The following is a 54,958-nucleotide window of genomic DNA, read 5'->3' on the forward strand; positions in this document are numbered from 1 at the left end:
TGCTGATCCACCGCGCCTATGAGGTGGTGCAGGCCGACGACATGGACCAGATGAAGGACACCGATCGATGATGATTTCGGTGGCCCTTCCGGTCGTGCTGCCGCTGCTGTTTGGCGCACTGTCCGTGATGCTCTGGCGCTCGCACTTCGCGCAGCGCTCCCTCGGCGTGATCGGGACCGGCGCGATGCTGGTGGTGTCCGTCTGGCTGCTGGCCGATACCTGGGAGCACGGCCATGTGGTGATGGAGATGGGCTCGTGGCCGGCGCCGTTCGGCATCGTGCTGGTCTCCGACATGCTGGCGGCGATCATGGTGGTGTTGACCGGCATCATCGGGTTTGCCACCGCAATCTATTCGCTCTCGGGCATCGGCAAGATGTCGGAGAAGTTCGGGTACTACCCGCTGCTGCATCTGTTGCTGGCCGGCGTGAACGGCGCCTTCCTGACCGGCGACATCTTCAACCTTTACGTGTGGTTCGAGGTGATGCTGGTCGCCTCCTTCGCGCTGCTGATCCTGGGGGGGGAGCGAGCGCAGATGGAAGGGGCGATCAAGTACGTCACCCTGAACCTGCTGTCGTCGATGATCTTCCTGACCGCAATCGGCCTGACCTACGGGCTGACCGGTACACTGAACATGGCCGACATCGCGGACAAGCTGTCTACGGTGGAGGACACCGGGCTGGTCACCGTGATCGCGATGCTGTACCTGGTCGCGTTCGGGGTGAAGGCGGCGGCGTTCCCGTTCTTCTTCTGGCTGCCGGCGTCCTATCACACGCCCAAGGTCGCGGTCTCCGCGCTGTTCGCGGGCCTGCTGACCAAGGTGGGGGTGTACGCGCTCTATCGCGTGTTCACGCTGATCTTCAATCAAGAGGTGGACTTTACCCACGAGATCCTGCTGTGGGTGGCGGCCGCGACCATGCTGACCGGCGTGCTCGGGGCCGCGGCGCACTACGAGTTCCGGCGCATCCTGTCATTCCACATCATTAGCCAGATCGGTTACATGATCCTGGGTCTGGCACTGTTCACGCCGCTGGCTATCGTGGGCGGCGTGTTCTACATCATGCACCACATCATCGTGAAGGCGAATCTGTTCCTGATCAGCGGGATCACCTTCGTGATGAAGGGGACCCACGAGCTGAAGCTGATGGGCGGGATCTATCGCACCCACCCGATGCTCGGCGTGTTGTTCCTGATCCCGGCGCTGTCGCTGGCCGGTCTGCCGCCGCTGTCCGGATTCTTCGCCAAGTTCATTATCATCCGCGCCGGTATCGAGGCCGAGGCCTACTGGGCGGTGGCGGTCGCACTGGTGGTGGGGCTGCTGACGCTGTATTCGATGATCAAGATCTGGGCCGAGGTATTCTGGAAGGCCCAGCCGGAAGGCGTGGAGACCGATGATGTGACCTCCGGTCCGATGGTCTGGATGTGGGTCCCGGTGATCATGCTCGCACTGATGACCGTGGCCATTGGCCTGTACGGCGAGCCGATCTATCAGATGGCGGCGATGTCGGCCGAGCAACTGCTGGATCCGTCGCAATACATTGAAGCGGTCCTCGGGGAGAGCCGCCAATGATCGCCTTGACCTGGAATATAGCGTTGGCCCTGATCTGGGTCTTCCTGACCGGTACCTTTACCGCCGGGAACCTGCTGGTGGGGTTCTTTCTCGGCTACGTGCTGCTGGCCTTTGCCCTGCGCGACATGCCGGGGTTTGCCAGTTACGCGCGGCGGGTGCCGAAGTTCATCGCGTTTATTGGTTATTTCCTGTGGGAGCTATTCCTGTCGAACCTGAAAGTGGCCTACGACGTGATCACGCCGACCCACCATATGGTGCCGGGTGTCATCGCGTTCCCACTGGAAGCGAAGACCGACGGGGAGATCACCATCGTCGCGAATCTGATCTCTTTGACACCGGGGACCCTGAGCCTGGACGTGTCCACCGACAAGAAGGTGCTCTATATCCACGTGATGTACCTGGAGGACCGGGATGAGGTCATTCGGTCCATCAAGTACCTGGAGCACCGAGCCCTGGAGGTCCTGCGGTAACGCGGGGTGTGACGATGTTCGAAATTGCACTGCTGACGGCCAATGGTCTTTTGAGTCTCGCACTGGTGCTGGGGTTCTGGCGCCTGCTGCAGGGGCCGACGCTGCCGGATCGTGTGGTCGCCCTGGAGCTGATTGCCTCGCTAACCATCGGCTTCATTGCGGTCTATGTGATCTCCAGTGGCCGTACGCCGTTTATCGATGTGGCCATGGTGCTGGCGTTGACGGCCTTCCTGGCGGCAGTCGGCTTTGCCCGTTACCTCGAGAAAGGGGGGCATCGCGAAAATGATTGAGTTCCTGACCGGATTGTTCCTGGTGGTCGGCGCGGCCTTTATGGTGGTCGCGGCCCTGGGTCTGGTTCGTATGCCGGATCTGCCGATGCGGTTGCATGCGACCACCAAGGCCGGCGTACTGGGGGCCGGCCTGATGATGGTCGGGGTCGCGGTGTACTTCGGTGACGGCGGCGTGACCACGCGCGCGGTGGCGGTGATCGGCTTCCTGCTGTTGACCGCCCCGGTGGCCGCCCATGCGATCGGGCGCGCCGGGTATTTCGTCGGTGTTCCGCTGTGGGAAAACAGCAAGACCGACGAGCTGAAGGGGCGCTACGACGAGAAGACCCACACCCTGTCTTCGCCGCCGGAGATGCACGAGCCCGAGGATCAGGACGACGCATCCCGCTGAGACCGATGCTTTTCGGCATACCCAGCAAGCCCCGTGGCCATGCCGCGGGACTTGTTTGGGGCCGGCGCGGCCGGAGCGAGAACACCCATCTGCGTTTAGAGGCCACGCGGTCTTCCCGGCCGGAGTGAAGCGTATAGCCGGAATCTCCGGCGTCAGAAAGAACCCGGATGCTCGAGATGACCACCGGTTCAGCACACCCCAAAAATCGTAGGAGCCTGCTTGCAGGCGAAGCCCCTGCCAAAATTAGAGGTGGTCAGGAGAATTCGCCTGCAAGCAGGCTCCTACAGGGGGCTATGGAGGCGCGGTCGGGGGGTGACAAAAAAGCCGGGGCGCAAGGCCCCGGCAATGGGTACAGTCGTTGGAGAGACGACAGTTCCTGGATCGCGACCCTCAGGCCGCGTGTGTCTCCTTCGCCTCGCGTGCGGCCTGCGCCTGCTCCGGATCATAGGCGGCTCCGGACCACAGCATTTCGTAGGCAATCTCTTCGTTCCCGTTCTCGCACAGCTCGAGGACCTGCTGGAATAGCGGCTGGAACGTCTCACTCTGGTGCGAGGCTTCGTGTTCCTCGAAACTGTTCCAGAAGGTGATAATCAGCGCTTCCTTGTCCTTCATCGGGCTTTCGACCGCCTGCCCAATGGTGGAGCCCTCGTTGGAGACGGACCCGGAATTCAGGGCGACGAAGCCGCCGACGAAGCCCGTGTCCGAGTGGTAGGTCTTCACGTTCTCGCACAGCACCGCGACGCGTTCCTGCAGGTCATCGATGGTGTATTCCGGCTTGAGGATCACACGGTTGATGGTGACCACACCGTCGGCCGGGAAGTTGTTGATCAGCTGGCTCATAACGTCCTCCTTTTCGGGGGAAGGTGCCCGAAGGCACGGGAAGCTCATTCAGTTAGTAAGCAACTTCTAATTGAAGTTCCTGAGTACGTTACTCGGTTATTCGGTGACGTCAAAATATCGCTTACTAAATGGGCGGACTCGGCCTCGAAGGGGCTTTGCGCCGCCACGTCGCGCACCCTTGCTGATCTCTCATCTTTTCTCTATCGTGTATTCAAACGAATATTGGAATAACTGATCATGTCGGGTCGTGAACTGAAAGATTTGCTGTATGACCAGGTCGCGCGCATTGCTCGGGCCGCAGCGAGCCCCAAGCGCCTCGAATTGATCGAGCTGCTGGTGCAGGGCGAAAAGAGTGTTGAGCAATTGGCGGCCGACGCCGAGATCAGCGTGAAGCTGACCAGTGCCCACTTGAAACAGCTGCGCCAAGCCCGTCTGGTCGAGGCCCGGCGTGAGGGTCGGCGGATGTTCTATCGCCTGGTGGACCAGCATGTGGCCGATTTCTGGGTGCTGCTGCGCACGCTGGCCGAGGAGCGGCTGCTTGAACTACAGGCCGCTACCCGGCAGATGGCCGAGGGCCCTGGCGAGCTGGCCCCGATGGCCGGAGCCGAGTTGCTGGATCAGGCGCGGCGAGGGGATTTGATCGTGCTGGATGTGCGGCCGGGCATGGAATATGCGAAAGGGCATCTGCCCTATGCGCGCTCGATACCGGTCAATGAACTGCGTACTCGCCTCGGAGAGTTGCCGAAGGACCGACCCGTGGTGGCGTATTGCCGTGGGCCCTACTGCCTGATGGCCCGGGAGGCGGTGGAGATTCTGGGTGAGCACGGCATCCACGCCAGTCGATTCGACGACGGCATTGCCGAATGGCGTTATCAAGGCTTGCCATTGGAGATGGAGTCGGATCAAAAGGAGGCCACGGAATGACCGACGATCACAAGGCCGCTGAGGCCTACGCCCATCTGACGCACGGCATTCGGGATAACCTCGGTCAGTTTGGTCAGCAGCTGATCCAGGTCTTCTTCGTGGGCCTGACCATCGGGATGATGCGCACGGTGGTGCCGGCGCTGGCGGAGAGCGAGTTCGGCGTGGCCGAGGGCTCGTTCATGCTGTTGACGGCGTTCGTGGTTGCCTTCGGGGTGGTGAAGGGGGTGCTCAATTTCGTGGCCGGGCGCCTGTCCGAACGGTTCGGACGCAAGACGGTTCTGATGCTGGGCTGGATTGCCGCCATCCCGATCCCGTTCATGATCCTCTATGCGCCGTCCTGGAGCTGGATTGTCGCGGCTACGGTGCTGCTGGGCGTGAATCAGGGGCTGGCCTGGTCGATGACGCAAACGTCCAAGATGGATATCACCCGCGCGGACGAACGCGGCTTCACGATGGGCATGAACGAGTTCTCCGGCTATGTCGGGGTCGCCGTGGCCGGGATCGTGACCGGTTACATGGCCGCCGCCGTTGGCCCGCGCATGGGTCTCTTGATCTTCGGTCTGGTGGTGATTGCCGTGGCCATCGTGATGACCGCGCTCTTCGTGCGCGAGACCCTCGATTGGGCCAAAGCCGAGGGCGCTCGGCATGCGGCGGGGCAGTCCACCGGTCCGGTCGCTCGTTACCCAAAGAATATTTCCGACACACCGACCACCTGGGAGGTGTTCACCCTGATGTCCTGGCGCGACCGACGCATGGCGGCGTTCAGCCAGGCGGGGCTGGTGGAGAAGTTCGTGGATGCCCTGGTCTGGGTGTTCTACCCCGTATTCCTGTACCAGCAGGGGCTCAGCCTGGCGGCGATCGGCTGGGTGGTAGGGATCTATGGCTTCGTTTGGGGCGGCTCGCAGTTCGTCACCGGGCGGCTGTCCGACCACATCGGGCGCCTGCAACCTATTGTCTGGGGCATGTGGATCTGCGGTGGTGGGGTGGCGCTCACATTGCTGGGCGAGGGCGTGCTGTGGTGGTCATTTGCCGCGGCGGTGACCGGCTTCGGGATGGCGCTGCTGTATCCCAACCTCAGTGCGGCGGTGGCGGATATTGCCCATCCGAACTGGCGCGGCTCGGCGATCGGGACCTATCGGTTCTGGCGTGATCTTGGCTATGGCGTGGGTGCGCTGGGGCTGGGCATCGTCGCCCACCTGGGCGGCTCGGTGATCTGGGGCTTCTGGTTCGTGGTGATCGCGATATTCCTCTCCGGCGCCCTGGTCTGGTGGTGGGGCGAGGAGACGCATCCGCGCCTGAATCCGGAGGACTGAATCACCAGCGCGCCCGGTCCCACATCTCCGGGTTGGCCCAAAAGCGGGCGTTCAGCCAGTCCGGGGTGAGCTTGTAGTCGTACAGGCTGGTGCGATAGACGGCGTGATCCGGCGCGGCGGCCTCCGCCTCGGGATCGCGCCGGAATCCGAGCGCAAGGAAATCGTTCAGGTCCCAACGTGGATCGTCCAGCCGGTGCAGGATCAGCACCTCGTCGGCCCAGCGGTCGCGCAGGCCTCCCAGCAGTTGTTGTCCCGTGGTGACGTCCAGTTCGCTGAGTGTGTCCGGAAGCAGCACCAGCGGTATACGCTGTTCGGGTGGCCGGTCGAGAAATGCCGCCACCGTCTCCTGCTCCACGTCCGGCGGGCGGCCCGCGGCCTCCGGGGCGGTGACCAGCAGGACGGCGCGCCCGTCGCGCAGGCGCTGCGGCAGGTGGCGGCGCAGGACGTCGATGTCGATCAAGTGATACCTCCCCCGGTGTTCGGCGTCGGCCCCGTCCCGGGGCCGCGTTCGTTATACTCTAAAGGACTCTCACTTCTACTGCGGACCCGTCAGAAGGAAGCCTCTCCATGTCCAAGGAACTGCTGACCGAATTCCTCTCCAAACACCCGATCTCCGCGTCGCTGACGCCGGCCGAGGTCGAGGTTCTGCTCGAATACCTGGAGGTGCTGGAGACCCACCACAAGCAGGTGATCGCCGATATCGGCGAGGTCGGAGAGTCGCTGTTCTTCGTGGTTAGTGGGACCGCCGCGCTATACCACGATGACGGGAGCCAGGAGATCGAGGTCGGCCGCATGCAGACTGGCGAGTTGGCCGGGTCCATGTCCTTCTTTGACCGGGTGCCGCGCGGGGTCCGTATGCGCGCCCTCAGCGACAATACGCGCCTGCTGCGCCTGTCGCGCTCGATGTACGATCGCCTGCGTGTCGAGCAGCCCTACATCGCGGTGAACCTGCTGGAGTTCGCAATCATCAGTCTGGATCACCTGATTCGCCGGGTCTCCGAGGACGTGGCCACCTACGCCCACTACCTCTACTCGCCGGGCAAGAAGTAACGGCGGCCGCGAGCCGAGACCCGCGTGCTCGCCAGCCTGCAGACGGTCGCCGAACACCTGCTCCTGCCACCGGGGCTCGGCATGGTGCTGACCCTGGTTGGGATCGCCTTTTGGCGGGCGGACTGGCGCGGTGGCCGGCCGTTGCTGGCGGTTGGGTTGCTGGCCCTCGTTCTGCCCAGTCTCAATATTGTCGCTCAGCCGCTGGCTCACAGCATCGAACGCGACCTGCGCGATCAGGTCCTGGCCGTAGGGCGGGCGGATGCCATCGTGGTGTTGGGGGGCGGGCGCCTGCCCGGGCGTGGCGAGGATGGCGGCCGGGATGCGCTGAATCCCCAGACCCACGAACGTGTGCGCCACGCCGCGCGGCTGCACCGGGACACCGGGCTGCCAATCCTGGTCTCGGGTGGCAGTCCTGGTGCCCTGCCCGGTCGGCGGTCGGAGGCGGAGCTGATGGCGGCGGCATTGCAAGGTGATCTTGGGGTGCCGGTGCGTTGGCTGGAGAACACCTCGCGCAATACCTGCGAGAACGCCACACATACCCGCCAGCGTCTGCAAAACAGCGATGTGCAACGAGTCCTGGTAGTGACCCAGGCACTCCACATGCCGAGGGCCCTGGCCTGCTTCGAACGCGCTGGCATGGCGGCCGATCCGGCCCCCGCGGGCTTTCGAGGTCCGACCGGGGATCCGCGCCAGATCACGGACTTTCTGCCGCGTTGGGAGGCACTGGAGACCTCCCAGTTTGCCCTGCGCGAATGGCTCGCCCGGCTGGCGCGGCCCCTGCGTGACCGCTTGCAAGGGCGGAGCGACCCCGCCTGATGCAGCGATGGCGCCGTCCACCGGTGTGGCGTGTCGCGGCGGTCGGTCTGCTGCTTTGCGGATGGACGGGCCTGAGTGTTGCGGCGGATTCCGAGCCTCCCCCGGAGGAGGGCATTCAACTGGATTTGAAGATCGAATCGCTGTTGCGTGATGGTCTTGATGCCCGAGGTCTGAGTTCGCGAGTTCGGTGGTCGCAGGCGGGGTTGTCGCTGGAGGTCAGGGCCGAGCAGTTCACCTTGCCCGAGCCCGTCGGGGTGTTGAAGCGGGTGCGTGTGGAGTGTCCCGACCTGCGGGTCAGTCGGGCACAGATACGTTGCGATGCCGCGCGACTGTGGGGCGATGCCGGGGATCTGGACCTGCGCGGCGCCCCGGTGAGCCTGCGCTGGGGGCGAGAGAGCGGTGAGCTTACCCTGGCGGGCTCATGGCCTGGCTGGTTTGGGGCGCGGGGCGAAGTGCGTGCGCATCTCGATCCAGCACGAGGCTGGGAGGTGCGCGCCGACCTGCGGGAATTCGACCTGGCAGCGCTCGCCGCTTCGCCGCGGCTACCACTGGAGCTCCCGGTCGACTTAGGACAGGGCCTCGCGGATCTGACACTGGACTGGCGCGAAGGAAGGCGCTCTCAGGCGACCCTGGTGATACGCGACCTCGCCTTTAGTGACGCCCTTGGCTTGCAGGCTGGCGAGGAGCTGGACGGCCGTCTCCAGCTCGTGGGGGATGCCCGGGGCTGGGATGTGGACGCATCACTGACGGCGGGGGTGGTCTTCGTCGATCCATGGTTTGTGGATGTCGAAACCGATGGCCCGTTGGTGCTCGCGGCGCGTGGCCTGGTAGCCGATGCGGCTACCCAGGAGGGGCGTGCCGACACGCTGGCGTTGGACTATGGCGAGGCGCTTGCGGTGCGCGGTCGGGCCCTGGAGTTCGCGCCGGAGCGGGGGCTGGATGGCGTATTCGACGCCGAGGTCCGGGCGTTGGAGGTGGTTTACGATGCGCTGTTGTCTCCCTGGCTGGTGGGCACGCCCCTGGGTGATTTGGAGACGAAGGGGCGCATGAACGTCGGGTTAGAGCTGCAGGCGTCCGCGCCGCGCAATGCCCGGGCTCAATGGTCCTCTCTGGAAGCCGAGGATCGGCGTGGGCGTTTTGGAATCCACGGCGCGTCCGGCGATCTGGATTGGTCGGATAGCGTGCCGGGTCAGCCGGGCCGGATTGCGCTGGAAGGTGCCCATCTGTACGGATTGCCGTTCGAGGGTTTCGTTGCCCAGGTACGAGCGCGCCCACAGGGCCTGGAGCTTCTGGAGCCGACCGAGATCCCGATCCTGGATGGTGGCTTGCGGATCGGGGCTTTCAATGTGCAGCAGACTGAGACCGGACCGGATGTGCAGTTCCAGGGCGGGATTCGCGCCATCAGTCTGGAGCCGTTGACCGAGGTCCTGGGCTGGCCTCGATTCTCGGGGCAGATCGCCGGGATGATCCCGCGCGTGCGCCTGGAGGATGGGGATCTGAACGTCGATGGTCGCTTGCTGGTCCAGGTGTTCGATGGCGAGGTCATTTTGCGCGATGTCTATATCCACGATCTGTTCGGGTATGCCCCGGAGCTTGGGTTATCGACCCAGATCCAGCGGCTGGACCTGGAGCTGGTCACGCGGGCGTTCGATATAGGACGCGTTCAGGGACGGTTGTCAGGACATGTGAACGACTTGGTCATGATCGACTGGTCCCCGGTTCACATGGATCTGGAGCTGATGACGCCGATGGATCATCCGGGCCGCCGGCGCATTAGCCAACGCGCAGTGGAGAACATCACCGAGTTGGGCGGTGGGATCCAGGCGGCGGCTTCGTCCATCTTCCTGCGCTTTTTCGAGAACTTCAGCTATCGCCGGTTGGGTTTTCGCTGCGAGCTGCGCGGAGAGGTATGTACGGCCTCCGGGGTCGCGGACCGGCCCGACGGTGGGTTTGTGCTGGTGCAGGGTGGTGGGCTGCCACAGATTCAGGTGATTGGTTACAACCGGCGGGTGGACTGGCCGGAGTTGATCAATCGTCTGGCGACTATCCAGGCCGGAGAGGGCCCCACGGTGCAATGATCCCGCCTCGGCATTTGGTTGTGGTTCAGGTTGATGGTGTAGATTGGACACATGCGGGAGTCACCCGCCCGAACAAGGAATGACAGGCATGAAGGCTTTGTGGAGTGTTCCGGGGTTGGCCCTGATGTTCGCGCTGCTCGCGGGCTGCGTGACCATCAATATCTACTTCCCCACCGCTGCGGCGGAGGAGGCGGCTCGTGCCATCGTGCGTGATGCACTGCAGGTGCCGGACGCCGAGTCCACGCCGGAGTCCGAGCCGGGTGCGCGCCTGGATGCGCCGGAGGTTCGTCAGGCGGCGGCAGCGAATGGGACCCCGGTAGTGGCTTGGGTGCTGGAGCGATTGGTGAGCCCGGCGGCGGCACAAAGCCCGAACCTGCAGATCGAGACGCCCGCGATCAATCGCATCCGCGCCTCGATCCGGGAACGGGCCCCGCAACTGTCGCCGCACTTGCGCAGTGGCGCAATCGGTTTCGGTAACAACGGTGACGTGGTGATCCGCGATCTCTCCGAGATCCCGTTGCGGGATCGCAGCACAGTGCAGCGCCTGGTGAGCGAGGAGAACTCGGACCGCGATTCCCTGTACCGCGAGATTGCCCGGGCCAATGACCGCCCGGACTGGGAGCGTCAGATTCGCGAGACCTTCGCCCGCGTCTGGGTGGAGGAGGCCCCGTCGGGTTACTGGTATCAGGATCGCAACGGTCAGTGGCAGCAGAAGTAGCCGGGTCGTGACGCACGATCATCATCGCAAGGGGGTTGCGTGGCCGGTGTAGCCTGGGCCGAACGACTGGATGCACGCCGTCGGCGGATCCTTGAGCTGATCCACGACACCGACCTGTCCGCGCTCCCGCGCTGGAAGGCGGTCCCTCTCGGGATGGTGCGGGGCCTGTTTGCCCTGGCGCGGGAAGTCGGCGAAGGCCAGTTGACCCTGCGCGCGATGAGCCTGGTCTACACCACGCTGTTATCGATGGTGCCGTTGCTGGCGCTGTCGTTCTCGGTACTCAAGGCCTTTGGGGCGCACAACGCGGTCGAGCCGTTCCTGCTCGGCGTGCTGGAGCCGCTGGGCGAGCAAGGCGTCGAGATTGCGCACAATGTGCTCGATTTCGTCGACAACATGCGAGTGGGCGTACTCGGCTTTGTGGGCCTGCTGTTCCTGGTCTATACGGTGATCGCGCTGGTGCAGAAGATCGAGCTGGCGTTCAACACCATCTGGCGGGTGGAAAGTAGCCGCAGCCTGGCGCAGCGCTTCTCGAACTATCTGTCGGTGATCCTGATCGGGCCTGTGCTGGTGGTTTCGGCGTTGGGGGTCACTGCCACGGTGATGTCGTCGGCGGCGATGCAGGCGATTGCCGGGGTCGAGCCCTTTGGCATGCTGATTACCGAGATCTCGCGGCTGGTGCCGTATTTGCTGATCATCGCCGCCTTCGCCTTTATCTATGTGTTCGTGCCGAACACGCGAGTGAAGATTCTCCCGGCGCTGTTCGGAGCGGTGGTGGCCGGGTTGCTGTGGCAGAGCGTCGGCTGGGTGTTTGCCAACATGGTGGCGGGCTCCACTCGTTATGCGGCGATCTACTCCAGCTTCGCCATCATGATCATGCTGCTGATCTGGATCTACCTGGCCTGGCTGATCCTTTTGATCGGCGCAAACGTGGCGTTCTTCGTCCAGCACCCCGAGTACATGAATGTACGCGGTCTGCGGTTGCGGCTTTCCGGTGCGGCCCGCGAGCGTATGGGGCTTCATCTGATGCAGCAGGTGGGGCAGCGTTTCCATGATGGCAAACCCGCGCCGACGCTGGATGAGGTCGCGGTGGCTCTGGCGGTGCCGGGCAATGCGCTGGGTGATGCAGCTCGGCGTCTGGAAGATGCCGGGCTCCTGCTCAAGGCAGGCGCGGAGGGGCAGCATCTGGTGCCGGCGCGCGATCTGGATGCCATCCGTGTCGAGGAGATCCTGGCGGCCCTGCGCGAGGATACCGATGATCACGCAATCCGACGGCTACGTGGTAGCCCGGCGGTGGAGACGACGTTGAAGGAAGTCGATGTGGCGCGGCAGGAGCGCCTGGACGGCCGTACTCTTCGCGATCTGCTCGCCAGCAGCCACCAGACCCGCCCAGCGGCTGCGACCGACGGCGCCTGAATCGCGTCGCTCAGGAACGCGCCGCCTCGGCATCGAGACGTTGTTGAGCGCGCGCCATCAGCTGGCCCGATACCCGATCTACTAGTGACTGGGCGGCGCGGCGCACCGCTGCGTCGAGCAGCGGGTTCAGTTTGTATTCCAGCTCGAACTCTACCCGCGTGTGCCCATCGCCTTCTGGCTGCAGCCGGTAGCTGCCGCGATTGTGAATCCCGCGAATGGAGCGCCAGGCGAAGTGTTCCGGGGCGATCGCGCTGCAGACCTCGACGTCGAAATCCAGGCGCATCCCGGCCGCCCGGATGGTCCAGCGGTAACGATCGTCGCCCAGATCCTCGATGTGCTCGACGTGGTCGCACAGCTCCACGAAGTTCGGCACATGGCTGAGCAGATCGAAGACCTGCTGCGGCTCGGCGCGCAGAGATGTAGCGTGGCTGATGGTTCGCATGAGTGGATCGTCTTTGCGGCCAGGTTCTATCGTCTAAGAGCATCCCGTGCGTGCGGGGTTCCATGCAAGTGCTGGATGCTTGTAGGCTCGTGGACGGCAGCCTAGGATGACCCTCTCTGCCCTGGCCCCGGATTCCTAGCATGTCCCTTGCGCAACCCTTGCCCGACCCCGACTTTCTTCAGCGTTTCGAGGCGGGTTCGACCGGGATCCTCCACTGGGAGCAACTGGATCGGTTGTGGGCACAACTGCGCGAGCGGGCGGACGGTGCCTGGTATGTCTATGCCGTTGGTGAAGAGGTGCCCCGGGAACCGGCACCCGCGGAACGCTTTTTGCGTTTTATCGACGAGGTGGATGCGCTGCTGCGTCGGGACCACGACGAGGAGTATTGCGGGATTGTCTACGTCGATGACCGCGAGAACCCGGCATTCGTAAAGATCTTTGATCCCAATAACCTTGGATCGAGTTGCGGTTCCTCGGGGCTTCGTGTGCTGCCGGGCTGGGTGATCTCGCGGGTGCGGCCGGTGGACCTGGAGGCGGCGATGCCGCCCACCGGAAGCCGCCGTCGCTGGTGGCAGCGGCTGTTCGGGGATTAGTTGATTCGCTGCTCGCGCCATTTGTCGACGATCTCCAGCACGGGGTCGATCGCCGGCGGTTCGTCGGTCAGCGGTCCGGGGACCAGAAGTCCGCGGTGCGAGGCCTCCAGGATGAGTGGCTCGGGGTGACTCTGCAGGGTAAGCGACTCCACCGGCACCACGCCGTCTCCCAGTTCTTCGTCGGTCTGTTCCCACCATTCGCTGATGCGGCCGGCCACGGCCTCGAGATCGATTTGGTCGTCCAGGGCGGCCAGGCTCTCACGCATCGCTGGGGTGGGTTCGGGGAGTATGCCGCCAATGATGCGTATGGGTATGCCCTCCGGCCATGGGCGCGCATTCAGATCGGCGAGGAAGGCGCTGTCCGGACGCAGGTCGATCTTGGCCGCGCCGGTGCCGTCGCGCAGGCCCGCAAATAGCGAGAAGCGCTGTTCCTGGATGTCGGCCAGCCACTCGCGAACCTCCAGCCAGACGCGCAGGCGGGCCCACTCGGAGCCATGATTGGGGGTTGCGACCAGGATGACGCCGGCTACCGGGCGGCCCCCGATCTGCGGCGGTGCTGCCGAAGGGTGGAGGTAACGCGTTACGAAATCACGGATCACCAGCCCCCCCATACTGTGGCCAATCAGGATCAGTGGGTCGTCACCTTCGAGTTGGTCCCAATGCTGGGCCAGGAGGTCGGTGCTGTGGTCGATGGCCTGGTCGTTGGGATAGCGGAACTCCCAGGCGTTGGTTCCGGTGTCGTCCAGCGCTTCGGAGAGGGCGTCCCAGATATCGCCCGGCTCGTCGAGCCCGTGCAGCATCAGCACGTCCGGCGGTTGGTCGGCGGTGAAGGTCTCGGAGCGGGGCACGAAGCCGACCAATTCGTCGGGCAACTCCATCGCCTCAGGGAACCACTGCTGCAGGCGGTCCTGTACCTCGACGCGCAGCTCACGCTCCTGTTCCGGGTTCTGCTCGGCCCAGCCCACCCAGATGGCCAGGACCAGCAGGGGGGCGCCTAGCAATACCAGGAAGGCGGTCAGGCGTCGGCGGCGCCGGGATGGATGTGTGTTCTTCGGCTTCATTTCGTTCCACACGATCGGGCAATTGGGCGTGTACAGCAAGCGGTGCGATGGACCGGTAGCGGTTGATGCGCTGGCGTTTCTTTCCGGGGTTGGGTAGTGCGCTGTGTATGATGACGGCGTTGGCCTCAAAGGAGTTCTGGCATGCGCCTATCGAAGTTGGTCCCGTTTCTACTTCTACCCTTTCTGTTGACGGCCTGCGCCGGCCTGGACGTGCGTGATCTTGGCCTTGGGAACGGCGGGGGCGACCGCGCCGAGGACGCCATCCGCGAGGCGCTGCGCGTGGGGACCGAGCGCACGGTCGACCGGACCGGACGCGAGGACGGGTACTGGGGCAATGAATTGATTCGGATCGGACTACCGCAGGAGCTGCAACAGGCGGGCGATACGTTGCGCCGGGTGGGCTTTGCCAGCGAGGTCGACGATCTGCAACGGCGTATGAACCGGGCGGCGGAGGCCGCCGCGCAGGAGGCGGTTCCGGTGTTCGTCAGTGCCATCCGGCAGATGCGCCCGGAGGATGTACAAGGCGTGTTAAGTGGCGAGGAGGATGCCGCCACACAGTATCTGCGGGGCGCGTCGGAATCGACCCTGCGCGAGCGTTATATGCCCATTGTGCGCGAGCAGATGGAACGGGCCGATGTCTATCGCGTATATCAACCGTTGCGTGACGCCGCGGGTCGTATCCCCGGTCTGTCCAGCCTGGACGTGGATCTGGATCGCTACGTGACCGATCATGCCCTGGACGGGTTGTTCACCATCCTGGCCGACGAGGAACGCCGCATCCGCGAGGACCCCGCTGCCCGCACCACGCAGCTCCTGCGCGACTATTTCGGCCAGTAGCGGTTCGGCCGAGTCGCTTACCAGACCAGCGCCAGCAATCCGGCGCCCAGGCACACGACGATCACCGGGATGATGGTCTCGCGTATGACCTGGCCTTCGCGCGCCTGCAGCCCTGCCGCGGCGGCGGCCATGGCGATGTTGTGCAGCGAAATCATGTTGCCTACTCCGGCGCCAATCAGCTGCAGGGCCAGCACCGAGGGCAGGGTGATCGCCAGGGCATCCGCCGTATCCACCTGGAGCTGCGCGAACAGGAGGTTGGAGACCGTGGCACTCCCGGTCATGAACGAGCCCAGTGCCCCCAGGAAGGCGCTGAGCAGCACAAACGTCCCACCCAGCAGTTCGGCCAGGCCCTGTCCCAGTACCTGCGGCATGGAGGGTAGGCCCGCGGCATTTTGACCGGAGACCAGGAGCAATTGGGTTAGGGCAATAATGAACGCCAGTACGATGGCCGCGACGCGCAGCTTGCTCCAGGTGGCTACGACGGCCTCCCCTAGCGAGGCTCGACTCACCCGAAACAGGATCAGCGCCGTGATCAGGGCCAGGGCGAAGTAGAAATACGGCGTGTACAGCGGCGACAGGCTCTGGCCCAGTTCGATCCCGAGGGTGTCACCCGGTGACCAGCGCACCGATTGCAGGGCCTCGCGCAGCGGCATGATGGTGCGCGAGGCGCTGAGGGCCAGAGCCATCACGACAAACGGTACGAATGCCAGTAGTACGCGCCCGATCGGCGCCTGTTCCACGGACTCCGCCCGAGGCTGGTGGCTGGGAAGAAACAGCCCGCGGTGGGCCGCCAACGCGATCACGGCCATGGCCACCACGCCGCCGATAATCGAGGGTAGCTCCGGTCCGATCAGCCATGCGACCAGCAGATACGGGATGCCAAAAGCGAGTGCGGACAGGGTGGCGAACGGCAGGAACTCGCGGAAGCGTCCCTTGGCCTCGCCCAGTGTGGCGACCCAGGTGATGAAGATGGTGATGAAGATCGCGAGGACTGCGTGGATCATGGCCGTCTGGCGTACGGCTTCCTCAAGTGTCGCCTCCTCCAGCCCGAGGCCGGCAAACCCGATGATCACCGGGGTGCCCGCGGCGCCAAAGGGCACCGCCGTGCTGTTCCCGATCAGCGCGATCGCGACCGCCTTGAGCGGTTTCATGCCGAAATACACCAGCAACGGGGCGGCCAGAACCGCCGGCGTGCCAAAGCCGGCGATGCCCTCGACGAATCCCACCAGACCCCAGCCCAGCAGCATCGCCAGGACGCGATGGTCGCGGGATACGCTGGCGATCACCTGCTGGATGGCGTTCATGTGCCCGGTCACGATCATCACGTTCAGCACCAGGAGTGCGAAGACGATGATGAGCAGGACTTCGACGAACACCACGGATGCATCCAGCAGGCTGGTCACGATGACCATCCCGCCGACTTCCCAGATGGCCACGGCCAGCACCAGCGTGGCCAGGTATGCCACGGGTGCTGCTTCGTACGCGGGCCGGCGCAGAGGCACCAGTAGTGCGAACAACACGACGAAGGGCACCAGCGTGAGCCAGAACAGCATCATTGGGATTTCCGCTAACAAGTGCCCCTAATGCTACCGCGCCCGGCCGTTAGTCGGTTGTACCTGACCATCATTCGCTTCAGCGCGGGGTGGGCGTATGCATCGAAATCTTGTCTCCCAAGAGGGAATTACTGGACTGAATGAAGGCGGCCCTTGTGCGGTTGATCGGAGAGCAGGAGGTACGGGATCTCGTCGGCCAGGAGGGGGCGGGCGAAGTAGTAGCCCTGTATACAGTCAAACTGCAGCTCTCGGCTGATCGACAGTTGTTCGCCGGTCTCCACCCCCTCGGCGATGGTGCGAAGCCCCAGCGATTCAGCGAGCAGGACAATACCGCGCGAGAGGTCACGAGCGGATGCAGCCAGGCCGAGCCCGGAGATCAGGTGGCGATCGATCTTGAGGATGTCAATGGGGAAGCGATTGAGGTAGGCCAGCGATGAATAGCCAGTGCCAAAGTCGTCTATAGCGAGCTGTACGCCCAGGGACTTGAGTTGGTTCAGGGCATCGGTGGAATCGTCCAGTGCGAGCACCGTTTCAGTCAGCTCGAGGTGTAGCAGATCGGGTGGCAGGTGATGGAGTTCCACTGCACTGGCGACGTGCGCAGCCATTTCCGGACGCAACAAATCCCGGGCCGAGAGGTTGATTGCCACGTGCCAGGGCGGGCGCCCATGTTCGGCAGCCAATGCCTTCCACGCGGTTGCCTGGCGACAACCCTCGTTCAGGGCCAGATCACTGATGTCGTGGATGAGCGCAGAATCCTCCGCTACCTCCAGGAAGTCTGCGGGCGCGAGCTCGCCCCGGATCGGGTGCTGCCAGCGGATCAAAGCCTCGGCACCCACATAACGCTCCTGCTCAAGCGAGTAGATGGGCTGGTAACGCAGGAAGAACTCGTTATGCCGCAGCCCGCGTCGGATATCGAGCTCCTGACGCATCCGCCGCAGTTCTTCGGTGACTGGGTGCAGGGCCGGGATTACCAGCCAGGCCATCAGCTGGCCGATGCCCACGAAGAAACCCGTGCGGGTTAACCAGCGCTCGGTTTCCTGGGCGATCCCAGCGCTGACATCCACAGGGGTGAGTGGCCCGGCCAGTACGCCGGCGACCAGGGCCACCGCGAGGGCGGCACCCGCGCCGAAACGCGCGGCGGCAAACAGGATGGGCACGTAGTAGAGATGCGGGACGATGCTGTCCGCGCCCCCGGCGGTGTAGACAATCACCCAGGACAGCGTCAGGCCGCCAATAATCAGCAGGCTAGCGCTCACGAAAGACATACCCACCCAGGCGCGCAAGGTGCTGCGCGCCAGATGGTCGGAGTATCGCGTGCCATTGCCGGAAGGCAGAGCCGAATGGACTCTGGGCATCACACCCCCTTTGGATCACTCCATGACCCGTTGCTGCATGATGGGCCGATGCCGCAGCTGACCCCCTTGAGGCGCGCCCGACCATCCCGTCTGGTGACCTCTGGAGCGAGTGTAGTGCATTCACCTGAATTCGTTTGTTCTTGCGGCTGCTGCGACTGGATCACTAGAGGTGCCGATACACCCGCCGTGAACTGCGTGCTGACGAAGCAAAGTTATCGCGTGACGTTAGGTTTCAGGAATCCAGCTACCAGTAGGGTATGGACAGGGCCCGGGCACGAGGAAGAGCCGTCTGGCCGAGAGGTGTACGCCCTCCACGTTGACTGCGGGCCGCAAGCGGATGGCCTCGGTGACGGTCGAGAGCCCGGTCAGTAGCAGGACGATGCCCTGATCGGCCAGGCCCGCCCCGCCAGTCCCGCCACCTTGATGGCCTTGCTGCTTATGTTTCTCCTCGTGAGTCCCGCCACTGCATCGTGGACTCTCGTTAGACGCCGTTAGCCGCGATTTGTGGGGTATTGGATCCGGCCTCATAATCCATGGTCCGGAGCGAGGCCCGGGCCTGTTGTCGCAATCTCAGAGCGTTGGATGCTGAAAAAGATCAAGGTGGAGCATGTCGTCCCCGGAATGTACATCCAGGAGCTTTGTGGCTCGTGGATGGAGCACCCCTTTTGGCGCACGCACTTTCTACTGAACGATCCGAAAGAGCTCGACACGTTGCGCAATAGCAGCATCCGCGAAGTGTGGATCGACACCGCCAAGGGCCGTGACCTCGAGGGTGCGGGAGAGGCTGTGATGGAGGCGGAACGCGAGGCCCAGGTCCAGGCGTCGTTGCAGGCCGCGGCAGCCGTGGAACGCCACCAGGAACCGGTCTCCACCGCGGAAGAACTGCAGCGGGCCGCCACGATCTGCCAGAAATCGCGGCACGCGATGACCTCGATCTTTGGCGAGGCACGCATGGGCCGGGCGGTGGATACGGAGCTGGCACGCAAGGTCGTTGAGGAGATTACCGATTCGGTGACCCGTAACTCCCGCGCCCTGGTGAGCCTGGCCCGTCTCAAGAACGCCGACGACTACACCTACATGCACTCGGTCGCGGTGTGCGCATTGATGGTCGCACTGGGGCGGGAGCTAGGGCTCGAGGAGGCGGAGCTCATGGCCGCCGGCGAGGCCGGGTTGATGCACGACATCGGCAAGGCCGCCATGCCGCTGGAGGTACTCAACAAGCCCGGCAAGCTGACGGATGAGGAGTTTGCCGTGATGAAGCGCCATCCAGGCGAGGGGTACCGTATCCTGCAGGCGGCTGACGAGGCCCTGCACCCGATCACCCTGGATGTCTGCCTGCATCACCACGAGAAGGTGGATGGCTCGGGGTATCCCGAGGGACTCACCGACGAGCAGATCAGCCTGTTTGCTAAGATGGGCGCGGTCTGCGACGTCTATGACGCGATCACGTCCAATCGCCCGTACAAGAATGGATGGGACCCGGGCGAGTCCATCCGGAAGATGGCCGAATGGGCCGACGGGCACTTCGACACCAAGGTGTTCCATGCCTTCGTGAAGAGCCTGGGGATCTATCCCGTGGGATCCCTGGTGCGCATGGCGTCGGGCCGGATTGGGGTGGTCGTCGACCAGTCGGACGGGTCGCTGCTCAAGCCGGTTGTGAAGATCTTTTATTCCACCAGCTCTGGCTGCCGGATTCCTCCCAGGATCGTGGATCTCTCAGCACCTCATCACCAGGACGCGATTGCCGGGCGCGAAGATCCGGCCGCATGGCCATTCCCGGACCTTGACGAGCTCTGGTCCGGTTTGCCCGGCCACGCCGGGTAGGGAGAGCGGCGTTACCATCGTGGTTGGGGGCGACCCGTACTGGGTTTGGATTCAGTGCGGCGTCAGGACCGTTATGGCGTTTCAGGTGAGCAGCCGCAGGAGGGTCTGTGGGGCGAGGTTGGCCTGGGCGAGGACGGCGATGCCGGCCTGTTGCAGGATCTGGGCGCGGATCAGGGCGGCTACCTCGGTGGCGTAATCGGTGTCCAGGATGCGGCTGCGGGCGGCCGAGAGGTTCTCGCTGCTGATGCCGAGGTTGTCGATGGTCGATTCGAAGCGGTTCTGGACCGCACCGAGCTGGCTGCGCCGGGCGTTGATCTGATCCATGGCCCGGTCCAGGCGGGCGAGGGCATCGGTGGCTCCCTGGGCCGTGCTCAGGTCGATGGCGGTGAGGTTTCCGCCCACGGTGTGCGTAGCTGAGAGGTTGAGCGTGTTGAGCGCCGCATCGCCGCTGATGGTGATTGCTTCCTGCGCCGTGATCTCCAGACGCCCGTCCTGGGTCGCAAAGGCCCGGCTCGGGGACGCGAGTATCCGGTTCACGGCCGTTGCCAGTTCCTGTGCCGAGTGGTAGTCGCCGTCGGGTACCGCGATCTCGTTGGCGTCACGGATCTGGATGCGGAAGTCGCCGTCGACGGTGACGGGTCCCGTTTCGAACAGGCTGGTGAGATCCTCGGTACGGGCGGAGGCGACTGCGCCAAGATCCTGGGTGCGCATGCCGCTGCCCAGGCCCACGGCAAGGGTTTGCCCGGCGTTGGCGCCGATCTGGAAAAACGCGGTGGGCGCGCTACCGTCAAGTAGGGAGCGTCCGTTGAATGTGGTCTGCGTAGCGACCCGGTTCGTCTCGGCGAGAAGCTGCCGGGCCTCCTGATTCAGGGCTTGGCGGTCGGAGGGCGACAGGGTCCCGTTAGCGGCTTGCAGGGCCAGCTCGCGTATGCGTTGGAGGTTGCCGCCCATCGACCCGAGTGCGCCTTCGGCGGTCCGCGCCAACGCGATGCCGTCCTGCGCGTTGCGCATGGCCTGATTGAGGCCGCGAATCTGGGTGGTGAAGCGTTCGCTGATCGCAAGACCTGCGGCGTCGTCGCGCGCCGAGTTGATCCGGCGGCCGGAGGCCAGGCGTTGCAATGCCACCTGCAAGGCGTCCTGAGAGAGGCGCAGGTTACGCTGTGCATTCAGCGACAGGAGATTCGTGTTGATCACCAGGACCCTCGCAGCCCGCGACCGCGGCCTACCCCGGTGCCACGCCGCCGGGAACTGTAGCCGGAACTCTCCGGATACAGTTGGTTAACGGCCGATTTGAGGCGAACTTTAGCGCGCGGGTGATGGGGGTTAACGCTCGCGTGGACGCTCGTTCGGCGGGCCCCAGAGCGCGTGCAGGCGTTCCTCGCGGCCGCACTGCGCCACATAGTCGGCATAGCGTTCCGGGTGCTTGCGGTAGTAGTCCTGGTGCACATCTTCGGCCCGGTGGAAGGGTTTTGCGCCGAGGATTTGGGTGGCGACCGGCCGGTCGAACCGTTGCGCGCGGGTGAGTGTGTCGCGTGAGGTTTCGGCAATCGCCCGCTGCTCGGCATCCTGCGCAAAAATGGCGGTGCGGTAGTGAGCGCCGCGATCACAGAACTGCCCATGGGCATCCGTCGGGTCGATGCTGCGCCAGAAGATATCCAGGATCTTGGCGTAGTCGATACGTGACGGGTCGTAGACGATGCGTACGGCCTCGACGTGGCCGGTCTTTCCGGTCACGACTTGCCAATAGGAAGGATTGAGGGTGTGGCCTCCTGTGTACCCCAGTTCGGTCTCGAGGATTCCATCGCGCCCGTCAAAGGGCGGCTGCATGGACCAGAAGCAGCCACCCGCCAGCACCGCTTGTACGGGCTCTTCTGCCTGGACCGGGGCGGTCAATGCGAGCAGCACGAGTGTGGCAAACCAAAATGCACGAATGATGGGCATGGGGTTTATCGAAGGATGCGCTATAGGATATCGGACCAGGACTTGGAGGAAAGGTGCCCATGCTCCGATCCGTTGACGGTCAGGAGCGCGCACTGTCGTGTGGGGCCGAGGTTTTTTCGCGGGTGGTTCCCCCTTGCACAGTCTGGATTACACCGGCGCCGGTGAGTGACGAGTAAAGAGGGCTAACCTTACGTGCGAATATCGTGAGGGATCGAGGAGACGGATTCCACCACGAGATTCGCGCCTTCGCGGATCTCGTTAACGATGTCCTGGACGGCCTTCACCTGCGTGCCGGCCTGTTCGGCGACGCTGCGAACGGTGTCGATGCGATCGGCGATTTCGCGGGTACGGTCCAGATTGCCGTTGAGTACCTCGGCGATACGGGTTGTGGCTTCACGGGTGTTGGCGGCGAGCTTGCGCACCTCTTGGGCGACCACGGCAAAGCCGCGTCCCTGCTCGCCTGCGCGTGCCGCCTCGATCGCGGCGTTAAGCGACAGCATCCGGGTGGTCTCGGCCACGGTGCGGATGGTCTCGATGATGGATTCGATGTCGCGCGCCTCGGCGTTCAGGCGCTCGACCGCGTCCTGGGCCGCGCGGACTTCGGTGCGGATCTGGTCGGTGTGTTGGGCGTTCAGCCGCAGCGACTCTTCGCCATTGTGGGCGCTTTCCGCGGTCTTCCGGGCCATGTCGTGGGCGACAGACGAGGCCTCTCGGGTACGCTGCGCCGTATGCACGCTGGCGGTGATGTCGGTCGCGAACTTGATGACCTTCTCAACCCGGCCCTGCGGGTCGAGGATCGGGTTGTAGGTGGCCTCTAGCCACAGCTCCTCGCCGCTGGCCTTGAGGCGTCGGAATTTGCCGCTCATGAACTGGCCGCGTGCCAGGCGTTCCCAGAAATCCGGATGATCGCGATAAAAGGCGTCGTCGCAGAAGAGGCGATGGTGTTGGCCCTGGATCTCTTCGAGGCGATAGCCAACCGCCTCAAGGAAGTTGTCGTTGGCCTTGAGGATCTCGCCCTCCGGGGTGAATTCGATGACCGCCATGGACCGATCCAGGGCGGTGAAGACCGCCGCCTGGTCGCGTAGCTGCTCCTGTTTCTCGGTGACGTCGTAGGCGATCTTGGCGATCTTTTCCACCTGCCCCTGAGCATTGCGTACCGGGAAATAGGTGGCCTCCAGCCATAAGGTTTCGCCGTCATGCGTCACTCGCGGGAAGGTACCGGACTGGGACTCCCCGGCCGCCAAGCGGCGCCAGAAGTCGCGGTACTGCATGGAGCGGGCGTACTCGGGACTGCAGAACATCCTGTGGTGCTGGCCAAGGACCGCCTCGCGTGGATGCCCTACAGTCTTGAGGAACAGATCGTTGGCCTCGAGGATCTGGCCGCGTGGGGTGAATTCAATGTACGCAACGGCCTCGCGGATGGCCTCGAGCACAGGGGTATTGGCTTCGGTGGTTGGGGGGAGGGCAGAAATGGATGACATGACGAGCTCCTTGGACAAGGGATACGGCACTCGCCGTTGCAATGAATGTACAGTACTTGTACAAGTAAAGTACAGAAAGTGTATTCAGGGAGCCAGGTGATGATCAAGCGAATCAGGCAAGGGGGGTGGATCACGGTGCTGGGGTTAGCACTCTCGGCCCTGATGGCCGGGTGCGGCGGAACTTTCCCGAAGGCCGATGCAGACCGGCCCGTAGAAGATGGCTTCAGCGCACAGACCCTTTTTCAACAAACACTCGCGGCGCACGGCGGTGACCTGCGCGAGTACGAGGGTGATCTGAACCAGGCAACCGATGGCGAGTGGGGGCGCTTGATCCAGCGTATCCAGCCGTTGGTTGCAGATGGTGGGTACCGCGGTCAGGGCGAGGAGCGCTATCGTCCCGCGGACGGCCTGTACGCGATTCATTACACCGGTCCCGAGGGCACCAAGACCGTGATTCGCGGCGACGGTGACTTCCGGGTGTACTACGACGGTGAGCGCAGCGACGACCGCGAGAAAATCCGGGCGAGTGCGATGACCACCGATGCGGGGGAGCTCTTCCACTACGGACCCAGTTTCGTGAAGCATCGCGCTACGGCCATGGAGCGGCTGCCGAACCAGCGTGAGGGCGGTATGGAATATCGTCGTTTGCTGGCCACGATCGAACCGGGGTTTGGTGAGGCCGAGTCGGATCAGGTGGTGATGTGGATCGACCCGGAGACCGACCTGCTGTATCGCGTGCATATCACCCTGAACGGTTTTGGTCCCACGCAGGGGGCGCACGTCGACACCACCTTCCTCGAGTATGACGAGATCGCGGGTTTCACCCTGCCCACGCGCTTCGAGGAACGGGTGCGCGGGCCGCTACGCCTGTTCGTGCACGAATGGTGGGTGACCGGTCGCGATGCGGATCGCGGCTGGGAGGCCCGTGACGTTCGCGGCCCGGAGTTTTCGGGCACAGCCGCACCCGCCGCGGGGCATCCCGAGGCCCCCTGAGGGCAGGGTGCATGCCATAATCGCTACGCGATGAGCGAAGCTGAAAACAAACTGACGGAAACCCAGCATGCTGCCGATCTGCAGGATGGCCCGGACCGAACGCTGTCTGGGGGTGATGGCTGTGACTGGGGGAGCTGCTCGGCCGAGCCTTATTGGCGAGAGGTAGCGGAAGACCTCGAGTCTATACCCGACCCGGACCCTGGTCCCGACGAGGCATCATCGAACGATCCGGACGCCTGAAAGCGCCGCACGGTCGCGAGGGCCGTGCGGCGGCTGTAGTCGTGAATCTTCCAGTGATCGGGCATCCAACCCACCAGGAAGCGGTAGAAGTCGGCCTGGGCGATGGGAAACAGGCTGCGCCACTCACGTTCGATCGCCTCAACATCCCAGTTGCCATGACGCTTGCGCAATGCCTGGCGCAGGGTGGTGAAGTAGTCGTCCAGCAGCCCGGGCTCCCAGGTCTCCTGTTCGTGTTCGTCCAGGCAGCTCCCGAGGAAGTAGGCCACGTCGCGCATACCGCAGCCGCCCCCGACGTACTGGAAATCGACGGCCGCGACGGCATTGCCTTCCGGTGCAAAACAGAAGTTGGCGACCTTGGCATCGCCGTGCACCAGCGAGCGATAGCGAGCGCCGGTCAGAGCGGCGTCGAGCGCGGCCGCGGTTTCGCGGATCGTGGCGTCCTCGATCGCGGCCCATTCGTCCGGGCGGGTTGCCAGATGCCAGTAGCTCCCTTCGGGCCACAGGCCCTCGGGGTTGACCCCCATGAAGCGCGCGTGGAAGCGTGCGAGCCAGTCGAGACAAAGTCTCGTTTCGACACGGGTCAGGTGGTCCTTGCGCAACGGGAAGCCGCTGGCGTCCAGGTCTTCGAGCAGGATCAGGTGTTCATCACCGTGGGTGGCAGCGGCCAGGCACTCGGGTAGGCGGTTATGGGCGCCGCACGGGCCGGCCCAGTTGCGGTACCAAGCCATTTCGACCTGGTAGGACTGGACCTTGCGCTGATGCGAGCGGTCGTTGCTCCAGCCGCGAGGGTGGTCCAGCTCGTCCGGGAAGACGATGTGCTTGAGGATCACGGCCGGCCGTTTGGCCCCTTCGAGGCGGTAGCGGACGATCTCGCCATACCCGCTCCAGAGCGTCTGGATCACGTGTTCACGGACTGCGTTGCGGGCCCCTGTGGACTGCAACACGAAACGGTTCGCGGCGTCCGCCATCACCGATCGGGCAGGGCGCGACAGCTCCAGAACACACCCACCATCTCGAGCATGGCCGCATCGTCGCGGGTCCAGAACACGATGTCGTCAGTCGGGTTGGCGTAGCGCCCGCCGTAGGCGGTCTCGGTGGCCTGTAGCCGGGCGCGGGCACCGTTGAAGGCCAGTATCGCCTGCTCGCCTTCGAAGGTTGCGGTGAGTTCCGGCCCGTACGCGCAGACGTAGGCGACCTCGCGCGGGGTGTCATCCCCGCGTGGCAGTGCGCTGCAGCCGGCTGCCAGCATGACCCCGGCGATCATCATTATTTGTGCGCGCACGTGTGCTCCCGAGCTGATATGGCCGTACCGGATGATGCCGGTCCTGTGGATGTCGTGGTGCCTGATACTCGCGCCCGTCATTTTGGCCATCAAGGCCGGGTTCTGGACCTCGGCGAAAGACGGCGCCAAAAGGGTTTTGGATCCGCGAGGCACGCCCAGAGTCTGGCACATAGGGCTGGAAGTTTCGGGAAATACGGGTGGACTTAGTGGCTACTGCGGTCGTCAGGTGAGCCTTCGAGATCCGATTCGGAGTCGTTCAGTGGATCGTGGTCATCGTATTGCCGGCGTAGTTGCCGGTCGTGTTCCGCAGGGTCGGTGATTGATCGGTCGGTCTGCACGTTGCGCACTACGAGAAAGGTCCACAGCGAGGCGAATGCCCAGAGGAACAGGCCGATTGCGAGTGGGAAGCCTCCGTAGTCGGAAGCTTCGGGCAGCCCGGTCACCAGGGCGTAGGTGATGGAGGCGAGCGCGGTGGCCCAGACGATGGCGATCGGCGCCGCACAACTGTGAGCGGCGGCGCCGTAGCGGTAGGCACCGACGGGTGGCAGGACCAGTCCAAGGAGGTAGTAGAGGGCGGGCTCCCGAGTGGGGTCGTGCAGGCTGGTCATGTCTGTCTATACCCCTAAGGGTGTGCAGATCGTCTGAGTCTGGTCCGAACGGGCGGGATTTTCCAGCTCGTGACATTCCGTATCCGGCAAGAATCGGGGCAGGTCACGGAATCGCGGTCTTCCGGGGGCATGCGTTCCACCCAGTCATCAATGCTGGTCCGGCCGAGCAGCGCCTCAATCGAGTGGCCAATGTAGGCAAATCTGCGCTCATGGCGTGACAATCCTTTGCCATCGCCTACGGGGCATTCTTGGAAAGGGCGAAAGGTTGGAGGGGAAGCCTCAACCCGCAGCCAGGGGCTGAATTCGCAGCTCGATGCGCGGGGATGTCGTCGTAGTGTCGGTGTCGACGGTATGGGACTCCGAGTCGTTTACACGGAGCACCAGGCGCTCAGGGGCCACGCCGGTTTGCTCCAGTCGGCGACCGGCGGCGAGGGCGTCGTCCTCCGACCTCTGGGGATCAGATTCTGACGCACCCAATGCGTTGTCATGGGCAATCACGGTGATCAGGCTGGCACGAAACTCGTCGAGTACCCGGCCGATGGTGTCCAGAGTGCGCTCGTGATCTTCCGGAGTGGCGTCGGCCGAGAGTTGCACGCGGATGCCGGGATCCTGATGGTGAATTGCGACGTCCTGGCCCGCGAGTTCCTGGCGCAGTCGGGCTCCGAGTACATCCATGTAGTAGCCGAGGCGGTCGGGTTCCAGGGTCTCGTGGCCGCTTGTGCGCAGGGCAGTCTGGCGTTCGCTCTCGGCGGTCTCCGTACGGGCGATTTGCAGACCCTCGTCGAGTTCGGCGGGCGGGTCGGGGTCGGCTTCCGGGCTGGCGTTGGGGGTAGCCTCGGTTTCCGCCGGAGACGCGGGGGGGGCGGACGCTTGGGGTTCGGGGGCTGCGGGTTCGTCGACCTCTTCCGATCCGACTGGCAACAGGGCACAGCCGCTAGCCGTCATCGTCAGCAACAGGGCGGCGGCCAGGTTGCGTGCTGCGGTCCGGGATACTCTGGCTGGGGTCATGCTCTCCTCAGTGTTGTTGGCACCAGGTGCTGAAGGCCTCGGCCGACAGGGGGCGACTGAAGTGGTAGCCCTGACCCCCGTCGACGCCCTGTTTACGCAGCCAATCCACCTGGTGGGCCGATTCGACGCCCTCGGCCACGATGTGCAGATCGAGGGAGCGCGCCATCTCGATAATATGCCCGATGACTTGGCTGGTGACTGCCTCGTGGGCAATGGCATCGGAAAAGGATTTATCGATCTTCAGTGTATCCAGTTCGAAGCGTTCGAGGTAGGCAAGACTGGAGTATCCCGTTCCAAAGTCGTCGACCGCGATCCGATGGCCGCGGCGGCGTAACTCGCGCAGGCGTGTGCGCACCTCGTCGCTATTCAGGAGCGAGCGCTCGGTTAGCTCCAGCTTGATGGAGTGCGGTTCAATGCGAGCCTCGCGCAATGCCGTGCGCATCGCATTGCCGAAGCGATCAGAGGCGAGGTCCTGACCGGTAATGTTCAGGTTGATCGACAGCTCGGGGTGATCGCGAAGGGTGCCGGCCTGGTCGCGCAGGATCGCCCGCAGGATCGCCAGGGTGAGATCGGTGGCCTGGCCGGTGTCCTCGGCGAGGGGAATGAAGACATCCGGCTGGATCGTTTCGTCGCCCTCGCGGTGCCAGCGAGCAAGGGCCTCGGCACCCCGACAACGGCCGTCGGCAAGGTCCACGATGGGTTGGTATGCCACGCTAAGCCGGTCCTGCGCGATGGCCTCGCGCAGTTCGCTGGACAGGCTCAGGTGGCGACGTAGGTAGTGCAGAACCAGGAGCAACCACAGGACGACCAGGAGCAGGCCGAACACGCCGGCCACGACCAGCGTCGGGAGGTAGCGGTCCCAGAAGGCCGCCAGCGGCTGTACGGCGATAACATCAATCGGGAATAAAGTCCCTAGCGAGAAACGGCTGACGATACGGCTCTGCGAACGATCGACGGAAAGGCCTGGGTTCGCGTCGTCGAGTGATGGCAGCTCGGCATCGTGAGGGTGGCGGCTCATCGGAAGCCCCTCCACCCACAGTCCAACCTGCTGCGAGTCCAGCAGGCCGGGACTCATCAGCAGGCGCGGATCGATGGCGACATCGTGCTGGCCAAACCGCATCAGGAATAGCTCCACACCCCCCACGGCCGTGTCCGCACTGGGCCACCAGGCAATCACCCCGGTGTCATAGATGCGGCTGGCACGTGGTGGGGTCAGGGCATCGCCCTGCACGAACCCGGCGCCGCACTCCCGTTCGGCGGCTCGCCAATAGCCGATGGCGCGCACGTGGGGGCGGGCCATCGCCGCGTCCTGCAACTGTTCAAGGTGCTCGGGAGAGCAGGGTTCGAGTCCCAGTTGATTCAGGTGGTCCAGCAACTCGTGGGCATCGACTAAGGCCGTTTCGGTCTGCTCCCCCAGTCGCTGAGACAGGTCGGCGAGGCGTTTCTCTTCGGCGACGACGGATTCCTGCCACAGGAACCACCCCAACGCCGTAAGCGGCAGCAGGATTCCCAGCAGTGCCGCTGCGGAGATCGAGATCAGGACCTTGTCGCGTCGGGTGATCATGGTGGCCGTGGAAGAAGCGAATCATTTGGATATTAACATGCGGTTGGGTGGATACCGGCTTAGGCCCGAAGCATTCTTGCCGCGCTCTGGCCGGTCTATCCTTGGGATGAGGCCTGATCTCTTGGGGGTGTCCCATGAACGCACGTTTGGAGCAGCGACCGTCCCGGAAACCATTGGATCCAGCGGCTGAACCGCTCCATAGTCGCCTCAGTATGCACGAGGGCGTGACCGCGGCCTGTGACTGTTGTTCCTGCGAGGCGGAGCCCTACTGGGTCGAGGTCGCCGGCGAACTCGGGATCGAGCTGGACCCGGTCCAGGGTGTTCAGGGGCGCGAGGACTAGTCGCAGGAACCGATGGAGTTGCGGGCGCAGAAACGCCCATCAATCCAGATGCTGCGACCCAGGTGCGCCCCGTCCAATCGAGCGCCAGCAATATCTGCGCCGGTCAGATTGGCGTGTTCAAGATTGGCATTTTCGAGGTTGGCGCCGGTCAGTCGGGCGTTGATCAGGTCGGCACCCGTCAGGTTCGACGCACCGAGCTCTGCTCGGTCCAGGGCCGCCAGGGTGAGGTCGGCGAAGCGCATGTCGGCATCGGTCAGCCGTGCGTCGTGCAGGCGGGCCCCGGCCAGGCGGGTATTGTGGAGCGAGGCCCCGCGCAGGTCGGCTTCGCGCAGGTCGGCCCCGGCCATGTCGCAGTAGTTCCAGTTCACGCCCGGTGCGGCGGGCTGGTCGCAGTCGGGGCCTGGGTCCTGTTCGAACTGCAAGGCAAAACCGATCAGCACAGCGAGTGCAATCACCACGCTGGCCGCCCCTGCGATCCAGGGACGCGGGCCGTGCATCCACTGACTCCAGGGGGGGAGGGGGCGCTGCAGAATTTCGAGCCATTGCTGGCGGTGTACCAGGGTTTCCGGTGACTCGGGACAGCGCCGATCGCCCTTGCGACGCTCGCCGGTCTCTGCGGGTGGGTCGTCGTGGCGGCGCTCGCGGAGTCGTTCGTCTTCCCGCAGGCGGGCCTGTTCCAGGCGCTCGCGTCCCTCGGGCGTGTGCGCGTTCTGGAGCTCTTCGGGGATCAGGTGTGGGCGCTGGTCTATGCGCCACCAGGTTTCGCGGTCGAGGCTGACTTGGTCCCGGGGGTGGAGGCGCCCAAGGATCAGGAAGCGACCGATCTGACGCTGCGGGTAGGGGCCGCACACCTGCCCGTCACGGTGGGTGTACCACAGTTCGTAACGCCCCTCGCCGGATTCCGGTGGCGGGGTGTCGGGTTCATGCTGGGTATCCGGGGAATCGCTGCTCACGGAGTCCACGCGCTGGATGGTGCCGCCGCGTCCTTGCTGGCGGATGCCCGGAGTATAGGGCAGATCGGCGCAAGGGAACGTGGACTAGTTCGTGTCTCGCAAAGCGGTGAGTGCCGCACGCAGCTCTTCGGCTGCGGGCTCGGCGTTCGCCATGATTTCATCAATGCGGTTGAAATGGAGCAGGCGAATCGTGCCGGTGTCCGGCGCCAGGTACAGATCGGGTGGGTCCAGTCTGATCATGTGCCGGATAATGGAGCTCTGCATGATGCTGAAGCTCTTGAACAGGATGTCGGTGATGCCGAGGGACGCGGTATCGTTGTGTGCGCCCGTTCCGGACACGTCGACGGCGATGACGTAATCATGGCCGTTTTGGAGCAGGTTGTAGGGGAGTGGGTTGGACGCCCCGCCATCGATCAGGTAACGGCCATCGTCGCCCCGAACCGGTTCGAATAGGCCCGGTACCGCCATGCTGGCCTCGATCGCTTGGAACAGGTTGCCTTCGTCGATCACCACACTTTCACCGGTGTGGAGGTCAGTGGCAACGACCGCAAAAGGGATTCCCAGGTCACCAAAGTCGCGGGCGTCGGTATGCGCCGCGAGCAAGCGCAGGAACTCGCCGGAATCCATCAGGGCATTGCGCCCCAGCCGCAAAGGGATCAGGTCCAGGAGTCGGATGTCAGAGCGCGCCAATCCCGTCAGGGCGTTCAGTTCGGATCCGGCGAAGTCATCGAATATATCCAGGATTTCGTTGGCGCTCAGCCCGGCGGCGTAGAGACCGCCGATCACGGTCCCGATGCTGCTTCCGACGATGCGGTCGGGCTGGATGTCCAGATCGTCAAAGACTCGGAGCATGGCGATATGGGCAAGCCCAGTTGCGCCACCGGATCCGAGCGCCAGCCCGATTTCGTGCGGTAGCGGATTGCGCTCATCGGCTGTCGCGATGGTGGGCGTGACCAACAGGCTACAGGCCAGCAACACAACGGACGCGAATCTCATGGGATAGTGTCCTTTTGCGCAACACGCGATGGGTCTACCGTGAGCCTGAATCCGCCGGGGAGCAAGTGATGGAGCGACAAGAGAGGCTTGGTCCAGAAGGCTCCGGGGTTGCGATTCCGCGAGGCTTCAAATGGGCCTATCTCGCCTTTGTGGTCGTGTTGGTGCCGGTGTACGCGCTGGAACACGGCTGGCTTAACTTTCTGTGGTTCTCCAACGTGGCGTTATTGGGTGGGCTGCTGGCGGTCTGGCTGGAGAGCCGCCGGATTGCGAGCATGATGCTGGTGGCCGTGGTGCTACTGGAACTCGGCTGGGTCCTGGACTTTATGTTGAGCATGGTGATCTGGGGCTGGGCGCCGCTGGGGATTGTGCATTACATGTTCAACCCGGAGATTCCCCTGTTCGTACGCCTGTTGTCGCTCTATCACCTGCCGCTGCCGTTTGTGCTGATCTGGCTGGTGTGGCGGCTAGGCTACGACCCAAAGGCCTGGCGCTATATGGTGGTGCTGGGCCTGGGGGTCTTGTTGCTGACCTTCGTGTTGGCGACGCCCGAGCGCAACGTGAACTGGGTGCTTGGCCCTGGCGGCCAGGAACAGGCCTGGATGCACCCGGTAGCCTGGCTGATGGTGGTCATGGCGTTTTGTGCGGGGGTGTGGTGGGTCACCCATCGTTTGGCCAGTTGGCTGCTGTCTCGGTTCGGTCGCGCCCGTAGTCTGCAGGACGGGGCATGATCGAGACCATGCCTGTCGCGCGGGTCGGGCCGGTCGAACCGGGTGTGTTCCTGAGGCAGTACGAGGCAACGGCGCAGCCCGTGAACCTAGAAGAACTGACCCGCCATTGGCCGGCGCGGGCGCGCTGTACGGTGGACAACCTATTGAGAGATCACACCTAGGGAGACGCGGATTGAATTGCGCGTTCGCATTGATGCGGTCTTCTCGGCGTAAGATCAGGGGATAGGGTCGGTTTTCTTCTGGCTGGAACGGAGGTGCTGCCGTGAGTGACGCCCTGCATGTTGTCTGCCCGCACTGTGATGCGGTCAATCGCATCCCTGCGGCCCGTCTGGATGCGGGCCCGAAGTGCGGGCAGTGTCATCGGCGCCTTTTTACAGGCGAGCCGCTGGAATTGACCACAGCAAATTTCCGCCGCCACCTTGAGCGTAACGACATCCCGCTGCTGGTGGATTTCTGGGCGCCCTGGTGCGGCCCCTGCAAGATGATGGCCCCGCAGTTTCGCCAGGCTGCGAGTGATCTGGAGCCGATGCTGCGCCTGGCCAAGGTGAACACCGAGGCCGAGCCGGGGCTGGGCCAGCATTTCGGGATCCGCAGCATTCCGACCCTCGCACTGTTTCGCGGTGGGCACGAGGCAGGGCGTCAGGCGGGTGCGATGGGGGCGGCGGATATCGTACGCTGGGTGCGCGGCCGGTTATAGCCCGGGCCGGGGTTTCAGCTCATGCGTCGCCAGGCCTCGTGGCCACAGCTCATGCGTCGCCAGGCCTCGTGGCCACAGCTCATGCAGTGGTATTGCGCCTCGAAATGGCCCGGATCGTTGGCGAGTTCGCGGATGGTGCCTTCCTGGAAGGTGAAACTGCGCAGGGTGCAGCGCGGGCATTTCTCGACCGGGTCGCGGGGTGCTCGCGGTTCTGCGGGGGCTGATGGGTTCGGGGTCTCGCCGGACGCGGCCGCTTCTTCCATCGCCTGATTCAGGTCTCGGGTGAGTTCAGCAGTCAGGCGATGGGCGGACTCCGTTTGATCCGCGCGGGCCATGCTCTCCAGGTCAGCCAGGCGGTCTCGGATCTGTTTCAGGCGGGTTGCGAGTTCGTTCACGAGCGTCTCCAGAGTAATATGCCGAGCATAGCCGGTTCACGTGCGATTCAATCAGCGTCTCCCTAGTCCAGTCGGACGACCGTGCGGCCGCGGACTTGGCCCTTTAGGATCCGCTCGCCGTAGTGCGGCAGGTCGTCCAGGGAAATCTCAGTGGTGAGGGCATCGAGGTCGGCTCCGGGGAGCAGCTGCGCCAGGCGGCTCCAGGCTGCGCGGCGCCGCGGGGCGGGGCACATCACGGAATCGATTCCCAGCAGATTGATCCCGCGCAGCAAGAACGGCAGGACTGTGGTCTGGAGTTGCGGGCCACCGGCCAGGCCGCAGGCGGCCACCGAGCGGCCGTAGGCCAGGGTGGCCAGGACGTGGGCCAGCGTGTCGCCGCCGACACTGTCGATGCAACCCACCCAACGTTCGCGCAGCAATGGTTTGTCCGGAGCGGCCGCCAGTTCGTCGCGCGGGAGCACTGTGTGGGCCCCCAGCGCCTGTAGATAATCGGTGTTTTCCGAGCGCCCGGTGACGGCAGTAACGCGGTAGCCCAGCCGCGCCAGGAGGCGGACGGCAATGCTGCCAACCCCGCCGGAGGCACCGGTGACCAGGATTTCCCCGTCGTCTGGCTGCAGGCCGCGATCTTCCAGGGCCTGGATCGCCAGCATGGCGGTGAAACCGGCGGTGCCGACTGCCATGGCTTGGCGTGCGCTGTAGCCCTCCGGTTGCGGCACCAGCCAGTCGCCCTGGACACGGGCCCGTTGGGCATAGCCGCCCCAGTGTGTCTCGCCGACGCGGTAGCCGGTCAGGACCACCGGGTCGCCCGGTTGATACCTCGGGTCTTCGGATTCGAGCACGGTCCCGGCGAGGTCGATCCCCGGCACATGGGGGTAATCACGGACCAGGTTGCCCAATCCCTGCAGGATCATGCCGTCTTTGTAGTTGAGGCCGGAGTAGTGAACCTGAACCAGGACATCGCCCGCGGGCAGGTCTTCGATCGCGAGATCCCGAACCTGGGCCTCAGGTTGGGGGCTGCCCTGTTCCAGTAGCAGCGCCTTGAAGGTTTCGGACATGCGGGTGGGCCTTGTTCAGATGAGGCTGAAAAGCCTATCAGACGGGGGCATTCAGGGGCGAAAGTTGCTACCTTGGGGTCAGGTCGGAGATGCACAGAAGGGATTCGGTGTCGCCGCTGGCGGGCGCGCGGCCCGAGTTCATCGGTTCCCTTTGCGAGGACGGCTATGGCGGAACAGCAGCGCCCCACTCATTTTCATTCCTTGATCATTGAACATGCCCCGGTCTGGGTGAATACCCTGGATACCGAAGGGCGCATTACCCTGTGGAATCGAACCGCCGAGCGCATCAGTGGATACAGTCGCGAGGAGGTGGTCGGCCATAAGGGGGTCTGGGACTGGCTCTACCCGGATGCCGACTATCGCGCGGCGCTCATGGTCGAGGTGCAGGCCATCATTCAGGAAGGTCGGTCCGTGGCGGGTTTGGAGTCGGTCATTCGTACACGCAGCGGCGAGAAACGCACGCTGTCCTGGCATTCACAGCAGTTTTTCGATATCGACGGTGCCCTGCTCGGGGCGAGCGCGATTGGCGAGGACATCACCCAGCGCAAGCAACTGGAAGTGCGCGCGGAACAGCAGTATCAGCTACAGGCATTGGTGTCGGCTATCTCCGCACAGTTCGCGGATCTGGAGGCGAACGAGGTGGATTCCGCGGTAGCGGACGCGCTGCACCGGCTGGGTGAGTTCTTTCGGGTAGGGCGGGCCTACGTGGTGCGCTTCCGGCCGGATCTACAGGCAATGGATCTGGTGAACGAATGGTGTGCCCCAGGGGTTACGCCGTTTCTGGACGACATGCAGGACATCCCCATGGAGGCGCATGGCTGGGTGACCCGCCAGATCCGCAAGCGGCGCACCGTGCATGTGCCTGACGTGAACTCGCTGCCCGAGGTCGCGGCCGTGGAGCAAGCCGAGTTCCGGCGACAGGGGATCGAGTCGCTGCTATTGATTCCGCTGATCAGTGACCAGAACGCCTTCGGTTTTCTCGGGTTCGATTCGGTGGCCCAACGCCGCGAGTGGAGCCCGGAGCAGATTGCGGCTTTGCAAGTGGTCGCCGACATTATTGCCGGGACGTTCGCACGCAAGCAGGCGGAGTTGGAGCTTGCGCGCCAGGCCCGGGTGGATGGGCTGACGGGCCTGGCCAACCGGCGGGAGCTCGATGCCGTATTGGAGCGCGAATGCCGATCGCGGCGGGAGGTGCGGCTCGCACTGTTGATGATCGATATCGACCATTTCAAACCCTACAACGACCGCTTTGGGCATCAGCGCGGCGACGAGTGTCTGCGTCGCGTGGCCGAGGTGTTACGGAGCGCGGCGCATCGTCCCACGGACCTGGTGGCGCGCTACGGGGGCGAGGAGTTCGTCTGTATCCTTCCGGATACGTCCCTGGATGGGGCGGTGGCGGTGGCAGAACGCGTACGTGCCGAGGTCGAGGCGTTGAAGCTGGCCCATCCGGACAACGAGTTCTATACGGTCACGGTCAGTCTCGGCGTTTGTGCGATCGCGGGGATGGGGGAAGTCGAGCCGTTGGAGATACTGGAGCGAGCGGATCAACTGCTCTACCGCGCCAAGCGCGAGGGCCGTAACCGCGTTTGCGCGGAGAGGGTGTAGAGGAACGCCTGGGCGCTCCGCCGTCAGGCGGCGGGTGCGCGGACGCTATTCCTCGCCAGTGGCCCGAGTTGGGCGTTCGCGGAGGTCGGCGGAACGGCCGTCCCCACGTTCCAGCAGGGTCACGACGGGTGCCGATTCGCTGTCCTCGCTGACCAGTTGGTCACCCTCCATCCAGGGCGGCGGCAACTGTGGGCGCATATCCTGCACCTGAGCCAGGTTCGGGAATTCCACCTTGGAGAACAGCTCGGCGGCCGACTCTTGCGCTTGCGGATTCTGCAGGGTCAGCACGATGCCGGTGGCCAGCACCAGCAGGGAAAACTGGAAACGCTGGTCGCTATAGGTGGAACGGGAACGAAGCAGTTGGAGCATCGATGTTCTCTTTTAGATCTTCCTGGATACGACAGTACGCCCGGGCCGGGGTTTCGATCAAGCTGTCCCGGCGGCGTGCGGGGTTTTGCGGGCCCTGCACGCCCTGCGGTTGGGCAGGGCTCAAGCGGTTCTTCGGCACACCATGAAGATCTCTTCCACCCCGTCGGTGGGGACCATTCCGGGGTTGAGTTCCAGGGGCTTTTGCAGGTGCAGGCCCAAGGGCATCAGAAAACGATTGTAGACCTTCATGGCGACGTTGCGGTGGCGCCTCATGAACCACATGCCCAGGTCGTTGATCCACGAAGAGCGCGGCTTCATGCCAAAGATTGCGCTGTGTTCAATCTCCAGATGGTGGCGCGCCAGCAAGGCGATGAGCGCCTCCGGCTCGTAACGCCGATAGTGTCCCACGATCTCGTCGAAGGGCGTCCAGTATTCCGGATGCAGCGGGGTCGACAGGAGGACGGTGGCCCCCGGTGCCGCGACGCGGGAGAGTTCGGACAGGGCCGCCTCGTCGTCTTCGACATGCTCGACGATGTCCAGGGCGCAGATCAGGTCAAAGCTGTCATCGGCGTAGGGAAGGGCCGAGATAGGGGCCGTTCGGGTCACTCCGCCTTCGCGCTTGAGCGCGGACAGGGCGGGACGGCTGATGTCTACAAAATGGGTATTGGCGATGGGCAGCCGTGGACGCATTCCTGGTCCAACCTCCAGGCGCCGGGCATGTGAGTCCGCCAAACCCGAGACGAGATCCCAGGTATTGAAGCGTTCCGGACCAACCAGACGCGCATCGGCCCACAGGCCGTCGTAGAAGCGCTGGTTGATGTCACCGATGTCTGGCTTTTCGTGCGAGGCGGGGTCGTGGATCACATGGGACTCAAGCTTGTATGTACCTGAGCAGTGTAACGAACCTGTCCGGGGACCACAGGATGCCTGGCCAGTGCCGGGCTGTTCGCGCGACACCGTTCGCGTTTTTCGCGCGGACTGACGTGGAGGGCGGTGGCCAATCCGGTCAGGAGTGTCCTTGTTCAGGAGAACCGCCGCTGGATCTGATAGCGCAGGGCGGCCCCTAACAGGAGCAAGACCGCGAGTACGAACAAGGGCAGCAGGGCATGTGGTTGCAGGGCCTCGTCCGCTTTGAGGGCGTCGGTGGCGCCCTGCACGGCCATGACGTAAACCGACCATTTGATGGCGAGCCCGACGGCAGCGGCCAGCATGAACCAACGTACGGGGAGGCCCAATGTGCCTGCCGCGTAGTTGACCATGGCGTGGGGGAATCCGGGGAGCACACGGAGCGCGATCTGCGTTGCCAGGCCACTGTGCCGCCGCAGGAATTTCGCCAGCCAGGGCCCATCGCCGCTGCGGCGATCGGCCTTTCGGGCCAACCGGGCTGACAGCCGGTAAGCACCCCACGCCCCGCTCAGGCTGCCCAGAAGCAGAAGGCTGACCGCGACGATAGGTGGATGAAAAGGGGCGATCAGCCAGAACATCAGCGTCCCGGGTAATGCAAACGTCAGCATCAGGGTCATCAGGACCACGAGCCCGGCTGTGGCCCAGGGTCCCCCTGCGAGGGCCTCGCCCCAGGCCAGCATGCGGACCGGATCCCCGATCCACAGGGCGATTGCGATCCCCAGTCCGATCAGGAACACGAGGAGACCCTGGCCGATGCGAGTAGAGGTCGCTGGAGGGGTGCGGGGGTGGGGGGATGACATCGCAGGCCTCTTGCAGGGCGGAACCATTGGTTCAGGGTAGCCGACACCTTTCCGCACCATAGTGTGTCACTCGTTTACGGAGTGGATATCGTTACACTCGAGTACGATTTGGGAATGGGTTAGGCCCGGCCCGTATAGGGAAAGGTGTGTTGGCGACGAAGCTGCAGAATCGGACGGCCCACAAGATTTTGCGTGGGCTCAAGTCGCGTTACCCGGTGTTCTATTTACTAGGCTGGGACGAGGACCGGATGGAGCGGTTGCTGCGCTCGGTCGCACGTTCGTTCTATGGCGAAGACGGCCACCTGGACGTCTGGTCAGCCAGCCACGGGTTTGGCGAGCATGACGATCCGGATACCCCAACGACGGATCCGCTGGCGGCCGTGGCGCGGGTGGCATCTCGCGAAACCGATACGCCCCGCATGGTACTCCTGAAGGATCTGCCCACCTGGTTCGAGGACAATCCGGCCCTGGTGCGGGGAGTGCGCGACCTTTATTACCAGTTGAAGAAGGGCCGTAACGTGGTGTTTCTCAGCTGCCCGCTGCTGAAGCTCCCCGAGATCCTGAAGAAAGAGGTCTTCCTGGTCGAGGTGGAGTTGCCCTCCGAGGAGGAGGTGCTGGAACAGCTGGAGGACACACAGGGCGCCGCGGCGATCCCCCGTGATCAGTTGTTCCGGCTGGCGGCCGGGATGCGGGGTCTGTCGCTGAATGAGGTCGGGCATCTGAGCGCGCGGCTATTTCGCGCCAAGGGCATGGACGAAGCCGAGATGCTGGCCGAGATTCAGGAGGAAAAGGGGCAGATCCTGCGCAAGGAGAGTTGCCTGGAGTTCTACCCCCCGCAGCAGTCGCTGGATCAGATTGGCGGGCTGGAGAATCTCAAGGAATGGGTACGTACCCGCGCCGACCTGTTTTCGGAGAAGGCCTGGCGCGACAACGTGCCGCTCCCGGCCGGGGTGCTGTTCATGGGGGTGAGTGGCTGCGGCAAGAGTATGGCGGCCAAGGCGATCGCCAGTGCCTGGGGTCTGCCGCTAGTGCGGCTGGATATGAGTCTGGTGCTGTCCGGCAGTTTTGGTACGCCGGAATATGCCTTTGCCCGCGCCACCCGTATCGCCGAGGAAATCGCGCCGATGGTGCTGTGGGTGGACGAACTGGAGAATGCCTTCGGCTACGACAGCCACTCCTCGGGTAGTGGTGGCAACGCAAACATCTTCTCCAGCTTTCTGACCTGGCTACAGGAGAAATCGCCGCGTGTGTTCGTGGCGGCCACCGCGAACCGTATCCAGCAGCTCCCGGCCGAGCTGATGCGCAAGGGCCGTTTTGACCAGCTGTTCTTCCTCGACCTGCCGAACGTCGATGAGCGCAAGGAGATTCTGCGCATTCACGTCGCGCGCCACGGCGGGAGTCTCGAAGATTTCAACCTGAACTACATGGCGGCCAGCACCGAGGACTGGAGCGGCGCCGAGATCGAACAGGCCGTGAAATCGGCCCGCATCGACGCCTATCAGGAAGGACGGGCATTCAACCAGCGTGACGTGGTCCGCAACGTGATCAATACCGTGCCGCTGTCGCGGACCATGGTAGAGCAGATTCGCGAGATCAAGAGCTGGGTGTTCCAGCGCGCGATCAACGCCTCGAAGCCGGAGGCGAAGGGGGCTGCAGCGGCCACGCCGAAGTCGCCGAGCTGATTACGATCCCCCGGCGAGGGGCTCGGAGTGACCTCCCTGCGCCTGTACTCCGATCAGGGGGTGGAGCCGTGGCCCCATGATCCAGCCATGAGGCTGGTGGAGGAATGCTTATGTGGCGCAATCTTTTGCTCGCGATGGCTCTCGCAGGGGCTTTGGCGGTCGGCGGCTGTGCAACCCATCAGGGCTCGCAGGAGCAGGCCGGAATGGTGATCGGCGGGGTGTTGGGCGGAGCGCTCGGCTCGCAAGTCGGGTCCGGCCGAGGACGTACCGCGGCGATCATTGCCGGCACGCTTGCGGGCGCGGCGATCGGCGGGTCGGTGGGGCAGTCCATGGACGAGGTCGACCGCATGAAGACGGCCCAGACCCTCGAGAGCGTGCGTACCGGCGTGCCTTCGCAATGGGTGAACCCCGACAGCGGTCACCAGTACACCGTGGTGCCGACCCGAACCTACGAGACGACCGCCGGCCCTTGCAGGGAATACACCATCGATGCGGTGATCGGTGGGCAGAAGGAGCAGGTGTACGGTGCGGCCTGCCGCCAGCCGGATGGCAGCTGGCGTATCCAGGGCTGATCGCCGGGCGGTGTGCGGGGTTCAGCCCATGGGTTCCGGTGCCGGTTGTCCCGATCCGGGCGACGCGTCCTGCCCATTGCGGTCCGCGTTTAAGTTCAGGGTCTGCGAGACGACGCGATCCCGGCCTTCACTTTTTGCCTGGTAGACCGCCTGGTCCGCGACCCGGAAGAGGTCGTTCATGCCAACCTCGCTCCCGGACGGACGGCTGGTCACTCCGAAGCTCCCGGTGATCGTCAGTCCGGCGGGCTGTAGCTCGCGAAGTTGCTGGCGGAGTTCTTCGGCGCGGGTGTGGGCGTCGAACAGATCGCACTCGGGCAGGATTAGCAGGAACTCCTCGCCACCGAAACGCAGGGCGACGTCCTGTTCCCGACCGGTGGTACGCAGAAGCTCGCCCACGCCAACCAGGACCTCGTCGCCGACCAGATGGCCGTGCGCGTCGTTGATCTGCTTGAAGTGATCGATATCCAGCAGGATCAGGCTTAGGGCCATGTCTTCCTGGTTGGCCTGGTTGAAGAAACGCTCGGCGCATTCGGCCAGCACGTTGCGGTTGCGCAGGCCGGTGAGCGGATCAATCATCGCCAGGTCGTAGAGCTTCTTGCGCTGACTCTGGACCTCCTCGAACAGGCGCTTGTTGGCCAGGAGGTTTCCGATGCGGGCGCGTACCTCGTCCTCCAGTACCGGCTTGGTCACAAAGTCGTTCACGCCGAGCCGGAACAGCTCGGCGCGGCGGTTTTGGTCGTCGAGGCCGGACATCGCGACGATCGGCATGCTGGTCTTGTCGGGGAATTGCTGGCGCAGACGGCTTACCAGCCCCATGCCACTGATTTCGCCTTCAACCAGGATGTCGCTGAGGACGAGATCGTAGGCTTCCTGTTCGAAGGCCTTCAGGGCCGCGTCCGCGCTTCGGTAGTGTGCGACCTCCAGCCCCATGCCTTCGAGGATGCGGATCATCACGCGGGCGACGGTAGGGCTGTCCTCGACATACAGCAGGCGCCCCTCGTGGGCGTGTTCCACCGGTCGGCCATAGTGGGCGGCCTGGTGGAACAGGTCACGAATATTGGTCTTGTCGTGGACATCGGTGGCACCGGCTTCGAAGGCCTCCCGCCGCATGTCGTGATCCTGCGTGGAGGTCAGCAGGATCAGCGGGAGATCATGCCCGGCTGGCTTGGCTCGCACTTGACGGCAGAACTCGACGCCGCTCATGTCCGGCAGGGTGATGGAGGCGCAGACCAGCTCGAGGTCGTTCTCCTCGATACGGGCAAGGCCCTCGGCGCCGGTGCTGGCCATGATCGGCTTGTGGCCAGCAGCCAGGACCATGCGGCTCCAGAGGGCCCGAAACACGCGCGAGCGATCAACGACCAGGATCTTCATGCGTCAGTGTGGCCCCGGATTGCCGAGGATGGTGTGCCTGTCGGGCGGGGTTTGGATCCCTTCATGCGCGTCCCTGACTCCATTCAGCGGTCGGCGAGCAAGCCCCGATGATGCGCGCCTGCGCGCCGGGTATCAAACGGGCTGCTAGGTCTGGAGTAGACTGCTTCCGCGGAGCCGGGAAGAATGAACAGCGGCGATTGGAAGATCCTGGCTGGGGATGCGCCCGCCTTGTCGGTTACAGGGTCACCACCAGGGAAAAGGGATCAGGCATGAGTTACATGCGCCGTATGGGGAAGCTGCTGCGTTTCGGCAAGGCCGGCGAACGTCGCAAGAAGCGTCGCGAGGAACCGGCTCGCGGACTGCGTGTGCTGGTGGTGGACGATTCGCGGACGGTGGTGGCCTTGCTCTCCAGCATGCTCAAGCAGAATGAACTGGAAGCCGTGGGGGCCGGTAGCGCCGAGGAGGGGCTGGAACGGGCGCGGGAGAATCCGCCCGACCTGATCTTCCTGGACATTATCCTGCCGGAGATGACGGGGTTCGCGATGCTGCGTCAGCTGCGCCGTGATCCGGCGACCGCCAGGGTGCCGGTGATCATGATGAGTGGTAACGAGGATGCGGTGGAACAGTTCTTCCTCGATCGCATCGGCTCAGACGATTTCATGAAGAAGCCTTTTGGGCGTGGCGAGGTGTTTTCCCGCATCGAGCGTCTGGTGGAGAAGGGGCGCCTGCGGGCGCGCCCCAAGACCTTCTCGGGGTAGATAACACCTAGGCCCAGGGCCTCTCAGACCACTTGCCGCCGGCGCCAGTCGTCGATCTCGGTGTGCAGATGCTGCTTCGCGGTGGTGTCCAGAAACGCCGCATCGACCGCGTTGCGCGCCAGCTTTTCCAGGTCGTCCACGTCCAGCTTCAGGGCCTCGGCCGTGGCGCGGAAGTTCTCGCCCACGTAGCCGCCAAAGTAGGCCGGGTCGTCCGAACTGACGGTCACGCACAGGCCCGCATCCAGCAGGCGCTTCAGGTTGTGGTCCTCCAGGCGGTCGAAGACACACAGTTTGATGTTGGATAGCGGGCAGACCGTCAGCGGGATCTGTTCGCGGGCCAGGCGCTCCATCAGTTTGGAGTCCCGCTCGGCCTGAACCCCGTGATCGATCCGCGCGACTTGGAGCCCGTCCAGTGCCTGCCAGATGTACTCCGGCGGGCCTTCCTCGCCGGCGTGGGCCACGGCAGGGAAGCCCTCCGCACGGGCGCGATCAAACACCTTTTGGAACTTCTCCGGCGGGTTGCCCAGTTCCGCTGAATCGAGGCCGACCGCATGGATGTGTTCGCGCCAGGGGAGCGCGGCCTCGAGGGTTTCCAGTGCGCCGTCGGCGCTCAAGTGACGCAGGAAGCACAGGATTAACCGGCTGGTAATGCCGAGTTTGCGCTCGCCATCGGCCAGCGCCCGGCGGATACCGTCGATGACCGTCGCGAAGGGTACGCCGCGCTCGGTGTGCGTCTGTGGGTCGAAAAAGATCTCGGTGTGGCGGACGTGGTCCGCCAGGCAGCGTTCGAGGTAGGCCCAGGTCAGGTCGTAGAAATCCTGCTCGGTCAGCAGCACGCGGGCGCCGGCGTAGTAGATGTCCAGGAACGACTGGAGGTCATGGAACTGGTAGGCCGCTCGGACTTCCTCCACCGAGGCATAAGGCAGCTCGACGCCGTTGCGTTCAGCCAGGGCGAACATCAGTTCGGGTTCCAGAGAGCCCTCGATGTGCAGGTGCAGCTCGACCTTGGGGAGTGTGGCAATGGCGTCTTGCATGGTGGCATCCGAAGGTTGGTGGACAGGGCGCAAAGCATAGAGGGGGCATGGGGCGAACAACAGGCAGCGGCATCAGCTCAATGGCGATAGCAGCTCGTTGAAGAAGCGTGCCAACAGCGCCGGCTCCAGCCACAGCATGAAGGCAATCCCCCAGGCGCCACCCCACAGGTGGGCACTGTGGTTGACGTTGTCGCGGTTCTGCCGCTGGGCGTAGAGCGAATAGCCGACATAAACCGCGGCGAACACGATCGCCGGCACCGGGATGAAAAACACGAACAGCAGCGACCAGGGTTGCAGCAGGATATAGGCGAACAGGACCGCAGACACCGCTCCGGAGGCACCCAGCGAGCGGTATCCGGGATCGCGCAGATGCCGCAGGTGGCTGGGCAGGCTGGCGAGGACAATGCCGGCCAGATAGAACAGGAAGAACCCGCCCATCCCGATCTCCGGTACCAGTACGCGCTCCATCGCCATGCCGAAGAAGAACAGCGTGATCATGTTGAAGGCGAGATGGGTGCCGTCGGCGTGAATGAATCCATGCGTTACCAGGCGCCAGTATTCCCCGCGTTGCACCGACGGCGGGTGATGGATCATCGCATGCAGCCAGCGTGGGTTTTGCCATGCCAGCAGGGACACCACCACCGTGGCCACGACGATATAAAGGGTCATGCTGGGTTCAAAGTTCACGGTTCAATGCTCTTCAGAGGACAGGCCCGGGTCGGCAACGTACAAGGCCAGACTGTACGCCGTCTCTGGGGTTCCGTGGCTACAATAGAGGGACGGGGTACGGTAGCCCGAGTCATCCGCCAGCGGCCAACGTTCGGGACTTCCCGGTACACCGGCGTGATACCCAGCAGCGTGCGAGCGAGGCAGTGAAATGACACGAAGGATCGTGATCTGTGCGGACGGGACCTGGAATCGCCCGGAGGAAGATATCGAGTCGGATGTGCCGACCAATGTCCTGCGCCTGGCGCGGGCTATCGCGCCTACCGATGCCGCGGGTGATCCGCAGCAGGTCTTCTACGACTGGGGTGTAGGTGCCTACTACGCCAAGCTCACCGGGGGTGTGACGGGCCGGGGGATCCACAAGAACATCCAGGATGCCTATCGCTATATCGTCCAGAACTATGCACCCGGTAGCGAGATCTTCCTGTTCGGTTTTAGCCGCGGGGCGTATACCGTCCGCAGCCTGTGCGGGTTGATCAACAACTGCGGCATCCTCAAGCGCCCGGATGCGCGTCGGATCGAGCAGGCGTTCCAGCACTACAAGAAGACGGCCGCTAGCCATGCCCCGGAAGGCGAGGCTTCGCGGGCCTTTCGCCAGAAACATGCCCACCCCTCACGCGAGATCCGCTTTGTCGGGGTCTGGGATACGGTGGGGGCTTTGGGAATCCCGTTCTCGTTGCTGGGTCTGCTCGACCGCACCGACGAGTTCTACGACACCAAGCTCGGGCCGAACGTGCGCATCGCCCGCCATGCGCTGGCGATCGACGAGACCCGCGCCGACTTCGAGCCGACGCTGTGGGCGCCACGCCCAGGACTGGATCTGAAGCAGATCTGGTTCAGTGGCGTCCATGCCGATATCGGGGGCGGTTATGCACCCGATGCCAAGGGCCGCCTGGCCTCGGAGATGCCGCTGGCCTGGATGCTGGACGAGGCGCGTTTTGCCGGGCTGCAGCTGGAGGATCATTTGCCGGATAGCCTGCGGCCGCACGCTACAGCGCCGCTGCATCGTTCCCGGCGTCACATCTACCGCCTGCGCCGGACGTATCGGCGCCCCCTGCATCAGCCGGACTACCCGACTGAACTGCATCCCAGCGTGCTGGAGCGGTATCAAAAGGACACTTCGTATCGACCCGAGAACCTGAGGTCCCATCTGCAGGAGTGGGGCTGGCCCGACGCCGACTGAACCGTCGACCGATTCCCTGCAGTTGGAGGAGGGCTCGCGTGCGCTGGTGGGGTCTTCGTTATCCTGTAGGGAAATCAGAGCGGGAGCCGACCCATGCAGCCTTTTCCCTCGAAGAACGTGTTTGGCGGGGCCCTCGAGCCCTGTGGGCGAGATCCGGTCACCGGATTTTACCGCGATGGCCGCTGTGCCACGGGCTACGACGACCAAGGCATGCATACCGTGTGCGCCGAGGTTACCCGTGAGTTTCTGGATTTCTCCCTGGCCCAGGGGAACGACTTGATGACGCCGATGCCGGAGTTCGGCTTCCCCGGTTTGCAGGCCGGTGATCGCTGGTGCCTCTGTGCGGCGCGCTGGCTGGAGGCCTACCGGGCGGGGGCCGCTCCCGGGGTATTTCTGCGTGCGACCCACGAGGAGACCCTGGCAGTGATCCCGCTGGATATCCTCAAGGAGCACGCCCGCGATCCGGCCGATTAAGGCGAGGGTGCGCGGCGATTGGGGACGCGCACAACGGGGGTGTTGTAGTGGCATTCTCGGGCCTGGGCTGGGTTCCGAGAGGGGCAACAGGGGGAAGACGGATGATTCCGTATATCGTGGGAGTGAAAATATTCCGCATCGACACCGGGTGCGCGCATCACGGAGAGCCCATTGATGGCTGATGCGAACTCAGTACCTGCGATTGAGCGCTTCCGGATCACCCGGACGCTTGGGGCCAGTAGCCGGGACGGGCTTTATGTGGCGCATGATCCGTTGCTGGACCGCCAGGTCTCGATTCGTACGCTGACCAACACCGCGGCGGATGCGGCGACGCGCCAGGCGCTGCTCGAGGAAGCCCGCCAGTTGAGCCGCTTCCGCCATCCGAACATCGCTCCGATTTTCGAAGCGGGGAACTACGCCGACGGGGTCTATCTGGTCTTCGAGTACGTCGAGGGCGAGACTCTGGACCGGATCCTTGCGCAGGGGGCCTTGCCAATCGATCGTGCCCTGGCCCTGATGCGTGAGCTGCTGGATGCCGCAGCGGCGGCGCATGAACAGGGGATTCTGCACGGTGCTCTGCAGCCGGCCAACGTAACAGTTAGTGGGGATGGCCATGCCCGAATGACCGGGCTCGGCATGGTCCTGTCCGACGAGGTGGCCGCGGGCGAGAGCCATCTGCCGGACACGCCCTATTACCTGGCGCCGGAGCAGCTGCGTGGCGAGATGCCGAGTGAGCGTTCCGATGTCTTCTCCCTCGGTGCCTTGTTCTTCGAAATGCTGACCGGCGAGCGGGCCTTCGTCGGTGCTGGTGTTGGAACGATTCTCGAAGCGATGCAGGCCGGGAACCTGGAACCGCCGTCCCGGCGGGCGGGGAATGGGGACGAACGTTTCGATGCTCTGGTGTTGCGGGCGCTGTCACCGGACCCGGCCGATCGTTTTACCTCGGTCCGGGCCTTTCGCGAGGCCCTGGTGGCTGTCGTCGAGGACGTGCAGGGCGAGCCAGGGGATGGCTCGCCGGACTTTATTCTGCGGCGCATTCGCCGCAAGCCGGATTTCCCTGGCATTTCCAGTCATATCCGCGAGATCACCCAGTGTTCCGATGACACGCTGAAACGCTCGGTCGCGGAGCTGTCGAACGCCGTGCTCAAGGATTACGCCACCACGCAGAAGCTGTTGCGACTGGCGAACTCGCCCTTCTACAGCAATTTCGGCGGCAATATTCGCACGGTCTCGCGCGCGATTGTGCTGCTGGGGTTTGAGCAGGTACGCACCGCAGCGCTGGGGCTGGTGCTATTCGAGAACCTGAAGGGCGGGCGCCATTCCGGACGCTTGATGGAGGCCCTGGTGAGCACCCTGTTCAGTGCCATGCTGGCGCGCGATCTCGCGCAACAGGTCGGGGGTGTGGAGAGCGAGCAGGCGTTTGTTTGCGCACTGTTCCACGATATTGGGCACATGCTGGTCCTGTACTACCTGCCCGAAGAGGCCGACGAGATCCAGATTCGCGTGGGCCAAGGCACGGGTGAGGGCAGTGCGGCCCGCCAGGTGCTGGGGATTTCCTACGAGGCTCTGGCGCGCAGTGTCCTGGAGGACTGGAACTTTCCACGCGAGATCGTCACCTCCGTCGAACGTGCGCCCTCCGGAACGCTGCCGGCGGCCCGCGACGCAGACCAGCGTCTGCACCGGATCGTCACCCTGGCCTCGGAGATGGGGCAGTGCATTACCCATGCGGATCGGGAACAGCAGGGGCCCTTGTTGGCGGATCTGCGCCGGCGCTACCAGAGCGCACTGGGTGTCGACGCTCGTGGCATGCAGCGGGCGATCAAATCCGGCCGCGAGCACATGGACCATTTCCTGGCGGTGGTGAAGCTGCCCCCGGAGGGCCGCGAACCCCTGAACCGGCTGAAGGCGAATCTGGGCGTGCGTCTCGATGATGAGGAGGCGGTGGGGAGCGAAGGCGACGACGCGAGCGGCGCGGGGGCGACGACCGCCACGGGCGACCCGACCGAGCAGGCCGCAGTACTGATGGAGGCGCTGACCGACATGCTCGACAGCATGGTCGGTGAGTTCGACCTGAACACCCTGATGCAGACGACACTTGAGACGTTGTACCAGACACTGGGGCTGCGACGGGTGATGTTGATGCTGGCCGACCGCGAGCACCGGGTGTTGGTCGCGCACACCGCGTTCGGGCATGAAGCCGAAGCGCTGTCCGGCCGCTTGCGACTGGGCCTGTCTGGCAAGGGCGACATCCTGTCGCTGGCCCTGGAGCAAAAGAAGGACCTGGTGATTACCGACAGCCATGAGCCCTCGATCAGTCGCTACATCCCCGATGAGTTTCGCCAGGCCCTGGACGCCCGCAGTTTCCTGTTGCTGCCCTTGGCGGTTCGCGATCGCTGCGTGGGGCTGCTGTATCTGGAACTGCCGGAGGGTGGGTCTCTGGACTCGGTCGTGTTGAAGTCCCTGAAGGCGGTGCGTAATCAGATGGCCTTGGCGATACGCCAGGGACGCGACTGAAGCGGAATCAGCTGGCGGGCGCCTCGATGATGGCATCCAGCGGGTTGTCCTCGGGCAGGGCGCGCATGCGGCCCTGGCGCAGCTCCTGAGCGACCCCCTGCAGGCTGTGGCGCCGCGACTGCACGCCATCCATGGACAGGAAAAAGAACCGCCGGGTGGTTTCTCCGCGCCAGATCAGTGCCATGCGTTGCGGGTGTTCACCGTTCTCGTCAATGAATTCGAACCAGTCGCCCACATCGAGGCCGATGGCCGCGAACACGTGGTCATCGTCGCGGTCCTGGTCCAGGGTCGGATCGTCGTCCTCGTAGCGCACCGATTCGCGAATCTGCAGGCGGGCACGGGGATCGAAGCGTTCCGCGTCTTCTGGCGCCCGTAGCCGGAATAGGTGGGCCTTGCCCAAGTGCTGTACCAGGTCGCGAATGCGATCGTCCCCCAGCCCCGCGGCCCGCGCGTGGTCCCGCGCCTCGGCGACCAGCGGATTGACCTCCTGCGCGGTGGCCATGTTGCAGATGTGTCGGACCACCTGACGCAGCACCCGATGCAGGGATTCGCCGGCCTCCCCCGCATCGTGTTCCACCGCCAATACTGTCTCCCAGGACTGGAAGATCTCCTCGGCCGCTGTTTCGGGCAGGTCGGCACCCGTCTCCAGGGCGGCAAGGGCGAGATTGCGGCGTGCCTGCTCGGCCCATTCCTCGGCGTGTGGCAAGTCGATCTGCATCACCTGACGCTCGCGCCAGTGGGTGTCTTCCGCCTCGACCTGATCGAGGAAGTGGTTCATCAGCACCTCGGCGGCGTCACGATCCATGCGGTCCGCCTGGTTGCGCAAGTGTTCCACTGACTGTCGGATGCAACCGAGGTAGCGTTCCACGTCCTCGCTGTCGGGCTCGGTCTGCGGGTTAATTCGGATGGCGACGTTGATCAGGCTCCCAATCCATAGCCGTAGCGGGTGCGAGCGGTCACGGAAGAAGCCGAGGTCGTGGATGACCGCGGTCGCCAGTGGGTACTGCATCTCGGCGATGACGGTCCGGACGGAGGGGTTGAACCCGACCTCGCGAAAGATGTGATCGAACAGCCCCTGCAGCAAGTCGTGGATAAACGGCATCAGCGCGCTTCGCGGGTCGGCCTGTTGGCCCGGCATCACGAAGGCGGTGGTCGGTGTGGTCCCCGCCGCTACGGCGCCATTGCCGCCGCCTGTTCCGCCTCCGGCGGGGCGGAACACGGGCGATTGGACCATGTTGGAGGCCCAGGCGGCCCACTGCGACGGGTCCGCCTCCGTATCCGGCATTGTGTGGGAGGGCTCCGCCTCGGCGGCCCGCGTGGAGGGCCGCCAGCGGGAGGTGTCGCTCGCGGGTTCGGCCTCTGTGGCCGCGTCGTCGTCTCGGTTGCCGGCGAAGCGCTTCCAGGAGGCGTTCTTGCGCAACGTGCCGGCCGCTTCAGGGTCGGTTCGCGGTTCGGTGATCAGGCCGCAATGGTCGATGGCCTCCACCACGAAGGCGAGCGTGGGCGCTGCGGTCTTTTGCACGCAGTCGAGATAGGAGCGCATCAGGTCCAGCGTCATCTCGGTCTTGCCGAAATACAGCTCACCGATCTCGATCAGCCGTTCGTACCAGTGAAGGGGCGACCAGGGGGCCCAGTTGGGGTATTCGAAGCGGTTTTTCTCCTGCGCTGCCTGGGTGAAGACGTAGTGCGAATAGCGGTTGTTCTCACGCATCGCGCCTTCCAGCTTGTGCCGGAGCGAGCGGCGTGTGGACTGATAGTCATCAAGGATGGTGAGACCGTCATCCTGGTCCGCGAACGCAACTCCGGAGAACTCGTATTGCGGCGGGTAGTCGTGGCTGCGGAAATCCTCCATCAGGGCGTCCTGGAAATCCCGGATCACGCGCGTCTCGAACATGCGGAAGTCGTTCGCCCACAGCAGGGTGTTACCACTAACATTGCCCCAGGTGCGCCCGGCTTCCCATTCGTCGCGGGCGGTGGCAAGGCAACGTTCCAGGTGCTCGATCACGCGAGGAACGACCATCTCGGCGAGTTGTTCCCGCTGTACGATCGACAGCCCCGCCATCCCGGTCCACTTGCGCGCTGTGGCGACAGGCGGGTTGGTGGAGCCAAGAATTGTGTCCTGGTCGAGTGGCATGGGGTCACTCCGGTGCTGAGTGTAAGGCCGCGTCGAGGTGGCCGCCGCCCCATCGTCCCGCAAAACAGAGATGTGTGCACCAGTTTGGGGAACGGGAGCGTTAGCAATTTACACTGGGCACACTAACGGACTGGCCTAGTTCGGGGCAGGTCGATAGTGTAGGAACGATATGGAAGGGGTCGAACCCTACGACCGCCGGATGGATGTCGGAGCGTTTTCGTATGTCCTGGGGATTGATACAGCAGGAGATTCCCGTCGCGGAACTGCAGGTTGGCATGTACGTGAGCCAGCTCGATCGCCCGTGGCGGGATACCCCGTACTGGGTCGAGGGCATCTTGATCCGCTCGCAAGAGGATATCGACGAGTTGGCCCGGCACTGCCATCACGTGTTCATCGACCTGGAGAAGAGTGCCCCGGAGTCGGTGAGCAAGCTGGCGTCCCCCACACGTGATACTGCGCGGGCTGATTCGGTTCCGAGCCGTGCCGAGGCGGCCCAGTTTCGTGGCATGACGGTTTATCGTGACCAGTGCTCCGTGGACGAAGAGTTGCCCGCCGCGCGCGAGGCCTGGGCTACGGCCGGAACGGTTCTGGAGCAGATACGCGCCGGCATGGAGCGTAACCCAGGGGTACGTGTGGCGGCCGCGCGCGAGGCCTCCGAGGCGTTGCGCGAGAGCGTGGAGCGTAACCCCGATGCCCTGTTGTTGTTGGCCCGCCTGCGCGAGTCGGGCGATGTTCTGTATGACCACTCCCTGCGGGTGTCGATTCATCTGCTGGCCCTGGGCCGGCATCTGGGCCTCGATCGTTCCGAGCTTTCGGTGCTGGGCCTGGGCGGGCTCCTGATGGATGTGGGCAAGATGCAGCTGCCGCAAGAGTTGCTCGAGCGCGGGAAGCGGCTCGCCCCCGAAGAACGGCGCGAGGTACAACGGCACGTGGAGTACGGAGAGCAGATCTTGCTGCGGTCCCACGGGATCCCGGATAAGGTCCGCGATATCGTCATGCAACACCACGAACGTGAGGACGGTCGCGGCTATCCGCATGGGCTGGTGGCCAACGAGATCAGCGCCTGTGCGCGGATGGCCGCGATCGTCGATTCCTACGAGGAGATGCTCGCCGATCAGCGCTTGGCTGGAACCCCGTACGAAGCCCTGAAGGAGCTTCGCGAGTTCGGGCGTTGGGGACTGAATTCGGCGTTAGTCGACCAGTTCACCCATTGTGTCGGGCTGTTCCCGGTCGGCAGTCTGGTGGAGCTGGACAGCGGTGAGGTGGCCATTGTGCTGAGCCACCGCAGGACCCAGCGCTTCATGCCAAGGGTGATGCGCATTCTGGACCCGAAGCGACGTCCCTATCCCGATCCGCTGGAGCTCGATCTGGGTTCGACGGACCCGGAATCCGAGGGTGCCCAACGGCAGATCATGCGCGATTTGCCGCCTGGGGCCTACGGGGTCGATCCTGCACGCTATTATCTTTAGGGTAAAAGGGATCAATCGACCGGTTTCTTCGCGAGCGGGCGACTGATCCATGTTTCCCTGAAGGCACCGCTTGGGTGCCGTTGGCCGGGCCCAGCGATGTTGCCGAACCTATCGGATTATCAAGCCTTTCTCCAGCGCCTGCAGGCGAGTGGTGGCGACCGTTCGCCGGCCCTGGCCGTGATCGATCTTGAAGGGCTGGGCGATATTGACGCCGCACTGGGTTATGACGCGACGGATGCGCTGCTTCGGCAGGCCGGCGAGGCATTGGCGACGGCACTACCGGGTGGTTCCGTCGGGATGACGGGACGCCATCAACTCGCCTGCATGCTGCCCCACGTCGATGGCAGCGGATTCGCCGAGCTGGCGGGTCACAAGATGCTGCGTGTGTTGGGTGAGCCCTTTCCCTGCGGCGAGCGTGAGGTGCTCCTTTGGCCGCGGGCGGGCCTAGCCTTGTCTCAGGGACTGCACCCCGTGGCACCGCGCAAATTGCTGACTCAGGCCTATGCGGCGATGCGCCAGGCTCGGCGTGAGCGGGTCCGGCTGCGTCTGCATGCCCCGGGGGCTACCAAGACGATGCTGGAGGGAGTGGATCTGTGGTCGCAGCTAGGGGATGCGATCGAGGACGGGTCCCTGCATCTCGAGTATCAGCCGCAGATTTCATTGAGGTCGGGGCAGGTGGAATCGGCCGAGGCGCTGCTGCGTTGGGATCACCCGGAATTCGGCGCAATCCGGCCGGATATCATGGTCCGCGCGGCGGAGGGCACCGACCTGATGCCACGCTTGACCCATTGGGTCTATAACACCGCCTTGCGGCAATGCGCCGAGTATCGGCAGGCAGGGCTCGCCGTTGGGGTGTCGGTGAACTTTTCCGCCGATGACTTGCAGGAGCCAGAGGTGGTGGATCTGGTAGCCCAGTCGCTGGATCTCTGGGGTGTGCCACCCGAGCAGGTAACGGTTGAACTGACCGAAACAGCGGTCATGGAAAGCCACGATGCGGCGGCACGCGATGCCCTGCACAACATGAAGCAGCTGGGTCTGCGCATCTCCATGGACGACTTTGGGATCGGGTACTCGTCCATGGAGCGACTCCTGCGGATGCCGCTGGATGAGCTCAAGATCGACATGACCTTCGTGCACGAGCTGATCTCCAGCCCGCCGCATCAGCGCATCGTGGAGTCCATGATCGGTCTTGGGCACAAGCTGGGACTTACTGTGGTGGCCGAAGGGGTCGAGGACGCGGACACGCTGAACCGCCTGCGGGCCCTGGGCTGTGACCTGGTCCAGGGGTTTTACCTCGGACGCCCCGCGCGCCTGCCACACTTCATGAAGCAGGTGTCGGGGGCGCAACCGAAGGCCAATGGGTGATCCCTGTCCGCTACCCCGGCGAGCGTGAGCGCAGGTACAGGTGAATAACGATCCAGTCGTAGAGTGCGTGGGTCACGATGACCACCAACAGGTTGCCGGTCAGGTGGTAGAGCACACCAAGATAGAGGCCGATCAGGGTGGCGAATACGAAATAGAGGCGACTGATCGAGTGGGCCAGGCCGAATACCACCGCGGCGATCAGGATCGCCCATGCCGGCGACCAGCGTTCGCTCAGCCAGCCCTGCAGGACGCCCCGAACCAGTAGCTCTTCGCCCACCCCGGCCAGTAACGAGATCAGCAGCACGGCCCCTGGCAGCGCACCACGGAAGAGGCGCTGGACGAATTCGCGTACCTGCGCCGATAACTCGCGATAGGAATCCCAGTGGCTCATGGCGAGGACACTCAGGAGTGCCAGCATCGGGAGAACCGCAAGGGCGCCCAGGGCCACGGCTTCGACGCTCCAGATCAGAGTTTCATGGAGGGGGATCTCCAGTAGCCCCGCCAGAATTATTGCCAGCGGGATCAGCGCGGCCTGGAAGACGATTCCGGCCAGCAATGGGTGTCGGGCGATCGTCTTGCGCAGACTCATCGCGAGTGGACGGGGCATGCAGGGGTCATCCCCGCGAGGATGCCCGATCTCGGGGGCCGTTGTCCTGCGAAGGAAGACATTGATGCGCAGGATCTGAAAAATCCCCGCGCCGCCGAAGCGGATGCGGGGAGGGCTGTGGTGGGGCTCGGGAATCCCGGACGCGCGTCTCGTTTAGGTCTTGGCCTCCTCGATGCGGATCAGGGCCAGTTCGTGGAACAGGCCCTTCATCAGACTGACGCACATCACGAGCAGCACGATAACGAACGGCAGACCGGTACTAACGGCCCCCGCCTGCAGCGCGTTGAGGGCCGCAGCCCCGCCAACGGCCAGCAGGACCCCGGCAACGATGCCCTCGTAGGTGGCCCAGAACAGGCGCTGGGATTGCGGGGCGTCCGTCTTGCCGCCGGAGGTGATGGAGTCGATCACCAGCGAGCCCGAGTCCGACGAGGTGATGAAGAACACCAGGACGAGGGCGATCGCCAGGAACGAGGTGATGGCGGTGAAGGGCAGGTGCTCCAGCATCTGGAACAGGGCCAGCGAGGAGTCCGAGATCCCGTCGGCCAGGGCGCCGATGCCTTCTCGCGCCTGATCCACTCCGGAACCGCCGAAGGCACTCATCCAGATGACCGTGACCATGGTCGGCACCAGCAGGACCGCGGTCACGAACTGGCGCACGGTGCGTCCGCGCGAGACGCGGGCGATGAACATCCCGACGAACGGCGACCAGGAGATCCACCAGGCCCAGAAGAAGATGGTCCAGGCGTGGTAGAACGTCTCGTCCTCGCGCCCGACCGGGTTGCTGAGCGGGATGATGTACTGCACGTAGCCGGTCACCGTGGTGCCGACGCTAGACAGGAACGCAAGCACGCCGCCAGCCACCATCACGAAAAATAGCAGCAGCGCGGCGAATAGCAGGTTGATATTGCTGAGTACCTTCACGCCGCCATGGATGCCGCGCATGATCGACAGCAGGGCGATGATGGTGACCCCGATGATGATGGCGACCTGGGTGTTCAGGCCGGCATCAATGCCAAACAGGAACTCCAGACCCGAGGCCGCCTGTTGCGCCCCGAGACCGAGCGAGGTGGCCAGGCCGAACATGGTCGCGAGCACGGCGAGGGTGTCGATCACATGGCCGATGGGGCCCCACACGCGTTCCCCGAGGATCGGGTAGAACGCAGAGCGTATGGTGAGCGGCAGGCCCTTGTTGTAGGCGAAGAATGCGAGCGCCAGCCCCACCACCGCATAGATCGCCCAGGGGTGCAGCCCCCAGTGATACATGGTGGCCCCCAGTGCGGCCTGCCGGGATTCCTCGGTCCCGCCTTCGATCCCCAGCGGCGTGCCGAACCATTCGGTGAAGTAGCCCACTGGCTCCGCCACGCTCCAGAACATCAGCCCGATCCCCATGCCGGCGGCGAATAGCATGGAGAACCAGGAGATCACCGAGAATTCCGGCTTGGCGTCCTGCCCACCGATGCGGATGCGGCCGATGGGGAGCAGGATCAGGGCCAGGCAGAACAGGACGAAGATGTTGCCGGCCGAAAGGAACAGCCAGTCGAAGGTGCGGCCAATCCACTGACGGGTGTTGTCGAG

The 54,958-nt window shown here is 64.2% G+C and carries 56 protein-coding genes (2 of these 56 only partly in view); 29 read left to right on the forward strand and 27 right to left on the reverse strand.

Going from position 1 to position 54,958, the window contains the following annotated elements:
• The 5 genes in view from D002_RS0104670 to mnhG are tightly spaced (at most 14 nt apart) and all read left to right on the forward strand, a layout consistent with a single transcriptional unit that may run on beyond the window.
• Positions 1–71 carry the final stretch of a Na+/H+ antiporter subunit C gene (locus tag D002_RS0104670; RefSeq protein WP_018140750.1) on the forward strand. The gene continues 277 nt to the left of window position 1, outside the view, so the window shows 71 of its 348 coding nt (coding positions 278–348); its start codon lies beyond the left edge, outside the window; its stop codon occupies positions 69–71.
• Complete coding sequence (locus D002_RS0104675) at positions 68–1,567, forward strand: Na+/H+ antiporter subunit D (protein ID WP_018140751.1); 1,500 nt, start codon at positions 68–70, stop codon at positions 1,565–1,567. Before D002_RS0104670 ends, D002_RS0104675 begins: the two co-directional genes overlap by 4 nt.
• Positions 1,564–2,037, forward strand: a complete 474-nt coding sequence (locus tag D002_RS0104680; protein WP_018140752.1) for a Na+/H+ antiporter subunit E — start codon at positions 1,564–1,566, stop codon at positions 2,035–2,037. The genes D002_RS0104675 and D002_RS0104680 overlap by 4 nt, the downstream gene beginning before the upstream one ends.
• 14 nt (positions 2,038–2,051) lie before the next feature.
• Positions 2,052–2,327, forward strand: coding sequence for a cation:proton antiporter (locus tag D002_RS0104685; protein ID WP_018140753.1), 276 nt, complete (start codon positions 2,052–2,054; stop codon positions 2,325–2,327).
• Positions 2,320–2,715, forward strand: coding sequence for a monovalent cation/H(+) antiporter subunit G (gene mnhG, locus D002_RS0104690; protein WP_018140754.1), 396 nt, complete (start codon positions 2,320–2,322; stop codon positions 2,713–2,715). The genes D002_RS0104685 and mnhG overlap by 8 nt, the downstream gene beginning before the upstream one ends.
• A 390-nt stretch (positions 2,716–3,105) precedes the next feature.
• Here mnhG and D002_RS0104695 read toward each other — a convergent pair whose 3' ends face one another.
• Positions 3,106–3,555, reverse strand: a complete 450-nt coding sequence (locus D002_RS0104695) for a hypothetical protein (RefSeq protein WP_018140755.1) — start codon at positions 3,553–3,555, stop codon at positions 3,106–3,108.
• A gap of 237 nt (positions 3,556–3,792) precedes the next feature.
• Here D002_RS0104695 and D002_RS0104700 point away from each other — a divergent pair, with 237 nt between their 5' ends.
• Both D002_RS0104700 and D002_RS0104705 read left to right on the forward strand, forming a co-directional pair.
• Positions 3,793–4,479 (forward strand): metalloregulator ArsR/SmtB family transcription factor, encoded by a 687-nt coding sequence (locus D002_RS0104700; protein WP_018140756.1) that lies wholly within the window; start codon positions 3,793–3,795, stop codon positions 4,477–4,479.
• Positions 4,476–5,792 (forward strand): MFS transporter, encoded by a 1,317-nt coding sequence (locus D002_RS0104705; protein ID WP_018140757.1) that lies wholly within the window; start codon positions 4,476–4,478, stop codon positions 5,790–5,792. Before D002_RS0104700 ends, D002_RS0104705 begins: the two co-directional genes overlap by 4 nt.
• Position 5,793: 1 nt before the next feature.
• On the opposite strand, the gene D002_RS0104710 is transcribed toward D002_RS0104705, so the two are convergent.
• Complete coding sequence (locus D002_RS0104710; RefSeq protein ID WP_018140758.1) at positions 5,794–6,252, reverse strand: DUF6231 family protein; 459 nt, start codon at positions 6,250–6,252, stop codon at positions 5,794–5,796.
• Between the two features lie 107 nt (positions 6,253–6,359).
• Here D002_RS0104710 and D002_RS0104715 point away from each other — a divergent pair, with 107 nt between their 5' ends.
• The 5 genes from D002_RS0104715 to D002_RS0104735 all read left to right on the forward strand — a co-directional run bounded on the left by D002_RS0104715 (position 6,360) and on the right by D002_RS0104735 (position 11,867).
• Positions 6,360–6,842 (forward strand): Crp/Fnr family transcriptional regulator, encoded by a 483-nt coding sequence (locus D002_RS0104715; protein WP_018140759.1) that lies wholly within the window; start codon positions 6,360–6,362, stop codon positions 6,840–6,842.
• Between the two features lie 24 nt (positions 6,843–6,866).
• Positions 6,867–7,658 carry a YdcF family protein gene (locus tag D002_RS0104720; protein ID WP_018140760.1) on the forward strand — a complete coding sequence of 264 codons (792 nt, stop codon included), beginning with the start codon at positions 6,867–6,869 and terminating at the stop codon, positions 7,656–7,658.
• Positions 7,658–9,736: a hypothetical protein gene (locus D002_RS0104725; RefSeq protein ID WP_018140761.1), complete on the forward strand. Its 2,079-nt coding sequence runs from the start codon at positions 7,658–7,660 to the stop codon at positions 9,734–9,736. Before D002_RS0104720 ends, D002_RS0104725 begins: the two co-directional genes overlap by 1 nt.
• 88 nt (positions 9,737–9,824) lie before the next feature.
• A complete protein-coding gene (locus D002_RS0104730; RefSeq protein WP_018140762.1) occupies positions 9,825–10,454 on the forward strand; it encodes a YdbL family protein in 630 nt (209 codons plus the stop codon).
• A gap of 39 nt (positions 10,455–10,493) precedes the next feature.
• Positions 10,494–11,867, forward strand: a complete 1,374-nt coding sequence (locus tag D002_RS0104735) for a YihY/virulence factor BrkB family protein (RefSeq protein WP_018140763.1) — start codon at positions 10,494–10,496, stop codon at positions 11,865–11,867.
• Between the two features lie 10 nt (positions 11,868–11,877).
• On the opposite strand, the gene D002_RS0104740 is transcribed toward D002_RS0104735, so the two are convergent.
• The gene (locus tag D002_RS0104740; protein ID WP_018140764.1) at positions 11,878–12,309 is read right to left on the reverse strand and encodes an SRPBCC family protein; all 432 of its coding nucleotides are present in this window, start codon (positions 12,307–12,309) and stop codon (positions 11,878–11,880) included.
• Between the two features lie 140 nt (positions 12,310–12,449).
• Between D002_RS0104740 and D002_RS0104745 the strand changes: the two genes are divergently transcribed.
• The gene (locus D002_RS0104745) at positions 12,450–12,902 is read left to right on the forward strand and encodes a hypothetical protein (protein WP_018140765.1); all 453 of its coding nucleotides are present in this window, start codon (positions 12,450–12,452) and stop codon (positions 12,900–12,902) included.
• Here the strand turns inward: D002_RS0104745 and D002_RS0104750 are convergent.
• On the reverse strand, positions 12,899–13,963 hold the full coding sequence (locus tag D002_RS0104750; RefSeq protein ID WP_018140766.1) for an alpha/beta fold hydrolase: 1,065 nt from the start codon (positions 13,961–13,963) through the stop codon (positions 12,899–12,901). The genes D002_RS0104745 and D002_RS0104750 overlap by 4 nt on opposite strands.
• Before the next feature lie 141 nt (positions 13,964–14,104).
• Here D002_RS0104750 and D002_RS0104755 point away from each other — a divergent pair, with 141 nt between their 5' ends.
• On the forward strand, positions 14,105–14,800 hold the full coding sequence (locus D002_RS0104755; protein ID WP_018140767.1) for a DUF4197 domain-containing protein: 696 nt from the start codon (positions 14,105–14,107) through the stop codon (positions 14,798–14,800).
• 17 nt (positions 14,801–14,817) lie between these two features.
• Here the strand turns inward: D002_RS0104755 and D002_RS0104760 are convergent, their stop codons facing one another.
• Both D002_RS0104760 and D002_RS0104765 read right to left on the reverse strand, forming a co-directional pair.
• Complete coding sequence (locus tag D002_RS0104760) at positions 14,818–16,353, reverse strand: L-lactate permease (RefSeq protein WP_026181523.1); 1,536 nt, start codon at positions 16,351–16,353, stop codon at positions 14,818–14,820.
• 128 nt (positions 16,354–16,481) lie between these two features.
• The gene (locus D002_RS0104765) at positions 16,482–17,708 is read right to left on the reverse strand and encodes a bifunctional diguanylate cyclase/phosphodiesterase (RefSeq protein ID WP_018140769.1); all 1,227 of its coding nucleotides are present in this window, start codon (positions 17,706–17,708) and stop codon (positions 16,482–16,484) included.
• Positions 17,709–18,290: 582 nt separating this feature from the next.
• Between D002_RS0104765 and D002_RS0104770 the strand changes: the two genes are divergently transcribed.
• The gene (locus tag D002_RS0104770; protein ID WP_018140770.1) at positions 18,291–19,532 is read left to right on the forward strand and encodes an HD-GYP domain-containing protein; all 1,242 of its coding nucleotides are present in this window, start codon (positions 18,291–18,293) and stop codon (positions 19,530–19,532) included.
• An 81-nt stretch (positions 19,533–19,613) separates the two neighbouring features.
• Here D002_RS0104770 and D002_RS0104775 read toward each other — a convergent pair whose 3' ends face one another.
• The 3 genes from D002_RS0104775 to D002_RS0104785 form a co-directional block, all read right to left on the reverse strand.
• On the reverse strand, positions 19,614–20,726 hold the full coding sequence (locus D002_RS0104775; protein ID WP_018140771.1) for a flagellin: 1,113 nt from the start codon (positions 20,724–20,726) through the stop codon (positions 19,614–19,616).
• Positions 20,727–20,855: 129 nt separating this feature from the next.
• On the reverse strand, positions 20,856–21,473 hold the full coding sequence (msrA, locus tag D002_RS0104780; protein ID WP_018140772.1) for a peptide-methionine (S)-S-oxide reductase MsrA: 618 nt from the start codon (positions 21,471–21,473) through the stop codon (positions 20,856–20,858).
• A 188-nt stretch (positions 21,474–21,661) separates the two neighbouring features.
• Complete coding sequence (locus tag D002_RS0104785; RefSeq protein WP_018140773.1) at positions 21,662–22,954, reverse strand: PAS domain S-box protein; 1,293 nt, start codon at positions 22,952–22,954, stop codon at positions 21,662–21,664.
• A gap of 99 nt (positions 22,955–23,053) precedes the next feature.
• On the opposite strand from D002_RS0104785, the gene D002_RS0104790 reads away from it, so the two are divergent.
• Positions 23,054–23,947 carry a hypothetical protein gene (locus tag D002_RS0104790; protein ID WP_018140774.1) on the forward strand — a complete coding sequence of 298 codons (894 nt, stop codon included), beginning with the start codon at positions 23,054–23,056 and terminating at the stop codon, positions 23,945–23,947.
• 149 nt (positions 23,948–24,096) lie between these two features.
• Here D002_RS0104790 and D002_RS0104795 read toward each other — a convergent pair whose 3' ends face one another.
• The 5 genes from D002_RS0104795 to D002_RS0104815 form a co-directional block, all read right to left on the reverse strand.
• Positions 24,097–25,155, reverse strand: a complete 1,059-nt coding sequence (locus tag D002_RS0104795; RefSeq protein WP_018140775.1) for an oxidoreductase family protein — start codon at positions 25,153–25,155, stop codon at positions 24,097–24,099.
• On the reverse strand, positions 25,155–25,436 hold the full coding sequence (locus tag D002_RS0104800) for an MliC family protein (RefSeq protein WP_026181525.1): 282 nt from the start codon (positions 25,434–25,436) through the stop codon (positions 25,155–25,157). Before D002_RS0104800 ends, D002_RS0104795 begins: the two co-directional genes overlap by 1 nt.
• A 236-nt stretch (positions 25,437–25,672) precedes the next feature.
• Entirely contained in the window at positions 25,673–26,077 is a 405-nt protein-coding gene (locus D002_RS0104805; RefSeq protein ID WP_018140777.1) for a hypothetical protein, read from the reverse strand.
• Positions 26,078–26,356: 279 nt separating this feature from the next.
• Positions 26,357–27,085: a hypothetical protein gene (locus D002_RS0104810; protein ID WP_018140778.1), complete on the reverse strand. Its 729-nt coding sequence runs from the start codon at positions 27,083–27,085 to the stop codon at positions 26,357–26,359.
• Positions 27,086–27,092: 7 nt separating this feature from the next.
• Positions 27,093–28,649, reverse strand: coding sequence for an EAL domain-containing protein (locus tag D002_RS0104815; protein ID WP_018140779.1), 1,557 nt, complete (start codon positions 28,647–28,649; stop codon positions 27,093–27,095).
• A 134-nt stretch (positions 28,650–28,783) separates the two neighbouring features.
• On the opposite strand from D002_RS0104815, the gene D002_RS13700 reads away from it, so the two are divergent.
• A complete protein-coding gene (locus tag D002_RS13700) occupies positions 28,784–28,990 on the forward strand; it encodes a hypothetical protein (RefSeq protein ID WP_155996114.1) in 207 nt (68 codons plus the stop codon).
• Here the strand turns inward: D002_RS13700 and D002_RS0104825 are convergent.
• On the reverse strand, positions 28,987–29,943 hold the full coding sequence (locus tag D002_RS0104825; protein ID WP_026181526.1) for a pentapeptide repeat-containing protein: 957 nt from the start codon (positions 29,941–29,943) through the stop codon (positions 28,987–28,989). The genes D002_RS13700 and D002_RS0104825 overlap by 4 nt on opposite strands.
• Before the next feature lie 84 nt (positions 29,944–30,027).
• The gene (locus D002_RS0104830) at positions 30,028–30,939 is read right to left on the reverse strand and encodes a patatin-like phospholipase family protein (protein ID WP_018140782.1); all 912 of its coding nucleotides are present in this window, start codon (positions 30,937–30,939) and stop codon (positions 30,028–30,030) included.
• Between the two features lie 149 nt (positions 30,940–31,088).
• Here D002_RS0104830 and D002_RS0104835 point away from each other — a divergent pair, with 149 nt between their 5' ends.
• The 3 genes from D002_RS0104835 (at position 31,089) to trxC (ending at position 32,364) form a co-directional block, all read left to right on the forward strand.
• On the forward strand, positions 31,089–31,667 hold the full coding sequence (locus tag D002_RS0104835) for a hypothetical protein (RefSeq protein WP_026181527.1): 579 nt from the start codon (positions 31,089–31,091) through the stop codon (positions 31,665–31,667).
• Positions 31,664–31,828 (forward strand): hypothetical protein, encoded by a 165-nt coding sequence (locus tag D002_RS13705; protein ID WP_018140784.1) that lies wholly within the window; start codon positions 31,664–31,666, stop codon positions 31,826–31,828. Before D002_RS0104835 ends, D002_RS13705 begins: the two co-directional genes overlap by 4 nt.
• Before the next feature lie 101 nt (positions 31,829–31,929).
• Complete coding sequence (gene trxC / locus D002_RS0104845; protein WP_018140785.1) at positions 31,930–32,364, forward strand: thioredoxin TrxC; 435 nt, start codon at positions 31,930–31,932, stop codon at positions 32,362–32,364.
• Between the two features lie 14 nt (positions 32,365–32,378).
• Here the strand turns inward: trxC and D002_RS0104850 are convergent, their stop codons facing one another.
• Complete coding sequence (locus D002_RS0104850) at positions 32,379–32,759, reverse strand: hypothetical protein (protein WP_018140786.1); 381 nt, start codon at positions 32,757–32,759, stop codon at positions 32,379–32,381.
• Between the two features lie 62 nt (positions 32,760–32,821).
• Positions 32,822–33,814 carry an MDR family oxidoreductase gene (locus D002_RS0104855; protein WP_018140787.1) on the reverse strand — a complete coding sequence of 331 codons (993 nt, stop codon included), beginning with the start codon at positions 33,812–33,814 and terminating at the stop codon, positions 32,822–32,824.
• A 165-nt stretch (positions 33,815–33,979) separates the two neighbouring features.
• Here D002_RS0104855 and D002_RS0104860 point away from each other — a divergent pair, with 165 nt between their 5' ends.
• Positions 33,980–35,419 (forward strand): diguanylate cyclase, encoded by a 1,440-nt coding sequence (locus tag D002_RS0104860; RefSeq protein WP_018140788.1) that lies wholly within the window; start codon positions 33,980–33,982, stop codon positions 35,417–35,419.
• A 45-nt stretch (positions 35,420–35,464) separates the two neighbouring features.
• On the opposite strand, the gene D002_RS0104865 is transcribed toward D002_RS0104860, so the two are convergent.
• The 3 genes from D002_RS0104865 to D002_RS0104875 all read right to left on the reverse strand — a co-directional run bounded on the left by D002_RS0104865 (position 35,465) and on the right by D002_RS0104875 (position 37,494).
• Positions 35,465–35,788: a hypothetical protein gene (locus D002_RS0104865; RefSeq protein WP_018140789.1), complete on the reverse strand. Its 324-nt coding sequence runs from the start codon at positions 35,786–35,788 to the stop codon at positions 35,465–35,467.
• Between the two features lie 120 nt (positions 35,789–35,908).
• Positions 35,909–36,652, reverse strand: coding sequence for a class I SAM-dependent methyltransferase (locus D002_RS0104870; protein ID WP_018140790.1), 744 nt, complete (start codon positions 36,650–36,652; stop codon positions 35,909–35,911).
• A 158-nt stretch (positions 36,653–36,810) separates the two neighbouring features.
• A complete protein-coding gene (locus D002_RS0104875) occupies positions 36,811–37,494 on the reverse strand; it encodes a TVP38/TMEM64 family protein (protein ID WP_026181528.1) in 684 nt (227 codons plus the stop codon).
• A 149-nt stretch (positions 37,495–37,643) separates the two neighbouring features.
• Between D002_RS0104875 and D002_RS0104880 the strand changes: the two genes are divergently transcribed.
• Together D002_RS0104880 and D002_RS0104885 are read left to right on the forward strand one after the other, a co-directional pair.
• Positions 37,644–39,176, forward strand: a complete 1,533-nt coding sequence (locus tag D002_RS0104880; protein ID WP_026181529.1) for an AAA family ATPase — start codon at positions 37,644–37,646, stop codon at positions 39,174–39,176.
• A gap of 110 nt (positions 39,177–39,286) precedes the next feature.
• A complete protein-coding gene (locus D002_RS0104885) occupies positions 39,287–39,748 on the forward strand; it encodes an RT0821/Lpp0805 family surface protein (protein ID WP_018140793.1) in 462 nt (153 codons plus the stop codon).
• A 21-nt stretch (positions 39,749–39,769) separates the two neighbouring features.
• Here the strand turns inward: D002_RS0104885 and D002_RS0104890 are convergent, their stop codons facing one another.
• Positions 39,770–41,119: a diguanylate cyclase gene (locus tag D002_RS0104890; protein WP_018140794.1), complete on the reverse strand. Its 1,350-nt coding sequence runs from the start codon at positions 41,117–41,119 to the stop codon at positions 39,770–39,772.
• 269 nt (positions 41,120–41,388) lie between these two features.
• On the opposite strand from D002_RS0104890, the gene D002_RS0104895 reads away from it, so the two are divergent.
• The gene (locus D002_RS0104895; RefSeq protein ID WP_018140795.1) at positions 41,389–41,877 is read left to right on the forward strand and encodes a PleD family two-component system response regulator; all 489 of its coding nucleotides are present in this window, start codon (positions 41,389–41,391) and stop codon (positions 41,875–41,877) included.
• 23 nt (positions 41,878–41,900) lie between these two features.
• Here D002_RS0104895 and D002_RS0104900 read toward each other — a convergent pair whose 3' ends face one another.
• A complete protein-coding gene (locus D002_RS0104900) occupies positions 41,901–42,911 on the reverse strand; it encodes an adenosine deaminase (protein WP_018140796.1) in 1,011 nt (336 codons plus the stop codon).
• Positions 42,912–42,983: 72 nt separating this feature from the next.
• Positions 42,984–43,598, reverse strand: coding sequence for a rhomboid family intramembrane serine protease (locus tag D002_RS0104905; RefSeq protein WP_026181530.1), 615 nt, complete (start codon positions 43,596–43,598; stop codon positions 42,984–42,986).
• Positions 43,599–43,788: 190 nt separating this feature from the next.
• On the opposite strand from D002_RS0104905, the gene D002_RS0104910 reads away from it, so the two are divergent.
• From D002_RS0104910 to D002_RS0104920, 3 genes are all read left to right on the forward strand, one after another.
• Positions 43,789–44,820: a DUF2235 domain-containing protein gene (locus tag D002_RS0104910; protein ID WP_026181531.1), complete on the forward strand. Its 1,032-nt coding sequence runs from the start codon at positions 43,789–43,791 to the stop codon at positions 44,818–44,820.
• A 93-nt stretch (positions 44,821–44,913) separates the two neighbouring features.
• Positions 44,914–45,294: a DUF2237 family protein gene (locus D002_RS0104915; RefSeq protein WP_018140799.1), complete on the forward strand. Its 381-nt coding sequence runs from the start codon at positions 44,914–44,916 to the stop codon at positions 45,292–45,294.
• 174 nt (positions 45,295–45,468) lie between these two features.
• Positions 45,469–47,808, forward strand: coding sequence for an HDOD domain-containing protein (locus tag D002_RS0104920; RefSeq protein ID WP_018140800.1), 2,340 nt, complete (start codon positions 45,469–45,471; stop codon positions 47,806–47,808).
• A 7-nt stretch (positions 47,809–47,815) separates the two neighbouring features.
• On the opposite strand, the gene D002_RS0104925 is transcribed toward D002_RS0104920, so the two are convergent.
• On the reverse strand, positions 47,816–49,942 hold the full coding sequence (locus tag D002_RS0104925) for a DUF1631 family protein (protein WP_018140801.1): 2,127 nt from the start codon (positions 49,940–49,942) through the stop codon (positions 47,816–47,818).
• A 221-nt stretch (positions 49,943–50,163) separates the two neighbouring features.
• Here D002_RS0104925 and D002_RS0104930 point away from each other — a divergent pair, with 221 nt between their 5' ends.
• Positions 50,164–51,411, forward strand: coding sequence for an HD-GYP domain-containing protein (locus D002_RS0104930; RefSeq protein WP_196800103.1), 1,248 nt, complete (start codon positions 50,164–50,166; stop codon positions 51,409–51,411).
• 96 nt (positions 51,412–51,507) lie between these two features.
• Complete coding sequence (locus tag D002_RS0104935) at positions 51,508–52,776, forward strand: bifunctional diguanylate cyclase/phosphodiesterase (RefSeq protein WP_018140803.1); 1,269 nt, start codon at positions 51,508–51,510, stop codon at positions 52,774–52,776.
• Between the two features lie 10 nt (positions 52,777–52,786).
• Here D002_RS0104935 and D002_RS0104940 read toward each other — a convergent pair whose 3' ends face one another.
• Together D002_RS0104940 and D002_RS0104945 are read right to left on the reverse strand one after the other, a co-directional pair.
• Positions 52,787–53,365, reverse strand: a complete 579-nt coding sequence (locus D002_RS0104940) for a CPBP family intramembrane glutamic endopeptidase (protein ID WP_018140804.1) — start codon at positions 53,363–53,365, stop codon at positions 52,787–52,789.
• Positions 53,366–53,536: 171 nt separating this feature from the next.
• A protein-coding gene (locus D002_RS0104945; protein WP_026181533.1) for a BCCT family transporter crosses the window boundary here: on the reverse strand, positions 53,537–54,958 show its 3' portion. It continues 198 nt past the right edge of the window; the window shows 1,422 of its 1,620 coding nt (coding positions 199–1,620); its start codon lies beyond the right edge, outside the window; its stop codon occupies positions 53,537–53,539.

It is taken from the genome of Thioalkalivibrio sp. ALJ7, assembly GCF_000376865.1.
Classification (GTDB): domain Bacteria; phylum Pseudomonadota; class Gammaproteobacteria; order Ectothiorhodospirales; family Ectothiorhodospiraceae; genus Thioalkalivibrio.

What these genes read in the sequence shown, in the direction of transcription:
- D002_RS0104675 (WP_018140751.1), top strand. Translation starts at nt 68, where the DNA reads ATGATGATTTCGGTGGCCCTTCCGGTCGTGCTGCCGCTGCTGTTTGGC.
- D002_RS0104680 (WP_018140752.1), top strand. Translation starts at nt 1,564, where the DNA reads ATGATCGCCTTGACCTGGAATATAGCGTTGGCCCTGATCTGGGTCTTC.
- D002_RS0104685 (WP_018140753.1), top strand. Translation starts at nt 2,052, where the DNA reads ATGTTCGAAATTGCACTGCTGACGGCCAATGGTCTTTTGAGTCTCGCA.
- mnhG (WP_018140754.1), top strand. Translation starts at nt 2,320, where the DNA reads ATGATTGAGTTCCTGACCGGATTGTTCCTGGTGGTCGGCGCGGCCTTT.
- D002_RS0104695 (WP_018140755.1), bottom strand. Translation starts at nt 3,555, where the DNA reads ATGAGCCAGCTGATCAACAACTTCCCGGCCGACGGTGTGGTCACCATC.
- D002_RS0104700 (WP_018140756.1), top strand. Translation starts at nt 3,793, where the DNA reads ATGTCGGGTCGTGAACTGAAAGATTTGCTGTATGACCAGGTCGCGCGC.
- D002_RS0104705 (WP_018140757.1), top strand. Translation starts at nt 4,476, where the DNA reads ATGACCGACGATCACAAGGCCGCTGAGGCCTACGCCCATCTGACGCAC.
- D002_RS0104715 (WP_018140759.1), top strand. Translation starts at nt 6,360, where the DNA reads ATGTCCAAGGAACTGCTGACCGAATTCCTCTCCAAACACCCGATCTCC.
- D002_RS0104725 (WP_018140761.1), top strand. Translation starts at nt 7,658, where the DNA reads ATGCAGCGATGGCGCCGTCCACCGGTGTGGCGTGTCGCGGCGGTCGGT.
- D002_RS0104730 (WP_018140762.1), top strand. Translation starts at nt 9,825, where the DNA reads ATGAAGGCTTTGTGGAGTGTTCCGGGGTTGGCCCTGATGTTCGCGCTG.
- D002_RS0104740 (WP_018140764.1), bottom strand. Translation starts at nt 12,309, where the DNA reads ATGCGAACCATCAGCCACGCTACATCTCTGCGCGCCGAGCCGCAGCAG.
- D002_RS0104745 (WP_018140765.1), top strand. Translation starts at nt 12,450, where the DNA reads ATGTCCCTTGCGCAACCCTTGCCCGACCCCGACTTTCTTCAGCGTTTC.
- D002_RS0104750 (WP_018140766.1), bottom strand. Translation starts at nt 13,963, where the DNA reads ATGAAGCCGAAGAACACACATCCATCCCGGCGCCGCCGACGCCTGACC.
- D002_RS0104755 (WP_018140767.1), top strand. Translation starts at nt 14,105, where the DNA reads ATGCGCCTATCGAAGTTGGTCCCGTTTCTACTTCTACCCTTTCTGTTG.
- D002_RS0104760 (WP_026181523.1), bottom strand. Translation starts at nt 16,353, where the DNA reads ATGCTGTTCTGGCTCACGCTGGTGCCCTTCGTCGTGTTGTTCGCACTA.
- D002_RS0104765 (WP_018140769.1), bottom strand. Translation starts at nt 17,708, where the DNA reads ATGCCCAGAGTCCATTCGGCTCTGCCTTCCGGCAATGGCACGCGATAC.
- D002_RS0104770 (WP_018140770.1), top strand. Translation starts at nt 18,291, where the DNA reads ATGCTGAAAAAGATCAAGGTGGAGCATGTCGTCCCCGGAATGTACATC.
- msrA (WP_018140772.1), bottom strand. Translation starts at nt 21,473, where the DNA reads ATGCCCATCATTCGTGCATTTTGGTTTGCCACACTCGTGCTGCTCGCA.
- D002_RS0104785 (WP_018140773.1), bottom strand. Translation starts at nt 22,954, where the DNA reads ATGTCATCCATTTCTGCCCTCCCCCCAACCACCGAAGCCAATACCCCT.
- D002_RS0104790 (WP_018140774.1), top strand. Translation starts at nt 23,054, where the DNA reads ATGATCAAGCGAATCAGGCAAGGGGGGTGGATCACGGTGCTGGGGTTA.
- D002_RS0104795 (WP_018140775.1), bottom strand. Translation starts at nt 25,155, where the DNA reads ATGGCGGACGCCGCGAACCGTTTCGTGTTGCAGTCCACAGGGGCCCGC.
- D002_RS0104800 (WP_026181525.1), bottom strand. Translation starts at nt 25,436, where the DNA reads ATGCTGGCAGCCGGCTGCAGCGCACTGCCACGCGGGGATGACACCCCG.
- D002_RS0104805 (WP_018140777.1), bottom strand. Translation starts at nt 26,077, where the DNA reads ATGACCAGCCTGCACGACCCCACTCGGGAGCCCGCCCTCTACTACCTC.
- D002_RS0104810 (WP_018140778.1), bottom strand. Translation starts at nt 27,085, where the DNA reads ATGACCCCAGCCAGAGTATCCCGGACCGCAGCACGCAACCTGGCCGCC.
- D002_RS0104815 (WP_018140779.1), bottom strand. Translation starts at nt 28,649, where the DNA reads ATGATCACCCGACGCGACAAGGTCCTGATCTCGATCTCCGCAGCGGCA.
- D002_RS13700 (WP_155996114.1), top strand. Translation starts at nt 28,784, where the DNA reads ATGAACGCACGTTTGGAGCAGCGACCGTCCCGGAAACCATTGGATCCA.
- D002_RS0104830 (WP_018140782.1), bottom strand. Translation starts at nt 30,939, where the DNA reads ATGAGATTCGCGTCCGTTGTGTTGCTGGCCTGTAGCCTGTTGGTCACG.
- D002_RS13705 (WP_018140784.1), top strand. Translation starts at nt 31,664, where the DNA reads ATGATCGAGACCATGCCTGTCGCGCGGGTCGGGCCGGTCGAACCGGGT.
- D002_RS0104855 (WP_018140787.1), bottom strand. Translation starts at nt 33,814, where the DNA reads ATGTCCGAAACCTTCAAGGCGCTGCTACTGGAACAGGGCAGCCCCCAA.
- D002_RS0104860 (WP_018140788.1), top strand. Translation starts at nt 33,980, where the DNA reads ATGGCGGAACAGCAGCGCCCCACTCATTTTCATTCCTTGATCATTGAA.
- D002_RS0104865 (WP_018140789.1), bottom strand. Translation starts at nt 35,788, where the DNA reads ATGCTCCAACTGCTTCGTTCCCGTTCCACCTATAGCGACCAGCGTTTC.
- D002_RS0104875 (WP_026181528.1), bottom strand. Translation starts at nt 37,494, where the DNA reads ATGTCATCCCCCCACCCCCGCACCCCTCCAGCGACCTCTACTCGCATC.
- D002_RS0104885 (WP_018140793.1), top strand. Translation starts at nt 39,287, where the DNA reads ATGTGGCGCAATCTTTTGCTCGCGATGGCTCTCGCAGGGGCTTTGGCG.
- D002_RS0104890 (WP_018140794.1), bottom strand. Translation starts at nt 41,119, where the DNA reads ATGAAGATCCTGGTCGTTGATCGCTCGCGCGTGTTTCGGGCCCTCTGG.
- D002_RS0104895 (WP_018140795.1), top strand. Translation starts at nt 41,389, where the DNA reads ATGAGTTACATGCGCCGTATGGGGAAGCTGCTGCGTTTCGGCAAGGCC.
- D002_RS0104900 (WP_018140796.1), bottom strand. Translation starts at nt 42,911, where the DNA reads ATGCAAGACGCCATTGCCACACTCCCCAAGGTCGAGCTGCACCTGCAC.
- D002_RS0104910 (WP_026181531.1), top strand. Translation starts at nt 43,789, where the DNA reads ATGACACGAAGGATCGTGATCTGTGCGGACGGGACCTGGAATCGCCCG.
- D002_RS0104915 (WP_018140799.1), top strand. Translation starts at nt 44,914, where the DNA reads ATGCAGCCTTTTCCCTCGAAGAACGTGTTTGGCGGGGCCCTCGAGCCC.
- D002_RS0104920 (WP_018140800.1), top strand. Translation starts at nt 45,469, where the DNA reads ATGGCTGATGCGAACTCAGTACCTGCGATTGAGCGCTTCCGGATCACC.
- D002_RS0104925 (WP_018140801.1), bottom strand. Translation starts at nt 49,942, where the DNA reads ATGCCACTCGACCAGGACACAATTCTTGGCTCCACCAACCCGCCTGTC.
- D002_RS0104930 (WP_196800103.1), top strand. Translation starts at nt 50,164, where the DNA reads ATGTCCTGGGGATTGATACAGCAGGAGATTCCCGTCGCGGAACTGCAG.
- D002_RS0104935 (WP_018140803.1), top strand. Translation starts at nt 51,508, where the DNA reads ATGTTGCCGAACCTATCGGATTATCAAGCCTTTCTCCAGCGCCTGCAG.
- D002_RS0104940 (WP_018140804.1), bottom strand. Translation starts at nt 53,365, where the DNA reads ATGAGTCTGCGCAAGACGATCGCCCGACACCCATTGCTGGCCGGAATC.